Source organism: Aestuariirhabdus sp. LZHN29 (genome assembly GCF_049985285.1).
Lineage (GTDB): Bacteria > Pseudomonadota > Gammaproteobacteria > Pseudomonadales > Aestuariirhabdaceae > Aestuariirhabdus.
In genome coordinates this window covers 57,672-111,174 of sequence record NZ_JBNIEU010000001.1, presented here as the reverse complement: position 1 = coordinate 111,174, position 53,503 = coordinate 57,672, and the positions used below count along the sequence as shown (strand labels likewise).

The window sequence follows — 53,503 nt, the reverse complement described above, 5'->3', positions numbered from 1 at the left end:
GCAATAGGAAAAGCGTTTGCGGGGATTGACCCTGCAGTGGCTACCCTGCACACTGGCTCCTATGAATACACAGCACCGTTGCAATCATGCGTACCCACCTGTGCTACTGGCAATTTTTGTCTGGAGCCGCTGGCGGCATGCGGCGCAAAACTGCTGATTATTCATTCCCAGTTTGCAACAAAAAAGGCCGCAGCGATTAACCTGCGGCCTTTTTTGTTGCCGCAGAATGAGTCGCTGGCCGGCGCGATGGGCGAGGGCAGTGTGATGAGCGGGCAGTTCAGGGAGAGTCAGCAGTGAAAGTGGTCATGGCGTACATCGCGGTGGTGCTCATTTGGTCGACCACCCCGTTAGGCATCAAGTGGAGTGTAGAGAGTGTTTTTTTTGTGGATGCGGTCTTCGCACGCATGGCGTTGGCTGCGCTGCTCTCCTGGATTCTGCTCAAGCTGCGTGGGGGTGCATTGTGTTGGCGCGGGGCCGCGTTGCGTAGCTACTTTGCCGCCAGTCTGGGTATTTGGGGGTGCATGCTGCTGGTGTACTGGTCCGCGCAAACGCTGCCCTCGGGGGTGATGTCGGTGCTGTTTGGCCTCTCGCCCCTGATTACCGGTGTGATCGCGACTCTGGTGTTAGGGGAGCGTGCCTTTACGCCCGTACGCTTATTGAGCTTGCTACTCGCACTGGCGGGGTTGGTGGTGGTGTTTTCCGGCGATATGAAGTTGGGGGGTGCCCAGCTACCGGCGTTACTGGTGAATCTGGCCGCGGTGGTGCTGTTTTGTGTTAGTGCGGTCTGGGTCAAACGGGTGGACGCTGCTGTCGACCCCCAGCAGCAGACTACGGGTACCCTGTTGATCTCAATCCCGGTATTTATACTGTTCTGGAGCCTGCTGAGCCCTGCCCAGCCAGTGATGCCGGGGATGCGCTCTGTGCTGTCGATCGCCTACCTGGCGGTGTTTGGTTCGGTGATTGGCTTCGTGTTTTATTTCTATATCCTGCGCAACCTGACGGCCAGTCAGGTATCCCTGATCCCGATGATGACCCCCTGCCTGGCGATCTTACAGGGCTACCTGCTTAACGATGAGGTGTTGGTGCCCACCACGCTGGTGGGGGCGGCGATGATCGTTTTTGCGCTGGCGATCTATTTTGGGGAGGGGGTGTTGTCGCGCATGGGGGGTGGGTTAACGAAACTCAGGGAGCGGGCAGTACAGCGTCGTTAACTCGCCGGTCTCCAGCTCCATAGCCGTGAGCTGGCCGCCCCAGACGCAACCGGTATCGAGGGCAAAGACATTGGGATGGTCCGCGTTGCCTTCGAGCGCCGCCCAGTGTCCAAAGAGGATGCGTTGATCGCCACATTTGCGGTCGGGGTGGCTATACCAGGGCAGGAACCCCTTGGGCGGGTCATTCGGGCCGCTTTTCTGGTCCAGGTCGAGGGTGCCGTCGGCAAGGCAGAAGCGCATCCGGGTCAGGTAGTTGATGATGACGCGCAGGCGCCGCCAGCCTGTGAGGTTTTTGTGCCAGCAGGCGGGCTCGTCTCCGTACATGTTTTTTAGCAGGGTACGATAATCGCCAGTGCGCAGCACCTTCTCCACCTCGGCGGCACGATTGAGGGCAGCCTTGAGGGTCCAGGAGGGGGGGATACCCGCATGCACCATGGTGTAGCCCAGCTTCGGACAGTGGTGGATCAAGGGGCGCTCGCGTAACCAGTGCAGCAGTTTGTCGCGGTCCGGCGCTTCCAGAATCGGGGTCAGGGTGTCCTGGCGGCGAGCGCGCATGACCTCCTCGGACACCGCCAGCAGATGCAGGTCGTGATTCCCCAGTACTGCGATGCAGCGGTCACCCAGTCCCTGCAGGTAGCGCAGTGTTTCGAGGGATTGAGGGCCTCGGTTGACCAGATCGCCTGCAATCCAGAGGGTATCGCGCTTGGGGTTAAATTCGACCAGTGCAAGCAGGTCCTCCAGCTGTTCAAAGCAGCCCTGAATATCTCCGATCGCGTAGGTGGCCATGACGTCGGGCTAGGCCTCCGTTGGGTCGCTGCCCTGGGCATGAATATGGTCACTGATGGCGACAAACTCGGCCAGGGAGATACGTTCGGGGCGCGCGGACGCATCGATACCCAGTGCTTCAATGCTGGTGGCATCAATCAGGGTTCTGAGGGCGTTCCTGAGGGTTTTGCGGCGCTGGGTAAAGGCGGTGCGCACCACCAGTTGCAGTTGCTTTATATCTTTTGCCGGGTGCGGTAGCTCGGCGTGGGGGCGCAGTCGCACAATAGCCGACTCCACCTTGGGGGCCGGGTTAAATGCGCCTGACCCCACCGGGAACAGGAAGTCCACCTTGCAGTAGTACTGGACCATGATGCCGAGGCGGCCGTAGTGGTTGTCGCCGGGACCTGCTGCGAGACGGTCCACCACCTCTTTTTGCAGCATAAAGTGCATGTCCTCGATCAGATCGTGATAGCTCAGCAGGTGAAACATCAGTGGGGTGGAGATGTTGTAGGGCAGGTTGCCGATGATGCGCAGTTTCTCCTCCTGCTGTTGCAAGCCACGAAAATCGAAGCGCAATGCATCTCCCTGATGCAGGGCAAAATTGTCCTTCAGGGAGAACTGGGCGAGTAGCAGGGGTACCAAATCCTTGTCGAGCTCGACGACGTCGAGGTGTGCGCCGGATTCCACCAGGTCGCGGGTCAGGGCACCTTGTCCGGGACCAATCTCGACCATGTGATCACTGGCTTTGGGCGCGATTGCGCGAATGATGCGGTTAATGACACCGGCATCATGGAGGAAGTTTTGGCCGAAACGTTTACGAGCACGGTGCTCAAACGGCGATTTATGGGACATGCAGTCTCTCAGTGAATCAGCTACCGCGGGCGGCGCTCATCTGTTGTGCGTAGCGAATGGCGGTCAGCAGGCTTCCGGTATCGGCCTTGCCACTACCGGCCAGGTCGAGAGCGGTGCCATGATCCACCGATGTGCGGATTATAGGTAAACCCAGGGTAATATTCACTGCCTGGCCAAACCCCCGATACTTGAGCACCGGCAACCCCTGATCGTGGTACATCGCGAGGACAGCGTCGGCGTGGTCGAGGTGGTGGGGAGTAAACAGGGTATCTGCCGGCAATGGGCCGATAAGTTGCATCGACTCGGCGCGCAGTTTGCCCAATAGGGGCTCGATGACCTCGATCTCCTCGCGCCCGAGGTGGCCCCCCTCGCCGGCATGGGGATTCAGACCACACACCAGGATTCGGGGCTGATCAATGCCAAATTTATGCTGTAGATCCCGCTTCAGGATTCGAATCACCGACTCCAGTCGGGCGGGCGTGATCTGGCTGGCGACCTCCTGCAGGGGGAGATGGGTGGTGGCTAGGGCAACCCGCAAGCCTTCGGTAGCGAGCATCATTACTACCATCGGGGTGGAGGTTTTTTCGGCCAGGTATTCGGTGTGACCACTAAAAGGGATCCCGGCATCGTTGATGATGCCTTTGTGAACCGGTGCTGTGACCATGGCCGAGAACTGGCCGTCGCGGCAGCCTTCGATCGCCATATCCAGGGTCCGCAGGACATAGGCCGCGTTTGCCTTGTCGAGCTGTCCTGCGCGGGCAGGGTGGGCGAGCGGGGTGGGGACAACGTGCAGGGTTCCCGCCTGGTGTGGCGGCAGCTGCGCACCGCAATCTGAACTGGTGGTCTCGAGCAGTTTCAGCTTAAGGGGCAGTTGCAGCTGTTTGGCTCGCTGTAGCAAAAGCTCGGGGTCGCCAATCACGGCCAGGGCGGCCTGTAACGGCTGCTGGGCGATCTGCACGCACAGCTCGGGGCCGATGCCTGCAGGTTCGCCGCTGGTGATAACGATCGGGGCGGGCATGGCGCAGGGTCCTCGAGGGTTCGGTCTTGAGTTCAACAGATTTGCTGCAGTCAACGCCGGCTCTGCAAGCCAGCTAGATTTTGAGTTCGACAAAAGTATCGTCGCGAATCTCGCGCAACCACAGCTCAACCTCCTCCTCGAATTTGCGCTCGTGGAGGATGTTTCGAATGCGATTCTCCTTCACGAGAGTGCTCATATCCTGGCTGCGCTCGCCCTGTACCTCCAGCACGTGCCACCCGAACTGGCTCTTGAAGGGCTCGCTGATCACGAAGTGTGGGGTCTCTTTCATCACGCGCTGAAATTCCGGCACCAGATCTGCGGGGTTGACCCATTCGAGACTGCCGCCGTTTAGTGCAGAGCCTGTGTCATCGGAGTGAGCGCGGGCAAGTTCCGCAAAATCTTCGCCATTCTCGAGGCGCTCATAGAGCTCGGTTGCCAGTATGCGGGCGTCTTCATCGCGGCGAATTTCGTTGGGCTTGATCAGAATATGGCGAACGTCGTACTGGCGCTGGATAAGGGTATTATCGCCGCGAACATCGGCCAGTTTAATAATATGAAATCCACTGGCGGTGCGCATGGGGCGAGCGATATCGCCCACTTCCATCTCTTTGACCGCTTTCGCAAACAGGCTCGGTAGTTGATCCGCTTTACGCCAGCCGAGATCGCCGCCCTCCAGTGCCGAGCGCCCGCTGGAGTACGTAAGGGCTAACTGCTCAAAATTGGCTCCGGCTTGCAGTTCCCGGTAGATTTCACCGGCGGTTTTTTGCGCGGCAGCGATCTGCTGGGGGGAGGGCGCTTCTTGCAGCGGTACCAGAATATGGGTCAGACGATAGTCCGCTGACAGCTGGTACTGGCCCTCTTCGGAAAACTCGAAGTTACGGACCTCCTGGTCGGAAATACTGATACGGTCGTTAACTCGTGCCTGCCGAATACGATTGATGGTAAGGTCTCGCCGCACCTGCTCGCGTGCCTGCAGGTAGGAGACACCGTCGGCTTCAATTGTTTCCTTAAATTGAGTTATCGTCATGTTGTTGCGCTGGGCGATGCGCGTCATCGTATCATTAAGGGTTTGGTCATCGATGCGGATGCCCGCCCGTTCGCCGATCTGTAACTGAATGCTTTCCATCACCAGGCGCTCGATGACTTGTGCCTTAAGAATGTCGTCGGGGGGCATGACACCGTTGCGGGCATGAATTTGGGCCTTGACGCTGTCCAGGCGCTGGTTAAGTTCCGATAGCATCACTACATCGTTATTAACGATCGCGGCGATTCGGTCCAAGGGCTCTGTTACCGCCAGGGCTGAGGGGCTGCACAAAGCGATGGAGACGCTCAAGGCGAGGGTTTTAATCAGTCTCATTGCAAATTGGTACTCTTGTCGTGTTCTTTGTAGCCCTTGATACCGTACAGGGCCTGGGTGTTGGTTCCGAAGCCGCCCAGTCCTTTCAAAACGAACTGCAATACAAAGGCGTTTTCGGTGTCGGCATTCTCGATATCATCGGAGCTACCGTTTAGATACTGGCGGACAAGAAAGCGAACCTTGTAGCAACAGCTGTCGTATTCGGTACCGGCCAGAACTTCCAGGTTTTTGTTGTTGGTCAGGTCATGGTTCCAGCGTCCGAGCAGGCTCCAGTCACCATACAGGGGCCAGATCGCCGAGATGTCGGATTGGGAGATGCTGCCGTCGGTAAACTGGCCCGGAATGGCATTGCCGTCGTCATCTTTTTTGGTACGATCCGCGCGCTTTTTGTAGTTGTAGGCGATATCCAGCATGCGAGATGGGTCCGGGCTGTAATGGTACGCGGCACGGTAATCCTGATTCCAGCTTTGATCGACGTTGTAGATCCAGTCCTGGCGGATGCTGCTGGCCTTGCTGAGGTTCCATACCAACTCGGTGGCGATTGGGGATGCCGAGGCTTCGGCCTCATCGATCGCCCACTGACGACCTTGGGTAAAGTCACTTTCGGCGCCATCTTCATTTTGGGTCTGGCCGTAATAGGGATCAACAAGTACTTCGCGATCCCTGAAGTAGTAGGTCTGACCGATGGCAAAGCGGAAAGTTTCAAAGCCGGTTCCATCGAGCAGCCGCGTCGTGGTACCCAGAGAGACCTGGTTGGCATCGCCGAGGCGGTCGTAGCCGCTGAAGCGGTCCTCGCGCCACAGGGACTCGTAAGTGAAGTTGTACTGCCCGGTATCGAATAGCGGGTTCTGCTCTTGATCCTCCTGTTCGGGGACGTAGAGGTAGAACAGACGTGGCTCCAGGGTATGGGTGTAGCTGCCGCCAAAGTAGTTGGCGCTGCGGTCGAAATAGAGCCCGCTATCAAGGCTCAGCATCGGAGTGGTCGTCGTCGGGGATGTATCGTAGCTGAGACCGTTAGGGTTGGTGGTTGGATCGTTAAACGCTGCCCGGTCGAGGTTGTTCAGGCGGTAGTGAATGCTTTTGCCTTTGATGGTCGGTTCCACGTACGCAAAAGGCCACTGCCAGCGATAACTGCTGCCCGCCTCGGCATAGACACGGGTGCCGTTGGCGTTGGTGATTTCGTTTATCCCTTCACCATAGATGCTGCGCTCAACATCGTAGCGTTTATCGAACTCATTTTTGTCCGCTTCGGCTGTCTTGCCGATGTATTTCCAGTTATCGTCGCGGGAAAAGTAGGTGCCGTCGGCGAGCCAGCTAAAACTGAGTTGTTGCGAGGCGTTCCAGCCCCCCTTGATCTCCAGTTGAGGCAGCTTTTCGTAGGGGTCGTCCTTGTCCTGGCGCATGTTTTTAAAGGACTGCAGGTTGGCGCGCAGGGACCAGAACAGGTCATCGTCTCCACCCCGGTAGCGGGTTTCAAACTGCTGGTTAAGGTTGTCGGTGGAGGTGACGTCGAGCCCGGTGCCGAAATCACGCATATAGTCCTTGTCGCTGGCGTTGGTGAAGTCCAGGGTTGCGTCCCAGCGCGATGCCAGTTGGTGTTCGTGCTGGTAGTTAAACAGCCACCGGTCGTCATCGTAGTTGCGGTTTTCATCCTTGAGGTTGTCGCTGGGGAGGAACGCACTGCCGATCTCGCCGTTGCTGTTCTCGGTCAGGTAACGGAATTCGGATTCCAGTGATGCGCCCCGTTTGGTTTGCAAGCGGGGTGTGATGGTGGCGTCAAAATTGGGAGCCAGGTTGAGATAGTAGGGAGCGATCAGGTCGGTGCCCGTTTCGCTGCTGTAACCCAACTGGGGATAGAGAAAACCGGACTGGCGTCGATCGTCGATCGGGAACAGGATATAGGGGGTGTAGAACACCGGCACATCCTTGATCCGCAGCACGGCGTGCTTGGCACTACCGAACCCGGACTCGGGGCTGATGCTGACTTCGCTCCCGCTAAGGGCCCAGCTATTGTCGGCCGGGGGGCAGGTGGTGTAACTGGCATCGACCAGATCGATAACGCCATCTTCACGTCGCACCAGCTCTACCGCGCCGCCTCGGGTGCGGCTGGCGTGCAGGGCGAAAACAACCTGGTCGGCTTCCATGCGGCCGGTCTGGGTTTGCACGCGGGCTTTATCACCGACAATGAGTAGGTTGGGCTCGCGCAGAACCACGTTGCCGTCAAACTCGGCAGTTAGGGTCTGTTCATACAGGCGCGCCTCATCGCTGCTTACTTGTCGGTATCCCTGACTCACTAGCACGTTGCCCTCAAAGGTCGCCAGCTCACCGGCCTGATAGTCAGACTTATCGGATTCGGCGCGGATCGGAGCGGCGAAGGGGATGCCCTTAAATTCAGTGCCCTCGCGCTCGGGCTCCAGGTAGCGCCCACTGCAGTGGGGGGGCACCGAGGAGCGTTGTTCAGCACTCAGTTGCGCTAAGGGTACCCAGTCCAGAGTGGAGCGTAGCTGCGAGGCTTTGAGCTGTTGGGAGATGGGGGCGGCAACGACCGCCTCGCCGTCAATAGCCGAGGCGCTGGCGGCTGCAGCTGCGCCAGTGTCCGACGGGGTAACCGAGGCGGGCGTCGGCACAGGTTTCCCTGACGTCTGCTCACACACCCAGTTTTGGGTGCCAACAGCCGGCAAGCAGCGCCATTTAATGCTTTCGATCAGCGCCGGTTCTTCGCTGGCAGCCAGTGCGCTGTGGGTGAGTAACAGGCCGGCGCTGATTATCAGCGGCAGGCGCCGTTTAAACGGAGGATAGAGTGCTGCCATAGTTATAATGTGTCCGGGCGTCCTGTCGGAAGTGCACGTGGAGTAGGGTTAGGTGATCGCTGCCCCAATGACGGGCAGCCAAAGAGGAATGATAATGCATTCCTCGTGCAGGGGGCTAGCCCGAAACGCCCCCCAAGGGAACTACCCATCTATGACGGGGGGCACAATGGCGCTATTGAGCTCTGGCCCTGCTTTGCATAAGGTGGGCAGCTTTAGGGGGGGGCGTGCGTTGCGCAGGACCCGTATAGGTTGAATCGAGGATCTGCTGAAGGCGGATCAAACAGAGGCAGAGTACGAATAATGAGAGCCATGATTCTCGCCGCCGGGCTGGGGACGCGAATGCGCCCCCTCACCCTGACGACCCCCAAGCCCCTGATACCGGTGTTTGGGAAACCCATGATCGAGTATCACATCGAGGCTCTCGCGCGAGCGGGGATCAAGGAGGTCGTGATCAACCACGCCTGGCTCGGCGCACAGATAGAGGCAGGTCTGGGTGACGGCTCGCGCTGGGGGCTTGAGATTGTCTATTCGCCAGAGTCGACCCCCCTGGAGACGGGAGGCGGGGTGTTTAAGGCGTTGCCCCTGCTCGGAGCTGACCCTTTCCTGCTGATCAATGGTGATGTGTGGTGCGACCTTCCCCTACAGTCGCTGCCCGAGTCGCTGGATTCGGATGCGCCCGGCGGGCAGCGACTGGCGCATCTGGTATTGGTGGATAACCCCGAGCATCACCCCGCGGGAGACTTTGTGCTGGACGGTGACCGGGTGCAGGAGGAGGGCGATGAGCGTTTGACCTTCAGCGGCGTTAGCGTCATCAATCCGAAAATTTTTAGCCATTGTGTGCCGGGGGCATTTGCGCTCGCGCCGCTGCTGCGTCAGGCTATGGCCGAAGGGCGGGTTAGCGGAGAGTATTTCCGGGGCCGCTGGGTCGACGTAGGCACCATCGAACGCCTGCAGCAGTTGGAAGCGCATTTGCGCACCCGAAGTGGGGGAGAGCAGTAATTATGTGGGTCGGAACGATAGTCGGGGTGGCGTTGGGTTTCTTTTGGGGAGGCCTCTTCGGTGCCGCCGTATTGGGTTTACTCGGTCACTGGTTTGATCGTAGTCGTCAATGGCGGGTGATTACCGGCGGCCAGGCGGCGGGCGGTTTTGCCCGTGCTGGCAGTGCTTCGGCGCAAACGGCGTTTTTCAATGCCACCTTTAAGGTGATGGGTAAGCTGGCCAAAGCAGACGGGCGGGTATCGGAAAGCGAAATCCAGCTGGCGTCGGAGCTCATGAATCATATGCGGCTCACCGACGAGCAGCGCCAGGCCGCGATTCGGCTCTTCAACGAGGGTAAGCGCGAAGGCGCCGATATCTCGGCCGAGCTGGCAGCGCTCGGGGCCAGCGCCGGCGGTAGCAGCCTGATCCAGATGTTTTTCGAGCTGCAGCTGCAGGCGGCTTACGCCGATGGCTCCCTGAGTGAGGCGGAACTCGAGGTGCTACTCGATGCCTGCTCTGCGTTGAACTTAAGCCGCTTCGCGTTTGAGCTGATTCATCAGCGTTTTCAGGCTCAGCGCGCTTTCCATTCTCGCTCGCGCCAACACGCCGGTGGCCCACGGGTTGATCCGCAGCAGGAGATTCGTAGCGCCTACGCGGTGCTCGGCGTTCAAAGTAGCGCCAGTGACAGTGAACTCAAGCGAGCCTATCGCAAGCTGATGAGCCAACATCACCCCGATAAGCTGGTCGCCAAGGGGCTGCCCAAAGAGATGATGGAGGTAGCCAAAGAGAAGGCGCAGGAGATCCAGGCGGCCTACGAAGTGTTGAAAAATCATCGCAAGCAACGCTAGGGCGTTGCACGACGCAGAGTAAACCTGCCCGCAGGCTAGCTAAAACCCTTAGCGTCCGCCGCCGGGGTGTCGCTTGAGCCAGCTTTCGATGCGCTTGAGCAGGCGCTCCCCGGATGCATCCACACTGTTTTGCGGGCCGCTTAACTGAACCGGGTAGTAGTGGCGGTTATTTGCTCGCTGGGCTGCAGCAAGGCGCTCTGCGGCGGCGGCCTGCTGCCTGTGGCCGTAGTAGAGGTCGAGAGTCAGGGTGGGGGTTTGCTGCAGTAATTTGACCAGCTCACCCTCGGGATCATTTTCCGCATTGATAAAAACCAGCGCCGCGAAGGCAGATTTTTCTTCGGCCAGGGCAGCGACCGCCGGGGCTGCACTATCTCCTACCAACAGCAGGACCTGGGGGGTTACGCCCAGTTCGGAGAGATGTTCACGGGCGGCGCTAATGCGTGCCCCCAGCAGTTGCTGGTACTCCCGCAGGGCGACCTTCCGAAGCTCCTGCTCCAGACTGTTACCGGCGGCATCGCTGGCAGAGACGGGAATCTCGCTGGATGCCCCGGCGGCTTCCTCGGGTGGCGTCGGGGCGGGCAGGGGCGGAGGGGCCAGGCTGAGGCTATGCCAGCCCTGGTCGGGCAGTTGCTTGCGCAGGGGGGCGATCAGTTGCGGCCAGTCCGGGTGTTGGCCACGGGCGGCCACCAGAATAACGCCTCCCCGATCCTTGCTGCTGCGCCGCTGCTGGTAGAGGGCGATGAGGGTTCCCTGCTGCAGAGGGAGCTCCACCACTTCGCCGCGCGGGTAGTGGGCCATCAGCTCTCGGTTGGTTCGCGCCTCGGTAGGTTCGGGTATCGCCCGCTCGATGGCCGGGTCGGTAGTAGCAGGCGCTTCGGCTCCCCAGCTGGCGGGGGCGAGGAGGCAAAGCAGTAGGTAGCGAAGATGATGGCGGGAGGGCATGGCGAATCCGTTTCGCAAATGAGGGAAAGTGGGGAGCTAGCGCGACCCCATTGGGCTACAATAGGCGTTTTTGTTTATTAGCTCAATGAGACACTAGCCGATGAAAGAGTTCCTGATCGCTCCCAGTATCCTGTCTGCCGATTTTGCCCGTCTGGGTGAGGAGGTCGACAACGTTCTCGCCGCCGGCGCCGATGTGGTCCACTTTGACGTAATGGATAACCATTACGTGCCCAATCTGACCATCGGGCCGATGGTGTGTGCTGCGCTACGCAAGCATGGCGTAAGTGCTCCCATCGACGTCCACCTGATGGTGAAACCGGTGGATAGCATGATCGCCAGCTTTATCGACGCCGGCGCCAGTTACATCACCTTCCACCCGGAGGCTTCCGAGCACATCGATCGTTCGTTGCAGATGATCCGTGATGGGGGTTGTAAGGCGGGACTGGTGCTGAACCCTGCGACCCGTCTCGATTGCCTCGAACATGTGATGGATAAGCTCGACATGGTGCTGCTGATGTCGGTGAACCCCGGCTTCGGGGGGCAGAAGTTTATTCCCCATACCCTCAACAAGCTGCGTCAGGCTCGGCAGTTGATCGATGCCAGCGGCCTCGATATTCGGCTCGAGATTGACGGCGGCGTTTCGGCTGCCAATATTCGTGAGATCGCCGAGGCGGGAGCCGATACCTTTGTCGCTGGCTCGGCGATCTTTGGCACCGACGATTACGCGGCCACCATCGCGACCATGCGCGCCGAACTTGCTGCGCTGTAACGAAAGAATTTTTCGTTGCCCACTAGGATTGTCAGGGCGCTTCGGGTACTCTCTTGATCGTTTTATATATTGCACGTTATGTAAATAATAATTAGCTCTTTCAGGAGGCGACAAATGCTGGCATTAAACGATGGTGAACTGCTGCGGACCAGGGCCTATATCGATGGTCAGTGGGTGAATGCCGACAGTGAAGCGGAGTTTTCGGTATTTAATCCTGCCAATGGCGAGCTGTTAACCCGCGTTGCCGATCTGGGAGCGGGGGAGGCCCGCCGTGCGATCGAGGCGGCCCATCGCGCCGGTATCGAATGGCGCCAAACGACCGCCAAGCACCGTGCAACCTTGCTACGCCGTTGGTTCGAGCTGATTATGGACAATCAGGAAGACCTGGCCCGGATCATGACGGCCGAACAGGGTAAGCCATTGGCCGAGGCGCGTGGAGAGGTCGCCTATGGCGCCTCCTTTGTTGAGTGGTTTGCCGAGGAGGCCAAGCGGGTCTACGGTGACACCATCCCAACGCCAAGCAACGACAAGCGCCTGGTGACCATTCGCCAGCCGATCGGCGTGGTAGCGGCGATTACGCCATGGAACTTTCCCAACGCAATGATCACCCGTAAGGTCGCCCCGGCACTGGCCGCGGGATGCACCACCGTGGTCAAGCCCGGTGAGGACACGCCCTTGTCAGCCCTGGCCCTGGCCGCGCTGGCGGAGCGGGCGGGAATCCCTGCCGGGGTGTTTAACGTAATTACCACTAACGACGCGCCGTCGGTGGGCAATGAGTTGTCCACCAATCCAGTGGTGCGCAAACTGTCGTTTACCGGTTCTACCCGGGTCGGGAAACTGTTGATGAGCCAGTGCGCCGGTACGGTGAAGAAGGTCGCACTGGAGCTTGGCGGCAACGCACCCTTTATCGTATTCGATGATGCCGACCTTGATGCTGCTATCGTTGGCGCGATGGCCTCCAAGTATCGTAACGCTGGCCAGACCTGTGTCTGCGCCAACCGCTTTCTGGTGCAAGAGGGGGTGTATGAAGAGTTTGCCCGCCGCTTGGAGGTTGCTGTAGCCGCGTTAAAGGTGGGTGATGGGTTTGAGGAGGGCGTGACTACCGGTCCGTTGATCAATCGCCAGGCGCGGGAGAAAGTCACCTCCCTGGTTGAGGGGGCTGTGGCCGAGGGAGCAAAAGTCGTATGTGGGGGCGATGCCGATACGCAGGGCGGCAATTTCTACCCGCCAACCCTGTTGACCGGTGTGACCCAGCAGATGACGATCTCCAACGAAGAGATTTTTGGTCCGGTGGCGACGCTAATCCCCTTCTCTACCGAACAGGAGGCGATAGCCATCGCCAACGACACGCCCTATGGATTGGCAGCCTACTTCTATTCTCGTGATATCGGCCGGGTGTGGCGTGTGTCCGAAGGGCTGGAGTACGGTATCGTCGGCATTAACGAAGGCATCATTTCTACCGAAGTGGCGCCTTTTGGCGGTGTTAAGGAGTCCGGCATCGGTCGTGAAGGTTCACGCTACGGAATCGATGATTTTGTCGAAATCAAATACCTGTGCATGGGTGGCATCTAAGCTGATGCCGCTAACCGATAGCGGGTGCGGTGTGGTTCGGTGATGCGCTCCCTGTTTGCCGGCCAACTGCCCTCCGCGGTGATTTTTGACCTCGACGGCACGCTGGTGGACAGCGTACCGGACCTACACTGCGCGGTGCAGACGCTGCAGCAGCAGTTGGGTCTTGCCCTCTCGCAAGAGTCCGAAGTGCGGCTCTGGGTCGGCAACGGCGCCGCCAAGCTGGTGCAGCGCGCCCTGGCCGCCAGCGCTGGCGACGATGCGGACGAGCTGTTTCCCCGCGCCATGGAGCTGTTTATGGCCGCCTATGGGCGCAGCAATGGCGAGCAGGCACGACTTTATGATGGGGCGCAGGTGCTATTGCAGGCCCTTGCGGCGGCGGGAGTCCCCCTGGCGCTGGTGACCAATAAACCGTTGGCCTTTACCCAACCCCTGCTCGAAGCCCTCGACATCGGCCACTGTTTTTCCGTGATACTCGGGGGTGACAGCCTGCCACAAAAGAAGCCCGACCCCGCCCCCCTGTTGGCGGCGGTCGCCCGGCTCGGGCTGCCGGTGCGGACTTGCCTGATGGTGGGAGACTCCATCAACGACCTGTTGGCGGCGCGCGCTGCCGGGATGCCGATCGCCTGCGTCAGCTACGGTTACAATCATGGCGAGCCGATTGCGTTGAGTCATCCCGATCTGCTGGTTGATTCACTGGCCAAGCTGCTATAGGGTAGCGCTGAGATGCCGCGCTGGCGCGGTGTAGGGACCGATCTGGAGTAGGAAGTGAGTTATACCAAACAGCAGGCTGGCGTCCTTCAACGCTGGACTCGGGGGTTGAGCTGGCGATGGCTCGCCGGCAACCGCTAGTTCGTTCGATTTTTTTATCCCCCTGTCCCGGTATAACAAGGATTCCGAGATGACCCCCGAACAGTTTTCCCAGCTGGCCAGCGCCGGCTACAACCGCATCCCGGTGATGCGTGAGGTGTTAGCCGACCTCGATACCCCCCTCAGTGCTTACCTCAAACTCGCCGATGGCCCCTACTCTTACCTGTTCGAATCGGTGCAGGGAGGGGAGAAGTGGGGGCGCTACTCCATGATCGGCTTGCCTTGCCGTACCGTGCTCAAGGTCTGTGGTCACGAGATCAGGGTCGAAACCGATGGTGAGGTGGTCGAGCGCCACACCAGCGAGGATCCCCTCGATTTCGTCGAGCAGTTCCAGCAGCGCTATCGTGTGGCAGAGTCGGCGCAGCATCCGCGTTTTAACGGGGGGCTGGTGGGCTATTTCGGTTACGATTCGGTGCGCTATATCGAGCCCCGCCTGGCCCCCGGCGTACCCGAGGACGATATTGGTAACCCCGATATCCTGTTGATGGTGTCCGATGAGGTGGTGGTGTTCGATAACCTCAGCGGCAAGATTATCCTTATCTGCCATGTTGATCCTGCGATCGAGGGGGCTTATGAGCAGGCCCATTCTCGCCTCGATCAATTGATGGCACAGCTGCACGAGGGTCGTATTGCCGATCTCAGGGTAAGCGATGGCACGCAACTGGCGGAGAAAGATTTCGAATCCGCCTTTGGTCAACAGGCATTCGAGGGCGCGGTGGATCGCATCAAGGAGTACATCCTTGCGGGCGATGCGATGCAGGTGGTGGTCTCTCAGCGTATGAGCGTGCCCTTCGAGGCACCGCCGCTGAACCTCTATCGGGCGCTACGATGCCTGAACCCTTCGCCCTATATGTATTTTTTGAATCTAGGGGAGTTTCATATCGTGGGCTCTTCACCGGAGATCCTGGCCCACCTCGAAGATGGTCAGGTTACGGTGCGCCCCATCGCCGGTACCCGCAAACGTGGACTTACCGAGGAGCAGGATCGCGCGCTGGAAGCCGACCTGCTGGCCGATCCCAAGGAGGTCGCCGAGCACCTGATGTTGATCGACCTGGGCCGCAACGATGTCGGCCGAGTGGCGGAGATCGGCAGCGTAGATCTGACCGACAAGATGGTGATCGAGCGATACTCCCATGTCATGCACATCGTCTCCAATGTACAGGGCAAACTGAAACCGGGGCTGGGGCCGATCGACGTATTGCGCGCTACCTTGCCCGCAGGCACCCTCAGCGGTGCACCCAAAATTCGGGCAATGGAGATCATCGACGAACTGGAACCGGTGAAGCGGGGCGTTTATGGCGGAGCCGTGGGTTACATCTCCTGGAATGGCAACATGGATACCGCGATCGCGATCCGCACTGCGGTGATCAAGAATAACCGCCTGTATATTCAAGCCGGTGCCGGCGTGGTCGCCGATTCGGTGCCACGGCTGGAGTGGGAAGAGACCATGAACAAGGGGCGCGCGATTTTCCGCGCCGTGGCCATGGTTCAGAACTCACTCGAACACTGATCGCCGGAGAGCGCAGACAATGTTATTAATGATCGATAATTACGACTCCTTCACCTTCAACGTGGTGCAGTACCTGGGCGAGTTGGGGGTAGAGGTTCAGGTGCACCGCAACGACGAGATCTCCATCGCCGAGATCGAGGCGCTGGCGCCGGAACGTATCGTGGTGTCACCGGGACCCTGTACCCCCAATGAGGCGGGCATCTCCATGGACGTGGTGCGGCACTTTGCGGGCAAGCTGCCGCTGCTCGGCATCTGCCTTGGCCACCAGAGCATCGGTCAGGTGTTTGGTGGGCGCATCGTGCGGGCAAGGCAGGTGATGCATGGCAAGGTGTCACCGGTGCATCACCTCAATGCGGGCGTGTTCGAAGGGTTGCGTAACCCCCTTACCGCCACCCGCTATCACTCCCTGGTCATCGAGCGTGAGAGCCTGCCTGAATGCCTTGAGATCACCGCCTGGACCGAGCACGAAGATGGCTCCATGGATGAGATTATGGGGGTGCGCCACCGCACACTGGCGATCGAGGGGGTGCAGTTTCACCCCGAATCGATTCTAACCGAGCAGGGCCATGAACTTTTGGCCAATTTCCTGCGCCAGCGGATCACGGCATCCTAACCCCAGCCCCTGACCACCACTACAGGATCGAAACGATGGATATTAAAACCGCGATCAGCAATGTCACCGAACACCTGGATCTCAGTCGCGAGGAGATGGAAGCGGTGATGACACAGATCATGACCGGTCAGTGCAGCGACGCCCAGATCGCCGGTCTATTGATCGCTCTGCGTATGAAGTCGGAGACCATCGACGAGATCACCGGCGCCGCTACGGTGATGCGCCAGCTCGCCACCCCGGTGACGGTGAACGCCGACGCACTGGTGGATATCGTCGGTACCGGCGGCGACGGTGCCAATCTCTTTAATATCTCCACCGCCGCCTCCTTTGTGGTAGCCGCCGCCGGGGGGCATGTTGCCAAGCACGGCAACCGCGCGGTATCGAGTAGCTCCGGCAGCGCCGATCTCCTCGAAGCGGCGGGCATCGATCTGGGCATGAGTCCCGAGCAGGTCGCCCGGGCTGTGGAACAGATCGGGGTGGGCTTTATGTTTGCTCCTGCGCACCATGGCGCCATGAAGCACGCCATCGGCGCGCGTCGAGAGCTGGGTCTGCGAACTATTTTTAATATTCTCGGCCCCATGACCAACCCGGCCGGGGTAAAGCGCCAATTGATCGGTGTGTTCAGTAAAAAACTGTGTCGCCCCATGGTCGAAGTGCTCAAGCAGCTGGGCAGCGAACATATTTTGGTTGTGCACGCCGACGATGGGCTGGATGAGATCAGCCTGGCCACGGCCACCCACATTGCCGAACTCAAAGATGGCAAAATCAGCGAATACAGCGTGACCCCGGAGGCGCTGGGTATCGAAAGCCGCAGCCTGATCGGACTGGAGGTTTCTACCTCCGCCCAAAGCCTGGCCCTGACTCAGGAAGCGCTGGGCAAAGAGCCCGGCGCGAACGCCAGCAAGGCGGCGGACATCATTGCCCTCAACGCCGGCGCCGCGATCTACGTGGCTGGTCTGTCCGGCACACTTAATGATGGTGTGGTCATGGCCCAGGATGCCATAGCCAGTGGTCTGGCACGGGCCAAGATCGACGAGCTGGCCAGTTTCAGCCGCTATGCGACCCAATCTGAGGAGTAAGAGGGTAATGAGCAACAGCAGTACCCCCACTATTTTACGCAAAATTCTCGACCGTAAGGCCGAAGAGGTCGCCGCGCGCCGTGCCCGGCAACCCATCGAGCGCGTGCAGGAGTTGGCGCAGGCGGCGGACCCGGTGCGGGGCTTTGTCGACGCCCTGGCCCAACGGGTGCAGCGTCGTGAAGCGGCGGTGATCGCCGAGATCAAAAAAGCGTCCCCCAGTAAGGGGGTGATCCGTGCTGATTTTCAACCGGCCGAGATCGCAGCAAGCTATGAACGCGGTGGTGCCGCGTGCTTGTCAGTACTTACTGACATCGACTTTTTTCAGGGCTCCGATGCCTATTTGCAGCAGGCCCGCGGCGCCTGTTCGCTGCCGGTAATCCGTAAGGATTTTATGATCGACCCCTATCAGGTGGTTGAAGCGCGGGCGCTGGGTGCCGACTGTATTTTGTTGATCGCCGCCGCCCTCGACGATGCCTCCATGGCCTCTCTCAATGAGGTGGCGCTGGAGCAGGGGCTCGATGTGTTGGTTGAGGTTCACAATGAGGCGGAGCTGAAGCGGGCGCTGCCCCTGGGTAACCGGCTGATCGGCATCAACAACCGCGACCTGCACAGCTTTGAGGTGAGTCTCGATAACACCTATCGCCTGCTCGACGCCATCGGCGATGATCGTATCGTCGTCACCGAGAGCGGTATTCACAGTCGCGCCGATGTAGAGTCGATGATCGACCATCGGGTATATGGCTTCCTTGTCGGTGAGGCCTTTATGCGTGCGGCCGAGCCGGGCGACAAACTGGCGGAGCTGTTTTTCGGCGAAGATTAAAAGACGGGGGACTGCAACGTCGCCCGCATCGCTTGTGGTGGTCGCCAGCAGCGGTGAAACCCAGTAGACTAGCGCACCCCCCCGGCCAGAGCCGGGTCCCCTTCTTATCCAGCGCCCAGGTTTACCATGAAAAAGACATTCACCCTTACCCACGATACCATCAAATATCCACGACTCGTCGAGGCGGTCAAGCACGAGGTAAAAAAATACCTTAAGCGCGAGCGCAACAAGGCGCTGCCCAAAGGGGTCGATTTCTGGGATTTCGATTGCCGCTTTGGCACCACCGAAGCCGAGGCGGCCGAGATCCATGTTTCCCAGATCAATAAGAGCATCGATCAGGTGGCCGAGCAGCAGCTGGAATCGTTCTACCTTGAAATTCTGGCCAAGGCCGGTATTCGTACCAAGCGGGACGCAGTTTGGGGCGGGGTAGATGAGAGTCAGGGGGAAGCCGACGAGCCTGTTGCCGCAACTAATAGCGAAGAGCGCGGCGATAGTCCCGAAGCGTAGTCTTTTTTGTTTGTTGTATGGCACTGCCTGTCTATGGGGGGCTTTTCGCCATACCCATACCTCGCCGTCATCCTCGCACCTTCCTGTCATGCCCGCACCTCGCCGTCATACCCGCGTAGGTGGGTATCCAATCGCTACCGGGTTTGAAATCAGGCTGTGCAGGAGCGCCTTTGGCGCGATGGTTTTTGCCTGTGGACAAGGCGTGTGTCGGGATGCACCCCGACAGGTGCCTTAAGGGGGCGCGCTGCCGCTCCCTTAAGAATCCCCGGCAGGCCCACCTAACCGGCCTCCTGCCTCACCCCTGATGGGCCTGATCGACGCTTTGATCCGATGCTCGCCGGTTAAGAGGTTGGTGGAGTTGTCGGCACCCGCCGGGATGGTTTTGCTTTGCACAGGGAGTTGCGGATTAACGCAATGCCAAACCCTCAATCGTCCTGTCATGCCCTACCTTTCCCAGCAGCCAATAGTCACGGCAAAAAATAGGGTCTGATCTGTTCTACGACAAATCTCTTGTATCATCAGGTCGGCAGAAATATTAATATTTTCATAACTATCAAAGTCAGGAATAAACAATGCCCAAGGCGAGTGAAATCAAGAAGAACGCAGCGATCGACTACAATGGCAAAACCTATATCGTAAGGGATATCGAGCGCTCTGTTCCCCAGGGGCGGGCGGGTGGTAGCCTCTACCGTATGCGGATGTATGATGTAGTCACTCAGAACAAAATCGACGAGACCTTCAAGGATTCCGACCTTCTGAATTTTGCAGATCTTATCCGCAAGCAGGCGATGTTTTCGTACATGGACGGTGATGAATGCGTCTTTATGGATTCGGAGGATTACACCCCGTACAGCCTGAATAAGGAGGCGATCGCCGATCAGATGCTTTTCATCGATGAGGCCACAAACGGCATTCATGTGGTGATTGTAAACGACCTCCCCGTGGCACTCGACCTGCCGATGAACGTGGAACTCGACGTGGTTGAGACGGATCCATCGATCAAGGGCGGCTCTGCAACCTCGAGAACCAAACCTGCTCTGCTATCGACCGGTGTATCGGTACAGGTGCCTGAGTACATCGCGGTGGGTGACAAAATAAAGGTCAGTGTTGAAGAGCGTAAATTTGTGAGCCGCGCAGACAGTAAGTAAGGCGAAGGGGCGGTCTTCGCCAACACCTTTGCCTTCACCCAGGTTGTCGAGGCGCAACAGCTGTTTGAAATAAGCAGCACATCGGAAAACTGGTGATGGATATTTCAACACAGGTATAGGCACCGCTTAACAGTGTACGACCCTGTTACCTCACTCTCGAGTGATGGAGGGGCTTGAAAACCGCTACCGGGTATTACTCCGAGCTACGGAGACGTTGGCAGAGGACGCTATGAGAGAGCACGGAACCTATGAAATGGGTGTTTACGACCAGATCATCACCCTTAAGGTGTTTGGCGCGTGGAACCTCGAAACCACCAAAAGGTGGTGCTCCGAGTATAGGGACCATATTCAGGCCGTAAAATCGAATCCCTGGGCCCGTATTATTGACCTGACGTTCTGGCAGCTTACCACCCCGGATGTTTGGGAAATCGTAGACGACGTGAATATTTTTGCCAATGACAATAACCAGAAATACGAAGTGGTTATCTGCCCTTTGTCGATACAAAAAGAGATTCTAGGGAGGGCGCACCAGGTATTAACCAATGTTGAGATAGAGTTTTGTGATAGCTTGCCGGAGGCGTACCAATGGCTAGCCCGTAAGGGGTTAAAGCATGATGAGATGCGCGCGCCTGGTACCTAGTCGCGGCGCTCGTCCGGAGAACGTCACAAAAGCCGGCGCAGAGCTGGGCTAATCAGCGGCAAGTCATGGGTCTTGGTGCAGGTGTATTGAATGAGAAAACCAATACAGGCAGCGTTATTATCGGCCCTGGTATTTCCCGGGGCGGGACATCTTTTGCTGAAGCGATATACCCATGGCTCCCTGTTGGTCGCCGTGGCAATGCTGTCGCTCTACTTTTTACTGTCGGCTTCGATCGATATGGCGCAAGAGATCGCAGTCAGGATTCAACGTGGTGATATTGCACTCGATGGCGTCAGCCTCAGGGAGGCGGTATCGAGCCTTTCTGCCAGTAATGGGCAGGCGCTGGATGTTCCAGCTATGCTCTATATGGTCAGCTGGATAATGGGGGTGGTCAGCTCCTATTGTGCTGGTCGAGAGGTTGAAAACATGAGCAATAATCACCTTTAAGGCGTCTGTTGGGCTAATTCATAGCAGCAGGCTACATTGTTCGCTCCCAAACACCTGTAACGACCAATACGCTCAGGCGATTAGGCCGCTGCAATAGGTTGTGTGCTAGCCGGCCGGTTAGCAACCTTTGCTGTTGAATCTGACTGGAGTACCTTTGAATGCTAGAGTTGCGCCCAAATTGTGAACGCTGTGATAAAGACCTTCCCCCGGACTCTACCGACGCTTTCATCTGTAGCTATGAATGCACATTCTGCAGCGACTGTGTTGAGAATCTGCTGCAAAACGCATGTCCTAATTGTGGGGGAGGATTTGCCCCAAGGCCTGTTCGCCCTGTAATTGAGTGGCGAGCGGGGGTGAGCCTGTCCCACCATCCTGCTTCAACGGTGAGGGTGCACACCCGGTATAGCGAAGAGGAGATCAAGAGCTTCTCCCGCTCGCTGGGCAACATAAAGCCGGAACAGAGATAGGGGTTGGAGATGCGCCTTATGAACGTTGCCAGGCCGCTATCGGCCAACTGAGTGGTTAGGGTGCCGGTAAAAATAGAGTCCTATTCCGGGCCTGTTGATGAGGGCCTTTGGCACCTGTTGCTACTTGCTGACCCCAAGCGCTCGGCGATTGAGGGCTATCTGCCGAACGCCGCGCTGCTGGTGGCCTATGCCCAGCACCGTAAGGTGGGTGTAGCGGTTCTTACCTGTAACGGTGAAGAGTATGAGTTGAAGAACATTGCGGTCATAGCCGATCAGCAGCGCAAGGGCATCGCTCGACAATTGATCGCAGCCATAAAAGCCAGGGCAAAATCGTTGGGTGCCAACTCCATTAGCGTCGGTACTGGAAACTCCAGTCTTGGCCAACTCGCGTTGTATCAAAAAACAGGTTTTCGAATATCCGGGGTTCGAACCGATTTTTTTGCGTCATACAGCCCGCCTATTTATGAAAACGGTATCCGCTGCCGGGACCTGGTGATTTTAACTGCAACGCTGTAAGTGCAGGCATTCAGACGTGGATGTTGATCGAAGCGCCGCCGCCAGCGGGCCATGCAACCGTCATTGCGCTACCGGTTGTAGTGGCGCATTGCACGCGGTGGGCTCTCGTTCATCACTATCGATGATAGGCGCGGTACCGTTTAGCGAATGACGATGGCGCTACTCTTCTGTTTCTGGGATAACAAGTGTCGGGTTTTCATTTTCATGTTCTGGGAGAGTAATAGTGTTCAGTCATATTATGGTTGGGGCAAATGATATTGAGGCGTCGAAGGCGTTTTACGATGCAAGCCTGGGAGCCCTGGGCTGCAAGCCGGGTGTAATGGACGATAAAGGGCGCTGCTTCTATTTCACCGAAAGCGGCGTGTTTGCCATCACCAAACCCATCGATGGCCAGCCTGCCAGCCACGGGAATGGCGGCACCATTGGCTTTGCTGCAGCAGATGGGGACGCGGCGGATGCGTGGCACGCGGCGGGGCTGGCCAGTGGCGGCACCGCCTGTGAAGAACCTCCCGGGGTTCGTGAGGGTGCGGCGGGCAAGCTTTATCTTGCTTATCTGCGTGACCCTTCCGGTAACAAAGTCTGCGCGCTGCACCGGGAGGGGTGATTGCAAGGCAGCAGCGCCATTCGTTACAAGGTGGGTGCCAGGGAACGGATTCGCGGCTGGTGGTGGCGGGCTTAAAGGCGCCTATATAGGGTCAGTGCTCTGCGCCAAACCCCTGGCATCGGTTTACGATCAGGTCGGTAGGGCTGACGAGGCCTTCATATAGTGACACACGCCCTGTCCCGCTAGGCGTCCAGTAGCAAAACAGGCCGTCAACAGGTAGCCGCCGGTAGGTGCTTCCCAATCCAGCATCTCTCCGGCGCAGAACACGCCGGGTAGCGCATTGAGCATTAGCCGCTGATCGACACTGCTTTCACAAACGCCGCCGGCACTGGATATGGCTTTCTCTATGGGGCTGGGTTCGGTGAAGGTTATCGGCACCGCCTTGATGCAGGCCGCTATCTGTTGTGGGGTTTGCAACTGCTGCTTATCGAAGCACTCATACAGCAGTGCGGCTTTCACACCACTTAAACCGGTACTGCGCTTTAGATACTTACTGAACGACTCCTTCTTTTTTCTGATCAGCAGTTTTTTAATCAGCTGGGCAGCGGTGAAGCTTGGCAGCAAATCGATCTGCAGCCGGGCGTGCCCCAACTGGTTAATCGCGTCGCGCAGGTATTTGGAGAAGCCGTAGATTAAGCTGCCCTCCATGCCGTAATGGCTGAGGATGCACTCTCCCTTGCGCGCAACCTCTACGCCTTCGGTCGTAGTGAAGTGGAAGGCGATATTTTTGAGTGGGCTGCCGGCATGGCGTTGTTGAAGATGCACGCTCCACTGGCATAGAAATCCGCAGTTGGCGCTTTGCAAGGGGTGGGTGATAACCCCGGCCGCCGATAGCATGGATTGCCATGCACCATCGGACCCCAATCTTGGCCAGCTGGCCCCGCCCATGGCCAGCACGATCGCATCGGCTTCGACACTGACCCTGGCGCCGGCGTGCTCAAACTCCAGTACCTGTTTGTCCATGCCCACCAAGCGGTGTTTCATATGAAAGTTGACCCCCGATTCCCGTAAACGCTTTAACCAGCTACGGAGTAGGGGGGCGGCCTTCATCTCCAGCGGGAAGACGCGACCCGAGCTCCCGACAAAGGTGTCGATCCCCAGCTCGTGCACCCACTGGCGAAGTGCATCGGCGTCAAACTGACTCAGGGCTCGGTCCAGCCACTGGGCTTTTTCGTAGTAGCGCTGGATAAACTGGGGGTAGGGTTCGGAGTGGGTGATGTTCATGCCGCCGATACCGGCCAACAGGAACTTGCGGCATGCGCTGGGCTTGGCGTCGTATACCTCTACCCGGTGCCCTGCGGCGCGAATCACTTCGGCGGCCATTAACCCTGCGGGTCCGGCACCTACAATGGCGACCGTTTGTTGTGTCTGCACCGAGGTATCCCGTTCAAAGGAGTGCATGATAAGCAAAAGCCGCTTGGGTATAAATATCTGCGGGCAATTAAATGCCCTGAGTCTAGCCTCTGCTAAATTCAAAAGGGCTTCTGAAGTGTTACTCTTGTTGCAGCCATCTTCTCCTTCCGATCGGGTTTGAATCGGGACGCAGTGTTGAAGGATTCGGTGTAACCGGGGCGAGCCGTACCCTTCGTTTCTTCAAGTCCCCCAAGCAAAGGATGATCACCGTGAACAGCGTTAATAATGTAGCAGGACCTCGTGTTTTGTACCTTGCCCACGGAGGGGGGCCGATGCCACTGTTAGCCGATCAGGGGCACGGGGAGCTGGTTGCCTGCCTGGAACAGATTGCCTCCAGCACAGAGCGACCCTCTGCAATTTTGGTCATCAGTGCCCATTGGGAGGAGCCTACAGCCACCCTTACACAAGGCGCCAATCCGCCGCTTATTTATGACTACTATGGCTTTCCAAAGCAAGCCTATAGTGTTCAGTATCCAGCCCCCGGAAACCCGGCCCTGGCGGACAGAATTTGCTCGCTGTTAAGCGCGCAGGGGGTTGAGGCGAGGCTTGATGACCAGCGCGGGTTTGACCACGGCGTTTTCGTGCCGTTAAAGATCATGTACCCCGATGGGGATGTTCCCTGCGTTCAGCTGTCGCTGCTCAATAGCCTCGATCCCGCCCAGCACATAGCGTTGGGGCGGGCTCTGTCTGCACTGGAGCATGAAGGGTTGTGGATCATTGGCTCGGGGATGTCATTCCATAATATGGGGGCTCTTTTCAATGGGCCGAGCGCAGGCGACCAGGGGATGAACGAATCTTTCGAACAGTGGCTGGTCGACACCTGCGCCAACACCGGTATGGATGAAAATGAGCGGGAGCAGCGTCTGCACAACTGGAGCCGGGCACCAGCGGCCCGCTATTGCCATCCCCGAGAGGAGCACCTGCTGCCGCTGCATGTTTGCTACGGTGTTGCCGGGCGTGCTTGCCAGCAGGTGTTTGAACTCGAGGTCATGGGTGCAAAGGTGAGTATGTACCTTTGGTGAGAGGGGAGCCGCTGTTCAGGATCCGCTGGATCGCCAGGGTTTCTGTGCCAGGAAGATGGTGTGCCGGCTACCTTTGCCAGGACGGGCGCGTACCGTGCGGATGGTCACCTTAAAGCCCGCTTTTTTCAGGCGGATCGTAAACATCGAGTCGGGCCCGGCGGACCAGACGGCCAGCATCCCCTCGGGGTGTAAGCTGTCGAAAATGGTTGCCAGTCCTTGTTGGCTGTAGAGGCCGCTGTTGTCGCTGTGGGTCAGGCCTTCGGGACCGTTATCAACGTCGAGCAAGATGGCGTCGAAGATCTCTTCGCGAGGGGTAAACAGGGCCGCCACATCGCCCTGGTGCACCTGGGTGCGCGGGTCATCAAGTGGGCGTCCGGCGCATTCGCCCAAGGGCCCCCGATTCCACTCCACTACCTCGGGTATCAGTTCGGCGACGGTGACCTGTGCCGATTCCAGCACCGCCTGAAGGGCGGCGGCGAGAGTGAAACCCATGCCCAGCCCGCCAACCAACACCCGAGCGTTGGCGGTCGAGGTCAAGTGCGCGCAGCCCAGCTCGGACAGGGATTCCTCCGACCCGTGTACACGGCTGTTCATCAACTCGCCGCGTACACCGGACAGGCGAATGGAAAACTCCTTTCCACGCTGGGAGAGCTTAAGCTCTCCGCCGTCGTTGGGGATCTGAGCGGTACCGAGATGGATCCAGGGTGTCATTGCGCCTCGTTGCTATCGGTAGATAATTAGGGGGCGCACTGTACCACAGTTGGCGATCTGCTACGCTTTTGACCATATTATCCCGATGAAGTAGGCCTATCGTGGGCAGGAGACTCGATGCAGGTAGAGCGAACTGGAATCATCCTCAATGTCGAGCACTTTGATGAGTGTGTGGGTTTCTATCGCCAACTGTTCGAGCTGCCGCTTATGTTTGAGCTGGCTGAAGGGGATTTCAGCCTCTGCTGCCTTAGCCTCGGCGATAGCTACCTGATGATCGAAACCGAGGGGGTGGCCAAATCGAGGGGGAAATCGATCGCTGAAAACCCGACCAAGCTGCGTTTCAACGTCTCCGATATGGGGGCGGCGCTGGAACGGGTGGTGCACTTTGGCATTAGCGCGCAGATCACGACCCACACCTGGGGGCGCACTATCGATATCCTTGACCCGGATGGTAACCGGGTCGGTATCCGCGATGAGCCAGGGTTTTACCAACAACTACACAATGGAACCAAAGGAGGTGGCCGATGACGCTAACCCAAGAGGGTACAGGACACTGTCTGTGCGGGGCGGTGAGTTTCAGGGCGGCAAAGATGGAGTCGCGTGTCGGGGCGTGCCATTGCACTATGTGTCGTCGGTGGGGGGGGAGGGCCCTTTATGGAGGTCGATTGCGGGTCGGAGATCCGCTTTGAGGGGGGTGACCAGATTGCACGTTATGACTCTTCAGAATGGGCGCAGCGGGGCTTTTGCCGCTGTTGTGGGAGTCATCTGTTTTATTACCTGAAACAGGCCAACCAGTATATGGTTCCGGTTGGCCTGTTTGAAAATGATGAGGGGCTGGTGTTCGAACAGCAGGTCTTTATCGACGAAAAACCGGCCTATTATCACTTCTCCAACATCACTGAGGAGATGACAGGTGCGGAGCTATTTGCCAGCTTTGCGCCTCCCGAGTAGAGGGCGTATCCCGTTATCCCGGACGACCGTCAACCCGAGGCCGAATCAGGATCGGGGTGTAGATCAGGCTGAACAGGCCAAAGGCGACCACCCACAGCAGTGCTGAGAAGCTGATTAACTGCGGATTTCCAGGCAGCAGGATCGGTCCGACCACCCGTACCAGGGCGCACAACATGATGGCTACGAAGGCGACCGTGATGGCGGGGTGCACGGCCAACGGGCGCCCGCTGTGCCCTAGCGCCACGCGGGCCATCATGCCGAGCGTGATGCCGCCGATGCAACCGGTGGTGAACGCGTGCAGGGCGACGAAGGGTGACACGATACCCAGCGATGCCAGCGGGATAAGCGCCAAGCCGATGACCAGCCACAGATAGGCAAGGTGGAGGATCCATAGCAGCGGGTAGTTCCAAATCAGAGGGTGGTACCATCCCGCCAGTCGAATGCCGTGGGCGATGGCGGCCAGCAGCGCCAGAATCGGGGTGAGCGGGGAGTAGGGTGCCAGGGTTTGGGCGGCGGCCAGTGCCACCACCAGACCGATAGCGGTCCGGTCGACCCAATCCCGTCGCCGCACCTGGATCTGTACCGGACGTACGCCGACCTCGGTAAAGAAGGGGATCACCCGTCCGCCCATGACACTGATGATCAGCAGGATCAGGTGACTCATCAGGTAAGCGCCACTGTGTCCGCCGGTGCCCACCCCCAGCAATTGTAGGTGCACCAGCGTGTTGGCGGCGGCCATTACCCCGAGAATGACCACAAACATCCAGTTTTTCGCTTTGCCGTGGAGCAGTGGCGGCACCAGCGAAATGATCAGGCAGGGGAGGAAGGCGAGATCCACCGCTGCGACCAGCCAATGGGGTGCTGCGGGAATCAATGGTAACAGGCGTCCGCCGAGCCAAACCAGCGCAAGCCCGGCGAGAAGCGGTCCGCGGATGGTGGCGACACCGGTCCAGTTGCGCACCGCAGTGAGCAGGAAACCGCCGATTACCGCCGGGGTGTACCCGAACAGCATCTCGTGGCTATGCCAGCCGATCATCCCGTAGTAGGTATTGAGACTAATCAGGTTGGCGTACACTGCGCCCCAGATGCCCACCAGTAGGACCCCTAGCCATCCCGCCAGTAGAAAGAAGGGGCGAAAACCCAGCTCAAACAGGGCGAAGCCGCTGGGGGTACTGGGGGGTTGAATGCTGTGTAGGGACATAACCAAGCTCTCTAGTCGGGTATTGGGGGCACTATAGAGCATCAAAAGCTGGCCGCCCTTGATGAGCGTCAAGTTGTCGGGCTGTTTTTACTCGTAGTGCAGCAGTTGCTCCAGCTCCAGTATGGTGATCAATTTGCCCTTGATGCGAATGATCTTCTCATCGGCCAGGTGGTGCAGGATGCGAGAAAAGGTTTCCGGCTGGATCGACAGGCGCGAGGCGACCAGGCGCTTGGGGATCTCGAGTTCGATCACGGGCTCTCGGCTCAGGTTGTCGGTGATGCTGTTGATCAGAAAGCGAACGACCCGGTGGGTAGCGTTTTTCAGGCTCAGGGTCTCAATCTCATTCACCAGCGAGTGCAGGCGCTGACTGAGGCGCGCCGCTAGGGCCAACGCGTGCTGCGGATGACGGGTAATGCATTCGATATAGTTTGGGCAGGGGATGGCCAGCACGCTCGATGCCTTCAGCGCCTGGGCATTGACCGGGTAGTTGGATTGACCGGAGAACATGATCGCCTCGGCGAAGGTCTCGTGGCTGTTGATCACCTCAAGGATCTTTTCGTTACCGTCGCGGGTGGTGCGAAATAGTTTGATCGAGCCGTCGACCACAAAGTAAAAAGCGGGGGCCGGATCGGTTTGGCGAAACAGCCATTCATCGCGCACCAGCTTTTTCAGGTGACATTCGCTCAGCAGCTTCTGCAACTCATCATCGTCGAAACCGGCGAACAGATGATGTCCTTTCAGCAGCCGGTAATAGGGGGTAACGCTATCCATCATGCGGGTTCCGCGAATTTAAAGCGCCCTATGGTCACACAGATTGCGAGACGCTGCCAATGGCTACATACACTGAACCCGTATCCGGACCGAGCCGGTACAGGAGTTGATGAGCGTCACGGGGCAGAGTAGTCTTATTCGTTATGCTAAGGGCATACAGAGTGGTGCCGTGCTATTGTTAAGGGCTTCGCGTCTCGTCGAATGGACGCAATTATAAAGCCGATCGCGCAACCGCCTTAAAACTGACCGCCGGGAAGTATCATGAGTGCGAACAGACTAATAGATTCCTTTGGCCGCCAGGTCACCTATGTACGCCTGTCGGTGACCGACCGCTGCGACTTCCGCTGTGTCTACTGCATGAGCGAGGAGATGACCTTTCTGCCTCGTGAGCAGGTGCTGACCCTCGAAGAGATGGCACTGATCGGTCGGGCCTTCAGCGAACTCGGGGTTAACAAGATTCGCCTGACCGGCGGCGAGCCTCTGGTGCGAAATAACCTGTTGCACCTTGTGCGTGACCTGGGTGCCCTGCCGGGTATAACAAACCTGGCAATGACCACTAATGGCTCGCAACTGCCCCGGCTGGCCAAAGACCTCCGTGAGGCGGGTCTCAAGAGCGTAAATATCAGTCTCGACACCCTCGATGCCGAGCAGTTCACCCTGTTGACGCGCACCGGTAAGCTGGATCGGGTGCTGGAGGGAATTCAGGCCGCGCGAGAAGCCGGTTTTCCTCGCATTAAGCTCAATGCGGTCATTATGAAGGGACGCAATGACGATCAGGTGCTGGCGTTGGTGACCTTCGCCCGTGAGCAGGGGGTCGACATCAGCTTCATCGAAGAGATGCCTCTGGGCGATATCGATGAACACCACCGGGGAGAAACCCTGTGCACAAGCGAAGAGGTGCGTGAGCTGATTAGCGCACGCTATGAGTTGGTGGCCAGTACCGAAAACAGTGGTGGCCCTTCACGTTATTACCATTTTGCCGATCACGACACCCGGATTGGATTTATCTCCCCCCATAGCCACAACTTCTGTGGCGACTGTAATCGGGTGCGGGTGACTTCCGAGGGGCGCCTGCTGCTCTGTCTGGGGAACGAGCATTCGGTGGACCTTCGTGCCGTGGTACGAGGTTATCCGGGCGACATCGATCGTTTGAAAGAGACCCTGCACGAGGCGATGACGCAAAAACCCGAGCGGCACTTTTTTAGCGCTGAAGGGGATGTTGAGATCGTTCGCTTTATGAATATGACCGGCGGCTAGAGTGTGCTTGGTAGCGATTGGCCTCTATCGCTGCCGCTGTGAGCAGCGCTATGGGCCCGAGCTGGGACGATAGTTAGCCCGTGGGGGCGGCGCCGGAATGGAGCATGTCATCGTTCTGGTGGCGGATATAGATACAGAGATCCCTCTCGGCTTCGACTTGTGAGTTATAGGGTCCCTCTTGCGACCCTTCGCGGGTGATAAAGAACCAGTTTCCGTTCATGCACAGAAACCTTTCGCTTCTGAACCAGGTCCGATCGCCTTCGCCTGCTCTGTAATCCATAGGTAGATTCCTTCTTTATGGGGGAGCCTACATCCATTGTAGACCCTTGAGTGTTGAGCTATTAAGAACGATTGGCTATTTTCTGTTCGGTGTAGCCTTTCGTTTTGCTGTCAGCGAGCCGTTGCCTGAGGCACTACTCCCCTTGCATGTGGCAGACGAGGCGGGTGGCGTTATCCAGCGCGCTGCGCAGGTAGCGGGGTAGTGAATCCAGATCGATACTGTCCATGACGTTTTTCATCTCTAGCCCGATTTCGGTATTGCCCTCGATCAGCAAGCGACGCTGGAAGAACAGGGTGTCGGGATCCTCTTTGCGGCTGGCCAGGAGCAGGAACTCACGCAGGTCGCCGCTGATGCTGGCGTCGGCGTCGGCCATTTGCTGGATCAACAATTCACCCTGTTCGAAGCCAAGGTACCAGCTTAGCTGGGCGTCGTTGATGGTGACACGTACGCAATGCCCTTCAAGAAATTCGAAATCCCCATCTTCCAGTGCTTCGTGGAAAACCTGCTGCAGCACCCGTGCAATCACCGCCTTCTGCAGGCGAAAGGGCACCAGTGAAGCACTGCGGGCAGCCAGGGCTGGCAGTTTACGCACCACGTTAGAGGGGGCGGGTGGTAGGGGTAAACGGCCAAGCTGGGCTAATATCATGCGGGGCTCCTGAGATAACATAAACCAAACAGCGAATTGTAGGGCATCCCCTTGGTGGCGCCTTGATGCAAATCAATTAGCCCCCAGCTTCTCTTTGCTACCCTGTCCCGCTCGGTAGAAACCCTCGGAAGATCAGGTCTGGTTCCCATGCATTTGCCACACTACGTCAACACCTTTGGTGCGGCCATGCAGCAAAAGTATGGACAAAAGGTGCACAAACTTACCATCAACGCCGCCTTTACCTGTCCTAATCGGGACGGCGTAAAGGGGGTTGGCGGGTGCACCTTTTGCAACAATTCGACCTTTAACCCCAATGGGCGAAAGCCGCCCGGCGTGCTGGAACAGTTGGATGCGGGCAAGGGCGTGATACTCAAACGCACCGGTGCGCGCCGGTATCTAGCCTATTTTCAGGCCTATACCAACACCTATGCGGCGATCGAGGAGCTGCGGGCGCTCTACGATGAGGCGTTGACGCACCCCGATGTGATCGGGCTGTCGGTGGGGACGCGTCCCGACTGCGTGCCCGATAGGGTGCTCGATCTGCTATGCGAGTACCGCGATCGTGGTCTTGAGGTGTGGTTGGAGCTGGGGTTGCAATCGGCCAGTGACCAGACCCTGGCGCGAGTTAACCGGGGTCATGGCTGGGCCGAATACGAAGAGGCGACTCGCCGCGCGCGGCAGCGGGGGTTGAGTGTATGCACTCACCTGATCGTGGGTATGCCGGGGGAGGGGCGACGCGATAGTTTGCACTCCTTGGCACGGGTGCTGGAGGTGGGAACCGATGGCTTGAAACTGCACCCGTTGCACGTGGTGAAGGGGACCCAGTTGGCGCGAGAGTGGCGGCGGGGAGATTACCAGCCTCTTGAGTTCGATGACTATGTGGATACGGCGGTGGCGATGGTGCAGCAAACCCCGGCCGACATTATTTATCACCGGCTGACGGGCACAGCGTCGAAAGAGCTGCTGCTGGCGCCAGACTGGTGTAGCCAAAAATGGGCGGTGCTGAATGCGATCCATGATCGTTTGCACTATGCCTCGATAAGCCGGGCGAAAGGCGCGGCCTGACGAAATAAACGGGAGTAGAGGATGGAGTTAGTATGTCCTGCGGGCAGTTTTCCCGCCCTTAAAGCCGCCGTAGATAATGGCGCTGATGCGGTATATATCGGTTTTAAGGATGATACCAATGCGCGACATTTTGCCGGCCTTAATTTCAACGATAAGAAAGCGATGCGGGCCCTTGATTATGCCCGCGATCGTAACGTGAAGCTGTTTGTCGCGATCAACACCTACCCCCAGCCCGATGGTTGGGAACGCTGGCAGCGGGCGGTGGATAGCGCCGCTGACCTGCAGGCAGACGCGGTCATCGCCGCCGATATGGGGGTGCTCAGTTACGCGACAGAGAAGTACCCTGAGTTGGCGCTGCACCTATCGGTGCAAGGCTCCGCCACCAACTATGAGGCGCTACGTTTTTACCAGCGTGAGTTTAATATTCGCCGCGCCGTACTGCCTCGGGTGTTGTCCATGGCCCAGGTCAAGCACGTTGCCGAGCACAGCCCGGTGGAGCTGGAGGTGTTTGCCTTTGGTAGTTTGTGCATCATGGCGGAGGGGCGCTGTCACCTCTCCTCCTACATCACCGAAGAGTCCCCCAACACCTGCGGTGCCTGCTCGCCGGCCAAGGCGGTGCGTTGGGAGCAGAAGGGTGAGGTGTTGGAGTCGCGTCTTAACGGGGTGCTTATTGACCGGTACGCCGAGGGTGAAAACGCCGGCTACCCCACCCTGTGCAAGGGGCGTTTTGAGGTGGAGAGCAATACCTACAATGCGTTGGAGGAGCCGACCAGCCTGAATACCATCGAGTTGATTCCCCAGTTGGTGGCCAACCAGGTTAAGGCGGTTAAAATTGAGGGACGCCAGCGCAGCCCGGCATACGTCGAGCAGGTTGTTAGTGTCTGGCGCCAGGCTATCGACGCCTATACCCGCGATCCCGCTGCATTCCAGCCCAGGGAGGAGTGGATGAAGGTGCTCGCTAACGTATCGGAAGGATCCCAGACCACGCTGGGCGCCTATTCTCGCCCCTGGCAGTAACCGTAATTTTTTCGAGAGTAATGACTATGCAATTATCGATCGGATCCATTCTCTATTACTGGCCCCGTGAAACCCTGCACGATTTTTATGAGCGCATGAGCGCATCGCCGGCAGATATCATTTATCTGGGAGAGACGGTCTGCTCCAAGCGCCGCGAGCTGAAAACCGACGAGTGGATTGAGCTTGCTCGCCAGCTGTCGGCCAAGGGTAAGCAGGTGGTGTTATCCACCCTGGCGCTGCTGGAAGCCGAATCGGAGATGAAAACCCTGCGCAAGATCTGTGATAACGACGGTCTGCTGGTGGAAGCCAACGATATGGCCGGGGTGCAGGTGTTATCCGCTAAGGGGCTACCCTTCGTAGCGGGGTCCTCGGTGAATATCTACAACGCGGCTACTCTCAAGGTTCTGCATAAGCAGGGCCTGAAGCGCTGGGTGATGCCGGTAGAGTTGTCCGCCGATACGCTGCAGAAAATTTTGCAAGAGGCCGCTCGCCAGGGCTTTGCCGATGCTATCGAGACCGAGGTGTTTGCCTACGGCCACCTGCCGCTGGCTTTCTCTGCACGCTGTTTCACCGCGCGTAGCCGTAATCTGCCCAAGGATGATTGTCGATTTGTGTGCCTGGACTACCCGGATGGCCTTGCCATGCGTAGTCAGGAGCAGCAATCGGTATTCACCATTAATGGTATTCAGACCATGTCGGGGGATATCTATAATCTGCTGGGAGAGGTCGGGCGCATGGAGGCTATTGGCGTCGATGTGGTCCGGGTGAGCCCATGCAGTGGCGATATGATGCCGCTGCTGCAGCAGTATCGCGACGCGATCGACGGCAAGGCGCAACAGATTCCGGCAATTGCGGATGGAGAGTGCAATGGTTACTGGTTTGGCGAGCCGGGTATGTTAACGGCCTGACGGGTCGACCTGAACAGGGTAATGACCGTAAACCGGAAGGGGAATGCCCTTCCGGTTTTTTTGTGCCGCTCCTAAGGCAGTCCCCGCCGAGGGGGTCTATCATTGGATATAAAATAACCGGGGTGCGAGGGGCAGGGAACGAAACCATGGACAGGGAACAGTATCTTCGCTTCTGTCGCCAGCCGGGAGTCTTCAGTGAGAGCGCATTACGGCTCACCTTCAAGGTGTTGCGTTATCCGCGTCCGCGGTTAGCGCTTACCATCCAGAATATACTCAATGGTGTCTCGGTCTCCAGGCCGGGTGGAGAGGGCTGCGAGACGCTCTCAGAGCACTTTCGTGTGAGGCTGTCGGCGGCGGAGGTCGATGAGATCGTCGCCTGCCTGGCGAAAGCCGGAGGCTGGGGCAGCGGCAGTTGCCCGGGACAGCAGGTGATGCTCAAGGCATTGCTCGATGATTGGCGGCGCCACGCCAACTGCACGGCTACCGGAAAGTCGGTAGTGCGTTAGCGCCAACACTGCACAGCAGTATTGGCGCCATCGGGTGTGCTACTTGCGAATCCCCTCGATGGAGAGGGTCATCTCAACCTCTGTGGCCGCGGGTCCCAGATCAAAATTGATTCCGAAATCTTTCAGGGTCAGGGTGGTAGTACCGAGGAAACCATGACGGTACCCCCCCCATGGGTCCTGGCCGCCGCCAATGCTCTCCGCCTCGAGGGTGATCGCACGGGTAACGCCGCGCAGGGTCAGGTCACCGGTAATGGTTGCGGTGCCATCAGCGCCGGGCTTGACCGCAGTGCTGACGAATCTGGCCTGTGGAAACTTGTCACTAAACAGGAAGTCTTCGCTGCGCAGGTGCTTGTCGCGTTCTGCGTGGTTGGTGCTAACGCTGCTGGTGTTGATGGTGACCTCCACGGTGCTCTTGGCGGGATTCGCTTCGTCGTAGGAAAACTGGCCACTGAAATCGTCAAAGCGGCCGTAGAGCCAGCTGTAACCAAGGTGCTGGATACGAAACTGCACAAAAGCGTGGTGACCCTTGGTATCGATCATGTAATCGGCTGCCCACAGGGGAGTTGCCAAGAGTAGGGTTGCGCAGAGCAGTCCAAGTTTACGAATCATAAGAAAATCCTCAAGTGTGGCGCCGGGGCTGAAGGCCCAGCATTCGGTTCAGGGTGTTGTCACCATCGATCAGGTGATGCTTTATTGCGGCCAGTGCGTGCACTGTAGAAAGCGCCACCAGCGTCCACGCCAGGTAGAAATGAATCTCCCCGGCAATGTCTTCCATGCCATCGACCTCGCCGAACAGAGCGGGGACCTGCAGCCAATTGAATAGCGCTATCGGGTCGCCCTGAGCTGTTGATATCAGGTAACCGCTAATTGAGATCGCAATCAGTAGTCCGTACATTGCCCTGTGGGCCCACTCTGCGCTGGTGACCTCCCAGGGCTTAAGTCCGGGCTCTGGCAGCGGGCGAGGGTTGGCCTGGCGCCAGATCCAACGCAGCACAATGGTGGCAAATAGCAGCAGGCCGGCACTGCGATGCAGATCGGGACCTTTTGTGTACCAGGCGTCGTAGTAGCCCAGGTCCGTCATCCACAGGCCTAGCCCGAACAGGCCAAAGATCGCGATGGCGCTCAGCCAGTGTAAGATGATGCTGACCCAGCCGTAGCCTGAGGTGCTGTTTTTTAGCATCGATTGCAGGTCTCCAGAAGGCGTTAATAGCCGCATCATAGTTGATGGGGTGGGGCTGTTATAACGGAAAAAACTGGGGGACTTGGTCAGATATTTTGATCGTTGAATGGTGGTGTTGAGCTCGCCCCGGATAAGGGAGGTTTAGGTTGTGGAGGATATCCGATTGCTGGATCTGTTGCAGGATGTTCGCCGTTGCCAAGTTTGTGCCCCGGCGCTGCCCCACTCCCCGAGGCCGGTGGTGGTGGCGGATTCCCGTGCGCGGCTGTTGATCATTGGGCAGGCTCCGGGGTCGCGGGTGCATGATACCGGAATACCCTGGGACGACCCCAGTGGGCAGCGGCTGCGGGAGTGGCTGGGGCTAGGGTCGGATCAGTTTTACGATCCGCAGCGGGTGGCTATTGTGCCGATGGGGTTCTGCTATCCGGGGCGTGGCGAGGGAGCCGATCTGCCACCACGGACAGAGTGTGCTCCCCTTTGGCATGAATGTTTGTTGGCGCGAATGCCCGCCATCAGGCTAACTCTACTGGTGGGGAGGTACGCGCAGAGCTACTATTTAGCCAACAAAGCCGTACGGGTCAGCGATTGTGTGGGTAATCAGCAGGGCCATCCGGGTTATTTTTGTCTGCCGCACCCATCGCCACGCAATAATCGGTGGCTGCAGCGCCACCCCTGGTTTGAGCGGGAGGTGGTTCCCCTGCTTCGGGAGGAGGTCGCAGGATGTTTCAATCCGCTAAATATTGGCTGAGAGCCGTGTTGCTATCGCTGTTGATGGTGGGCTGCAGTCATGGCGCGACCCCGCTGCGGGTTACGGAGCAGCAGCTCAACGAGCGCCTCGAAGCCCAGTATAGAGAGCCGAGACTGCTTAATCTGCAGTTGGCGCTGGGGGCGTCTGCCCAACTCTATGTGACCGGGGTGACGCTGGATCTGCTGGGGGATGGCGAGGTGCTGTATCGGGTGGCGGGGGATTTCGACGTTGAGTTTGGGGGTACGGCGCTGACCGAGCCGGTGCTGTTCAGTCTCGAAGCCCGTGGAACCCTGGGGCTGGTGCCCGACGAGCGTGCACTTTACCCCCTGCAAGTGGCGGTTGAGCGGTTCTCTATCGAAACCGATATGGCCGCTGTGCACCTGCCTTTGCAGGAGGTGATGGGGGAGCGAGTCGCGGTGGCGCTGGAAGAGCTGGCGATCTATGAGTTCTCTGAGCAGCAGTTGCCCCATCCCGAAGCGGTGCTGGCGTTGGCCATTGACTCCGGGGCGCTGCAGCTGCTCTTGGATCAGAGTAAGGCCCCTCAGTCGTTCGAGTAGTTCAGCCGCTCGATGTGCTTTTGTAGTCGCTGATAAGTTTTGTCACCTGCGCGCAAGCAACCACTCTGCTCGGCATAGGATTGCAGCAACAGATTCAGGTTGTCGGCTCCCATAAAGGCAGCCCTGCGAATGAAGGTATGAAAGTCTTTAAGTGTCCTGCGATGAGGGAGGGGGACGAAGCGCATTTTTTCAAGGTCGATCAGGCGGGGCTTGAACACCCCCGGGGAGTCCTGGGCAACAAAGATATGGTTGGGGTAAAAGCAGTAATGGGCCAACCTATGGCTGTGCAACTGACTGGCCAGGGATGCGATCGCGTCAATGAGGGGGCGCGGGTTTTCAACCTGGGGGAACAGCTCGTCCACGGTTTGATGGTGATCCAGCGCTACCGAAATCAGGATGGACTGGCTGTCACCATTGTGGAGTCGCTCTCCATAGTAGACAGGGTCGATGGTTGGAACGCCCAAACGTTGCAGCTTGATGATGTTGCGGTATTCCCGGGCAAAGGTGGGTTCGCCCTTTATCGGGTGGCGCAGGCAGGGTGTGTTGTGATTTTGCTGGCGTTTGATAAACAGGTTCAGGGGCTCGCCATTCGATTGCGCCAGGCTGTGGCGTACTACGCCGCTCCAGCCGCTGCGGCGTTTGTTGGGTTCCTCAAACCAGGGCAGTTCGAGGTTCCATAGGGCCTCAAAGTCGCCGAGTTTGTTTTCATCGAAGGTGTTGCGCAGGCTGTCACTGGTAAACGTGCTAATCATCGGGGTGGTCCGTTGTGGGGGGCTCAGTTAATCACATCAACAGAGTGAGTCAATAGTGGTCGGATCAACCCTGCGGCTTTCGCCGGGTGCCAGACCTTCAATACTAAAGGGGCCGATACGGCACCGAATCAGGCGTAGCGTTGGGAAGCCCACGGCCGCGGTCATGCGTCGTACCTGACGGTTGCGTCCCTCGCGGATAGAGAGCTCTATCCAGCTGGTGGGTATGGATTGACGTTCACGAATGGGTGGAATCCGTGGCCACAGATCGGGGGCGGGGATGAGCCTTGCCCGGGCTGGCAGGGTAGGGCCATCGTTGAGGGTTACGCCCTGTTGCAGCTGCTCGATGGCGGTGGGTGTGGGCTCCCCCTCAACCTGTACCCAGTAGGTTTTTTCCAGCTTGAAGCGAGGGTCGGCGATGCGCTGCTGTAGCTTGCCGTCATTGGTCAGTAGCAGCAGCCCTTCGCTGTCGCGATCCAGGCGACCGGCAGGGTATATGCCGGGTTGTTGGATATAGTCGGCAAGGGTGGCGCGTCCGCCGTTATCGCGGAACTGGGTTAATACCATATAGGGTTTGTTGAGCAGCAGCAGTAGTGGCGACGATGGGCGCGAGGAAGGTTTGCGCTGGGGGCGACGGTGGGAGGAGGTTTTTTTCACGAGCGTTGGCGAGTCGCAGGGCCAGCCCCCCCGGAGGGAGGCGGCCCTTGGGGGTTACTTCAGTTCGGCAGGAACGTGGGGGGCGATCGCTTGCAAGATCGCCTTGAAGCATTTGGGGTTGCCGCAGACGATGTTGCCGCTGGTCAGGTGGTTGTGGCCGCCACCAAAGTCGCTTGCCAGACCGCCGGCTTCCTGAATCAAGAGGCTGCCAGCAGAGATGTCCCACTGGTTAAGGCCAAACTCCCAGAACGCTTCGTAACGACCAGCTGCTACGTAGGCGAGATCCAGCGAAGCGGCTCCCGCACGGCGAATGCCCGCCGCCTCGGAGGCGATGCTCTTGAACATCGCCATGTAGTTGTCGAGGTGGTCCATTTGAGAGGGCTTGAACGGAAAGCCGGTAGCGATGAGCGCTTCGTTGAGCAGTTTCTGCTTGCTGACGCGCATACGCTTGCCGTTAAATTGGGCGCCGTAGCCGCGGCTGGCGGTAAACTCTTCTCGCCGAACCGGATCGAGCACCACGGCGTGCTCGATGCGGCCGCGATATTGGCAGGCGATAGAGACCGCGTAGTGGGGTACACCATGGATAAAGTTGGTGGTTCCGTCGAGGGGGTCGATGATCCACAGGTAATCGGCGCCCGTACCGGTGCCAGACTGGTGGCCTGATTCCTCTCCCAGGAAGCCGTGATCGGGATAGGCTTTCTTCAGGATCGCAATCGCGGCGCGTTCCGCATTACGGTCGACTTCGGTTACGTAGTCGTGGGTACCCTTTTCACGGACCTGGATAGTGTCGAGGTCTTCGGAGGCGCGAACAATAATTTCGCCAGCCTTGCGCGCAGCACGCAGGGCGATATTCAGCATCGGTTGCATGATCGGTCTATTCGTCTGTTGGTGGTAAAGAACAAAATCGGCCCACAATGGGCCGGATGCCGCAAGTATACCAGAGAGAGACAATGGGTGACGAAAAAATCGTCATCGGGGCTTCCGGCTCTGTGCGGAGCGGCCAACTCTGTTAGAATGGTGCGCTAATAGTAACCGCTTCGAAACGGAATCAGGGTGTCAGACAATATTTTGGTGGTGTTGGTTAATACTTCCCACCCAGGCAATATCGGTAGCGCGGCCAGGGCGATGAAAACCATGGGGTTGTCCAATCTCTGTCTGGTCGCTCCCGATCAATTTCCCCACGAATTCGCCACCAGCCGCGCCGCCGGCGCCGACGATCTACTGGAGCGGGCGCGGGTCGTACAAACCCTCGACGAAGCGATCGCCGACTGCGCGCTGGTGGTGGGTACCAGCGCTCGTGGTCGTAAAATACCCTGGCCGCTGTTAAATCCCCGTGAATGCGCCGAACGTCTTTTTCCCGAATCCCGTCAGCATAAAGTGGCGTTGGTGTTTGGTCGTGAAGATCGTGGTCTGACCAATGACGAGCTGGCGCGTTGCCATTATCATGTGCATATCCCCTCTGACCCTGAATACAGCTCCCTTAACTTGGGGGCGGCCGTTCAGGTGCTCAGCTATGAGCTGAGGAGGGAGGCCTTGGCCGCTGAAGGCGCAGCCTCAGTGGCGACGGAGTGGGATGCAGAGTACGCAACGGCGGGCGATGTCGAGGGATATTTCACCCACCTGCAGCAGGTGCTTGAGCAGATCGGTTTTATTGATCCATCCCATCCGGGGCAGGTGATGACTCGACTCAGACGGCTTTACAGTCGCCAGCGGCTGGATAAGATTGAAGTTAATATGTTGCGCGGCGTGCTCAGTGAAACTCAGCGAGGCCTGAGCGAGCCTCCAGCCACACAAGCGGAAGAGTGACCCATGTTTGAACGATTGCGAGAGGATGTCTCCAGCGTATTTCACCGTGACCCGGCGGCACGCAATACCTTTGAGGTGCTGACCTGCTACCCTGGCTTGCATGCCCTGTTGATCCACCGGCTGAGTCACGGGTTGTGGAAAGCGGGGTTTAAATGGCTTGCACGTTTTATCTCCAGTTTTGCACGCTGGTTCACTGGTATCGAGATCCATCCCGGGGCGCAGATCGGGCGTCGTTTCTTTATCGACCACGGGCTCGGTGTTGTGATCGGGGAAACTACGGAGATCGGCGACGACGTTACCCTGTACCAGGGGGTCACCCTTGGCGGCACGAGCTGGAACAAAGGCAAGCGCCATCCCACGTTGGGGGATGGTGTGGTGGTAGGGGCGGGTGCCAAGGTGCTGGGGCCATTTACGGTTGAGGCCGGCGCCAAGGTTGGCTCCAATGCGGTGGTAACAAAGCCGGTGCCCGCGGGTGCAACCGTGGTAGGTATACCCGGGCGTATCATTCCCCCGCGGGCCCCGTCCACCGAGACAGATCCCCAGCACGCGCGTCGCAAGGCGATGGCGGAGAAGATCGGCTTCGACGCGTATGGTATTACCGAAGATATGCCTGACCCCGTGGCGCGGGCAATGGGGGGAATACTCGATCACCTGCACGCTGTCGATGATCGCATCGAGGTGATGTGCAAAGGTCTAAGGGAGATGGGCGTGAAGAATTGCGATAATGCGCTGCCGGAGCTGCGGGATGAGGATTTCGAAGCAGTAAAAGAGGACGCTAATCGGAACGCGCAAGAGGCGGGGTAATTGGGCATCGAAGGTGCTATTATCCGGGTTCTTGATTTCGATCACTAATACCAGAGTGTTTTGCCGGGTTAAATACTTGACTGTATTGCTTGGTTATTGCAAAATCCCCGTATGACGTAGTTTTTCGAATCTGACACGGCGGGGTATTTCACATGCGTTTAACCACCAAGGGTCGCTATGCGGTCACCGCAATGCTTGATCTGGCATTGCATGCCGATAATGGGCCGGTGGCTCTGGCCGATATATCCCAGCGTCAGGGAATCTCTCTTTCCTATCTTGAGCAGCTTTTTGCCAAGCTTCGACGTCACGAGCTGGTGAGCAGTGTGCGTGGACCTGGGGGAGGGTATCGCCTGAGTCGCGCCAGTGGCACTATCGATGTGGCCCAGGTTATCGATGCGGTTAACGAATCGGTCGATGTGACCCGATGCAATGGCGGCGGCGGTTGCCAGCAAGGCGATGTGTGCCTGACGCATCACCTGTGGTGCGACCTCAGTGATCAAATTCATAACTTTTTATGCGGAATTAGCCTAGCTGACCTGGTCAAGCGTAGCGATGTACGCAGTATTGCTGCGCGCCAGGAGCGTACCGACGAGAGCCTCCTGCGGGGGCGTATTGAAGCCTCTTCGCTCAACTAGCGCTGAAACGAAATTGATTTGGGATTGGAGAAGTATGTAGATGAAATTGCCGATTTATTTTGATTACTCTGCTACTACGCCGGTTGATCCGCGCGTTGCGCAGAAGATGATGGAGTGTCTGACTCCCGATGGGAATTTTGGTAATCCCGCTTCGCGATCCCACCTGTTTGGGTGGAAGGCCGAGGAGGCGGTTGAAACTGCGCGCCGTCAGGTCGCTGACCTGATCAATGCCGATCCTCGTGAAATTGTATGGACCTCCGGAGCTACCGAATCGGATAACCTGGCGATCAAAGGTGTGGCCCACTTCTATCAGAAGAAGGGTAAGCACATTATCACCTCCAAGATTGAGCATAAAGCGGTGCTGGACACCTGTCGTCAACTCGAGCGTGAGGGTTATGAGGTCACTTATCTTGATCCCGACACCCAGGGCATTATTCACCCCCAGGCGGTAGCGGACGCACTGCGTGAAGACACCATTCTTGTTTCGCTAATGCACGTTAACAACGAGATCGGGGTGATCAATGATATTTCCGCTATCGGTGAAATTACTCGCGCCAACAAAGTATTGTTGCACGTAGATGCGGCCCAGAGCGCGGGCAAAGTGCCGCTGGATATGGAGAGTATGAAGGTAGATCTGGCTTCTTTCTCCGCTCATAAAGTGTATGGCCCCAAGGGTATCGGCGCGCTTTATGTACGCCGTAAACCTCGCGTGCGAATCGAGGCACAACAGCACGGCGGCGGTCACGAGCGAGGTATGCGCTCGGGTACATTGCCAACCCACCAGATCGTAGGGATGGGTGAAGCGTTTCGCATCGCTCGTGAAGAGATGGATAAGGACAACGAGCATGTAAAACGGTTGCGCGACCGTTTTTGGCGCCAGGTATCCGATATGGAGCAGGTGTTCCTCAATGGCGATGCCGAGCAGCGCGTGGCGGGTAACCTTAACGTCAGTTTTAACTTTGTTGAGGGTGAATCGCTGATTATGTCGCTTAAGGATCTGGCGGTTTCGTCGGGTTCTGCGTGTACGTCGGCCAGTCTTGAGCCCTCCTATGTCTTGCGTGCGCTGGGGTTGAATGATGAGATGGCTCACAGTTCGTTGCGATTCAGTTTTGGACGTTTCACCACCGAAGAGGAGGTGGACTTCGCGGTACAGAAAGTAAAAGACGCAGTCAGTAAACTGCGCGAGCTTTCGCCGTTATGGGATATGCATAAAGATGGTGTAGACCTGAATACCGTGGAGTGGGCTGCGCACTAAAGCGGTTCCCGTTGCACCCTGATTCGCGGGGATGCAAAACCTGGCAAGATAGACGATTGAGGAGTTAATCATGGCTTACAGTGACAAGGTGCTGGATCATTACGAGAATCCTCGTAATGTTGGCAAGCTGGATGCTGAAGATCCAGATGTGGGTACCGGTATGGTTGGTGCACCAGCCTGTGGTGATGTGATGCGTCTGCAGATCAAGGTGGACCCGGAAGGTATCATCGAGGATGCTCGCTTTAAAACATACGGCTGTGGGTCGGCGATCGCCTCCAGCTCGTTGGTGACCGAGTGGATGAAGGGTAAGACTCTTGATGAAGCCGAGCAGATTAAAAATACGGCGATTGCCGAAGAGTTGGCGTTGCCGCCGGTAAAGATTCACTGCTCGGTACTGGCAGAGGATGCGATTAAGGCGGCCGTTAAAGATTATCGAGAAAAGCACGCAGAATCCTGATCGCTTGTCCTGATCAGTTGAGGGGGAAACTATGGCAGTTACGATGACCGAAGCCGCAGCCAGCCACGTGGCCCGATTTTTGGAAAATCGGGGTAAGGGGTTGGGTATTCGCGTCGGGGTCAAGACCACCGGGTGTTCCGGCATGGGTTATGTGTTGGAGTTTGTTGACGAAGCCCTGGCGGAAGATGCCGTGTTTGACTGCGATGGGGTCAAGGTCGTAGTCGACCCCAAGAGCCTGGTTTATATTGATGGTACCGAGCTTGATTTCGTCAAGGAGGGCCTCAACGAAGGGTTTAAATTTAATAACCCCCAGGCATCCAGCGAGTGTGGGTGTGGTGAAAGTTTCAGTGTCTGAATGCAGCTAAGCGAGAGCCAATAATGCAGGAGGACTACTTTGAGCTGTTCGGGCTACCGCGCAGCTATCGGGTGGATCAGCAGGAGCTGGCGACCCGGTTTCGCGAACTGCAGCAGGTGGTTCACCCGGATCGCCATGCGGCTGCAAACGAGCGCGAACAGCGCTTGTCTGTGCAGTACGCTGCCCATGTTAATGACGCCTACCAGACTTTGAAGTCCCCCGTCCCCCGGGCGATCTACCTGCTGCGTTGTTGTGGCGTTGAGCCGCGTCTGGAAAACAATACGGTGATGGATGCTGTGTTTCTGATGCAGCAGCTGGAGTGGCGTGAAGCGGTGGATGAGTTGCGCGCCAGCCGCTCCGAGGCGGGGTTGGACGCATTACGCAAAGAAACAGATGCCCAGATGCAGCGTTTTCAGGATCAGTTTTCTGAGTGCTGGCAGGGTGGTGAGGAGGATCTTCAGGTGGCTGAGACGCTGGTTATGAAGATGCAGTTTGTGGATAAGCTGCATGAGCAGCTGGATCGGCTCGAAGATGAGCTGTTGGATGATTACTAATTCGGATTGGGCATGGCGTTACTACAGATAGCAGAACCGGGAGAGAGTGCGCAACCGCACCAGCACAGGCTCGCGGTAGGAATCGATTTGGGCACTACCAACTCGCTGGTAGCAACCGTTCGTAGCGGTGTCGCCGATACTTTGCCCTGTAAGGGGGGGACGCATTTACTCCCCTCCGTGGTTCACTACGGAGAGCAGGGGGTTCTGGTTGGTGGTAAGGCACGGGAGTTCGCGGCGCAGGATCCTCACAATACGATTATTTCTGTCAAACGCCTGATGGGGCGCGGGGTAAAAGATGTGCGTGCCCTGGGTGGCGTGATGCCCTATGACTTCACCGAGGGTGAGGGGATGCCATTTATTCGCACTCGTCAGGGGGAGCGGTCTCCGGTGGAAGTTTCCGCAGATATTTTGCGGGTACTTGCTGAGCGTGGTCAGGAGGCGCTCGGGGGTGAGTTGGTCGGGGCGGTGATTACGGTGCCAGCCTACTTTGATGAGGCTCAGCGTCAGGCTACCAAAGACGCAGCCCAGCTCGCTGGACTGAACGTACTGCGCCTTCTCAATGAACCGACCGCGGCGGCCGTCGCCTATGGGCTCGACAGCGATGAAGAGGGTGTGGTTGCGATCTATGACCTGGGTGGTGGAACCTTCGATATCTCCATACTGCGGCTCACTCGCGGGGTGTTTGAGGTGCTCGCAACCGGGGGGGATTCGGCTCTCGGTGGAGATGATTTTGATCATGGAGTCGCCAGCTGGATGTTACAGCAGGCGGGGGTAGATGAGGCGTCATTGACCTCGTCGACCCAGCGTGAAGTGCTCAACGAGGCGTGTCGTGCCAAGGTGCTGCTCAGCAATGAGGAGCGGGTCGCGGTGGGTTTTGGTGACTGGCGTGGCGAGCTTGACCGCGAGCAGCTTGATCGTCTGCTGGACCCTTTGATCGATCGTACTCTGCGTGCGTGCAAGCGCGCCCTGCGCGATGCCGGTGTGGGTGCCGAAGAGGTGAGTAATCTGGTGATGGTGGGAGGCTCGACCCGGATTCCTCGCGTGCGTGAGCGCGTTGCGGAGTGGGTGGGGAAGCAGCCCTTGATCGATATTGATCCTGACCGGGTGGTAGCAATCGGCGCTGCGCGCCAGGCCGATGTGCTCGCGGGTAACAAATCCACCGATGAGATGTTGCTGCTCGATGTGATTCCCCTTTCTCTGGGGTTGGAAACCATGGGTGGCTTGATGGAAAAGGTGGTGCATCGTAACACCACGATACCGGTCGCGCGGGCACAGGAGTTTACCACCTTTAAAGATGGGCAAACCGCCATGGCGATCCATGTGCTGCAGGGTGAGCGCGAGCTGATTGCCGATAACCGCTCGCTGGCGCGCTTCGTATTGCAGGGTATTCCGCCGATGGCCGCCGGTGCGGCGCGTATTCGGGTCACCTTTCAAGTTGACGCCGATGGTTTGCTTAATGTCAGCGCTACGGAGCTGGGTAGCGGAGTTGAGGCGGGGGTGCAGGTGAAGCCCTCCTATGGGCTTTCCGATGCTGAAATCAGCGGGATGTTGCAGTCCTCCTACAGTCACGCCTCCGAGGATCGTGATGCGCGCATGTTGGCGGAGCAGCAGGTCGATGCGGATCGACTACTGGAAGCGCTCGAGAGTGCGTTGGCTGTGGATGCGAATCTGTTGAGCGCAGATGAAAGAGAGGCGATCGACGCCGATATGGCGCTGTTGCGATCATTGCGAGAGGGTACCGATCGGTACAAGATCGAAGCCCAGATTGAGACACTTGCGAACGTGACTAGTGAGTTTGCCCAGCGCCGAATGGATAGCGGTATCCGTCAGGCGCTGGCGGGACATTCTATTGATGAGATTGAGGGCTAATTGATGACCCAGGTTATTTTCCTTCCTAACGATGAGTTGTGCCCCGAGGGTATGGTTATCGATGTCGCTCCGGGGGTAACCCTGTGCGATGCGGCTTTGGCTCAGGGGATTGAGATTGAGCATGCCTGCGAGAAATCCTGCGCCTGCACCACCTGTCATGTCATTGTGCGCGAGGGTTTCGATTCGTTAAATGAGGCGGATGAGCTGGAAGAGGATATGCTGGACAAGGCCTGGGGGTTGGAGCCGGAGTCGCGGTTGAGTTGTCAGGCCGTAGTGGGCGATGCAGATCTCGTGGTGGAGATTCCCAAATACACCATTAACCAGGTCTCTGAAAATCACTAAGTCGGCCGGGTGGCCGCTACGGAGCAGATTATGAAATGGAGCGATGTACAAGAGATCGCTATCGAGCTGGCGGATGGGCGTCCCGATGTGGACCCGCGCTACGTCAATTTCGTTGATTTGAGGGCCTGGGTGCTCGCGATAGAGGGGTTTGATGATGACCCGGGGCATTGTGGCGAAAAGGTGCTGGAAGCGATTCAGGCTGCATGGATAGAGGAAGCGGATTGAGCCCCTGAGCCCCTCCGGTTTCAGTATCAGCGCTTCGGAAACCCCTTACAGCACTAGCGTATTCATTTAAGCTAAACCTGCGTATAATTGCGGGTTTGGCTTTTCTGCTATTTATTTAATCATTTTTCTTTTATGGAGCCCGATTTCATGGCCGTTGAACGTACCCTTTCCATTATTAAGCCCGATGCTGTTTCCAAGAACGTTGTTGGTAAAATCTACAGCCGTTTTGAGTCCAATGGGCTGAAGGTGATCGGTGCCAAAATGCTGCACCTTTCTCAAGAACTGGCGGGTGGATTTTACGCTGAGCACAAAGAGCGTCCTTTTTATGGTGACCTCGTTGCATTCATGACCTCTGGTCCCGTGGTTGTTTCTGTATTGGAGGGCGAAAACGCCGTCGCTGCACACCGCGACCTGATGGGTGCAACCAACCCCAAGGAAGCGGCAGAAGGCACCATTCGTGCTGATTTTGCCGAGTCTATCGACGAGAACGCGGTTCACGGTTCTGATTCTCCTGAATCAGCGGCCCGTGAGATCTCCTACTTCTTCAAAGACGAAGAGGTCTGCCCGCGCACTCGCTAAGGGGGCGCAGGCTACGACACGCAAGTGGTGAACTCCATGTCCGAGACGCTTCAAAAAACCAATCTGCTGGGTTTGACCCGGGAGAAGATGGAAGCATTTTTTGTATCCATCGGTGAAAAGAAGTTTCGTTCCGAGCAGGTAATGAAGTGGATTCACCACCATCGTGTCGACGATTTCGAACAGATGACTAACCTCGGCAAGGCGTTGCGTGAAAAATTGGGCCAGGTGGCTGAAATTCGCGCCCCCGAGGTGGTGTCGGAGGATATCTCCGACGATGGCACCCGAAAGTGGGTGGTACGGGTCACCAGCGGAAGCTGCGTGGAAACCGTTTTTATTCCAGAGGATGGCCGCGGCACGCTGTGTGTCTCCTCGCAGGCCGGTTGCGCCCTCGATTGCAGCTTTTGCTCGACGGGCAAGCAGGGCTTTGATTCTGATTTGACCGCGGCCGAAGTGATCGGCCAGGTCTGGATCGCAGCCTGTTCCCTCAACAACCAGCCCGCCAAGATAGGCCGCTCGATCACCAATGTCGTGATGATGGGGATGGGCGAGCCATTGCTGAATTTCGATAATGTGGTCGATGCCATGACCCTGATGATGGATGATCTTGGCTACGGCATTTCAAAGCGCCGGGTGACCCTGAGCACCTCCGGAGTGGTGCCGGCACTGAACAGGTTAGCCGAGGTGACCGATGTCTCCCTGGCGCTATCGCTGCATGCTCCCAACAATGCACTGCGCGATCAACTGGTGCCAATCAACAAAAAATATCCATTGGAAGTATTACTTCCTGCCTGTGTTGATTACATACAGGGGCTACCCGACAAGAGTCGGCGTATCACCATTGAATACACCATGATTGATGGCGTAAACGATCGGCCAGAGCACGCCGTAGAATTGATCGATCTGTTGCAGAGTGTGCCCTGCAAGATCAACCTGATTCCATTTAACCCCTTCTCCTTGTCGGACTACCGCCGCCCGAGCAACAATACGTTGCACCGGTTTCAGCGTCAGTTGCAGGAGTCGGGTTACAACACCACAATTCGCAAAACCCGGGGGGATGATATTGATGCGGCTTGTGGGCAGCTTGCAGGGGCGGTTCAGGACCGTACCCGGCGCAGTGCGCGTTATCAACAGAATAGGGTGGAACCCGACAACCTGATTGCAGTCAGATCCTTATAAAATGAGACGTATTAAACGTAAGCGGGGGAGTTTACGAATGAGATCTTGTCTGGCGGCACTTGTTGTGTCGTTGCTGCTTAGCGGCTGTGTGACTGAGGAGTTTGGCGCTCGTATGAATCGAGACGCCGATCCTAAACAAGAGTTGAGTGATAATATTCGCCTGGCTAAAGCCTACATTCAGGAGGGATTCACTGCGCGGGCGATTGAACCGCTGCACCGGGCGCTGGAGTTAGACAGCCGCTCCGCGGAGGCCTATTCGGTACTCGCGATTGTCTACCAGATCGACGGCGACAATGACCTGGCTCGACACAATTATGAGCGGGCGTTATCGATCAAGTCAGACTCATCCGATATCCAGCATAACTTCGGCTCCTTTTTATACGGTCAGAAGGAGTACAAGGAAGCGATCAGGCATTTGCTGGTGGCTGCCCAGGATATTCGTTATACCCAGCGCAGCGTCAGCTTCCAGGTGTTGGGCCTGTGCCAGCTTAGGCTGGGCGATGATAAAAAGGCGGAGGAGTATTTTCTCCGGGCGTTGCGGCTAGAGCGCGGCCTGCCCCTTGCCAGTTTGGAGCTGGCTCAGCTGTATTACGATCAGCGCCGTTTTAATGAGGCACTGGGGAATTACGAGCGCTACCTGGAATATGCGACTCCAACGGCACGCTCTTTGTTATTGGGTATTCGCTTGGCTCGTGTGTTTTCCGATAAGGATCGCGAGGCCAGCTATGCATTACAGCTCAATCGCTTCTTTCCCGGCTCTAAGGAGTTAGAGCAGTATGAGGAGATGAAGACTAATGAGTGATGAAGACAAAGAAGGCGGTGTTGTGCCTGAAGTGACTGATACAGTAATCGAAGCGAGTGGACCAACGCCGGGTGATCTGTTGCTGGCGGCGCGCGAAAAACTGGGGTTGAGCGAACAGGAGGTCGCCGAGCGTTTGAAGGTGACGGTGGATTATGTTCGTGCGCTCGATAGTTGCGCCTATGATCGTTTGCCGGGCCTCACGTTTACCCGTGGATACATTCGCGGTTACGCACAGTTGGTAGAGCTCGACCCGGGTGAGGTTATTGGTCAGTTTGATGCGTTTGTGGGGGAGCAAGCCCCCAGTTACAACAGTGCAACGGTGCCCATGAAGCCGCTTAAGCAGCCATCCTCGCCGGCTTTCAGGTGGATAGCTTATCTGTTGTTAGCGGCGCTGGTCGCAGCATCACTGTTTTGGTGGCAAGGGCGTTCGCCTGATGTGGCGTTGGTGCCCGCGGAGCCGTCATCGACTGTTGCGGTCACTGCCGCGCCGGCCCCTTTGACTGCTGAAGAATCAGCGCTCGAAACCTCAGCGGTGGTGGAGGCGCAGGAGGCATCTGTTGTTGTGGATTCTATTACCCCTATCGCGCCAATGGCTCCCGCTGATGCTCAAACCGTAGCGGTCCCGCTGACCGCGCCTGCGAATGAGCCGGAGGCTGAGGTAGTGGTTGCACCCGAGACAGTTTCTGTGCCGGTGGTCAGTCTGCCGGTGGCAGCCAGTGAGGGTGTTGAGGGCCCTCTGCTGAAGATCGATTTTACTCGCGAGTGCTGGGTAGAGGTACGCAGTGAGAGCGGGAACGTTATGGTCGCCTCCTTGCGTGGTATCGAATCTCCGGTTTCTGTGAAAGTGTCGGAGCCGGTGCGCGTATTGTTGGGCGACGTCGGTGCGGTCTCTGCCTTCGAGTTTGATGGCGAGCCGGTGGTATTGGCTAATTATACCCGTGGGAAAATCGCCAACCTGACCCTTGGCGACGAGTAGTTTTATGCACAGTGAATCCCCGATTCAGCGACGAAAGTCGCGCAAAATACATGTCGGCAAGGTACCAGTAGGCGGTGATGCGCCTATCTCGGTGCAGAGTATGACCAATACTGAAACCTGTGATGTCGAGGCGACCGTCGGCCAGATCGAACGGTTGGAAGAGGCGGGTGCTGATATAGTGCGGGTCTCGGTTCCCTCTATGGAAGCGGCGGAAGCGTTTGGAAAAATACGCCAGCGAGTTAGCGTCCCCCTGGTTGCCGATATCCATTTTGACTACCAGATTGCACTTAAGGTTGCCGAATATGGCGTCGACTGCCTGCGTATTAACCCAGGTAATATCGGCCGCGAAGACCGTGTTCGCGCAGTGGTTGAAACGGCGCGAGACAAGGGTATTCCTATCCGCATCGGTGTCAATGCAGGCTCCTTGGAAAAAGATCTGCAGAAAAAATATGGTGAACCCACTCCGGCCGCGATGGTCGAGTCGGCGTTGCGCCATATCGACATTCTCGATCGCCTGAACTACCCCGATTTCAAAGTGAGCCTGAAAGCGTCCGATGTCTTTATGACCGTGGCGGCTTATCGCCAGCTCGCCGACCAGATCGAACAGCCGCTGCATCTGGGTATCACCGAGGCCGGCGGACTGCGTTCGGGGACGGTGAAGTCAGCGGTCGGGTTGGGGATGCTGCTGATGGACGGCATTGGTGACACGCTGCGTGTCTCCCTGGCCGCAGACCCGGTGGAGGAGATCAAGGTCGGCTTTGATATCCTGAAGAGTTTGAAATTGCGTTCCCATGGCATCAATTTCATCGCCTGCCCGAGTTGCTCGCGACAAAACTTCGATGTGGTTAAAACCATGAACGAGCTTGAGATGCGTCTCGAAGATGTTCGGGTGCCGCTGGATGTCGCCGTGATTGGTTGCGTGGTCAACGGCCCTGGAGAGGCGCGCGAAGTGGATGTTGGGCTCGCCGGTGGTTCTCCGAATAATCTGGTGTATGTGTCGGGAACGCCGGAATACAAGCTAAAGAATGAAACCCTGGTGGATGAGCTTGAGCGCACCATCCGGGAGCGGATCAAACTGAAAGAGCAGGAGATGGCCGCCGTTATTGCCAAAGGCTAGGTGGGGCCTCTGTTGCAGAGACTGGATATTCAGGTGGGCAATGCTTGCCTGATTCAATTTTAGTGTGGGGATTAGTGTGGCGAAACAGCTGCAAGCCATTCGTGGCATGAATGACCTGCTGCCGGAGCAAACGGTAGTGTGGCAATACTTTGAGCGCAAGGTTCGCAAGGTGCTGGCCAGTACGGGCTATAGCGAGATTCGTATGCCGGTACTCGAGCCGACAGAGCTGTTCAAGCGGTCGATCGGTGAGGTAACCGACATCGTCGAGAAGGAGATGTATAGCTTCGACGATCGCAATGGCGACAGCCTGACCCTGCGTCCTGAGGGCACGGCCGGGTGCGTACGGGCAGCCCAGCAGCATTCGTTGTTGCAGAATCAGACCCAACGACTGTGGTATTACGGGCCCATGTTTCGCCATGAGCGCCCGCAAAAGGGACGTTACCGTCAGTTCTACCAGATCGGGGTGGAAACCTTTGGTATGGAGGGTCCCGACATCGATGCGGAACTGATCATGCTGAGTGCGCGGCTGTGGCGTGAGCTGGGTATTCTGGACCACGTGCGCCTGGAGCTGAACTCCCTGGGTACGGCGGCTGATCGTAAGCGTTACCGTGAGGCGCTGGTCACCTACCTGCGAGGTCACGTAGACGCGCTGGATGAAGACAGTCGCCGGCGCCTGGAAAGCAACCCGCTGCGTATCCTCGATTCCAAGAGCGAAACCACCCAGCAGCTGCTGAAGGGCGCGCCGGTATTGAGTGACTACCTGGACGAGGAGTCGCGACAGCATTTCGTGGGCCTGCGGGCCATGCTCGATGAGGCCGGCATCGCTTACGTGGTCAATCCCCGTTTGGTGCGGGGTCTCGATTACTATGGTAAAACCGTATTTGAGTGGGTCACCGAGGAGTTGGGTGCCCAGGGTACGGTCTGTGCGGGTGGTCGCTACGATGGCCTGGTCGAGCAATTGGGCGGCAAGCCCGCTCCGGCAGTGGGCTTTGCGATGGGGGTGGAGCGGCTGATTTTAATGCTGGAAACCCTGGGGCTGGTGCCTGCCGAAGTACACAACCAGGTCGACGCCTATCTGCTCGTGCTGGGCGCAGACTGCAGTAGTTATGCACTCAGTCTTGCCGAGAAGCTGCGCCTTGCTGTACCTTCTCTGCGGCTGGTGGTGAACTGCGGTGGTGGCAGCTTTAAAAGCCAGATGAAAAAAGTAGTGCGCAGCGGAGCTCCTGTTGCGCTGATTGTCGGCGAAAACGAAGTGAAAACCCGTACTGTAGGGCTGAAATACCAGGATAGGGATGAGCCCCAGCAGACGCTCAGTCTCGAACAAACCCAGAATCTTTTAAACCAACAGCTGGCGTAAGCCGGGCGTTAAACAGGCGAGTAACAGGAGCCGAGAGTGGATATTTACCGTACCGAAGAAGAGCAGATAGCGGCGATTAAACAGTGGTGGAAAAACAATGGAACCGCCATCATGTTGGGGCTCGCGCTGGCCCTTGCCGGAGTCTTTGGCTATCAGGCGTGGGAGAAGAGTCAGCTTCAGAATGCATCCGCAGCATCGGCACTGTACCAGGAGCTGGCGGCACTGATGGTGAATAACCCACAAGCATTGACCGAGCAGCAGCAAAGCACGCTTTCTCACCTTGTCAGCACCCTCAAGCAGGAGCACGGTGGCACGGGCTACGCGGCAATGGCGGCGTTGTTGCAAGCTCGCCAGCACGTCGAGCAGGGTGATCTGGCCGCTGCGCGCAGCGAATTGCTGTGGGCCATGGAGCAGAAACTGGAGGCTAACCTGGAGGCTATTGTGCGTTTGCGCCTCGCCCGGGTTACCTACGAGGGTACTCAAGAGAGTGCCCGGCAGGCGTTGGGGCTGATTGACGGAGTTGATGCGGGGAGTTTTGTCTCCTCCTATGAAGAGGTAAAGGGTGACCTTTATGTTGCGCTGGAGCAGCCTGAAGCTGCTCGCGCCGCGTACCAAAAAGCGGTTGATGCGGCGCGTGAGCACGGGCAGAGCCGCCCTCTGGTTCAGCTCAAGCTTGATGACCTGGCGGTTGCGCAGGACGGTGTCTAAATGAAGTGGTCGCTGTGGCGAGTACTGGTTTGCTCCCTGTTGCTCGGAGGGGGGCTGGTCGGGTGCAGTTCCAATGGCGATGAAGAGGAGGTCAGCGAGGCCACTCCTCTGCAAAGCTTTGATGCCAGCGCCGAGCTGACCACCCTGTGGAGCGCCAGCGTTGGTAGCGGTACTGACGGTAAATATGTTCGTTTGCAGCCGGCCCTTTTCCGTGACGAGGTCTTTGTGACCGACGTCGAAGGGGTCGTGGTTGCGCTGGATCAGGAAAGTGGCAAGCGCCTGTGGCGCACAGAGCTGGAGCTACCGGTTAGCAGTGGCGTATACGCCGGCTACGGCATCGTCGTACTGGGTACCCAGGATGGCGAAGTTATTGCCCTTGATACCACCGACGGCAAGGAGCGCTGGCGCGCTCAGGTCACCAGTGAGGTGTTGTCGGTGGCCGATAGCAATGGTGATGTGGTCGTTGTGCGTACCATTGATGAAAAGGTGGTTGGCCTCGATAACCGCAGC

The 53,503-nt window shown here is 57.8% G+C and carries 63 protein-coding genes (2 of these 63 only partly in view); 46 read left to right on the top strand and 17 right to left on the bottom strand.

The window, feature by feature from the left end; genetic code table 11:
- Both ACP3PW_RS00555 and ACP3PW_RS00550 read left to right on the top strand, forming a co-directional pair.
- Window positions 1-297, top strand: the 3' portion of a protein-coding gene (locus ACP3PW_RS00555) for a hypothetical protein (RefSeq protein ID WP_426414707.1). 3 nt of this gene lie to the left of the window's left edge; only the last 297 of its 300 coding nucleotides appear in the window; its start codon lies off the left edge, out of view; its stop codon occupies window positions 295-297.
- Window positions 294-1,211 carry a DMT family transporter gene (locus ACP3PW_RS00550; protein WP_426414706.1) on the top strand — a complete coding sequence of 306 codons (918 nt, stop codon included), beginning with the start codon at window positions 294-296 and terminating at the stop codon, window positions 1,209-1,211. Before ACP3PW_RS00555 ends, ACP3PW_RS00550 begins: the two co-directional genes overlap by 4 nt.
- Here ACP3PW_RS00550 and ACP3PW_RS00545 read toward each other — a convergent pair.
- The 5 genes from ACP3PW_RS00545 to ACP3PW_RS00525 form a co-directional block, all read right to left on the bottom strand.
- Window positions 1,173-1,997, bottom strand: a complete 825-nt coding sequence (locus ACP3PW_RS00545; RefSeq protein WP_426414705.1) for a symmetrical bis(5'-nucleosyl)-tetraphosphatase — start codon at window positions 1,995-1,997, stop codon at window positions 1,173-1,175. The two genes, ACP3PW_RS00550 and ACP3PW_RS00545, sit on opposite strands and share 39 nt — an antisense overlap.
- 9 nt (window positions 1,998-2,006) lie before the next feature.
- The gene (gene rsmA, locus ACP3PW_RS00540; RefSeq protein ID WP_426414704.1) at window positions 2,007-2,828 is read right to left on the bottom strand and encodes a 16S rRNA (adenine(1518)-N(6)/adenine(1519)-N(6))-dimethyltransferase RsmA; all 822 of its coding nucleotides are present in this window, start codon (window positions 2,826-2,828) and stop codon (window positions 2,007-2,009) included.
- 16 nt (window positions 2,829-2,844) lie between these two features.
- Window positions 2,845-3,846, bottom strand: coding sequence for a 4-hydroxythreonine-4-phosphate dehydrogenase PdxA (gene pdxA, locus ACP3PW_RS00535; RefSeq protein WP_426414703.1), 1,002 nt, complete (start codon window positions 3,844-3,846; stop codon window positions 2,845-2,847).
- A gap of 73 nt (window positions 3,847-3,919) precedes the next feature.
- The gene (locus tag ACP3PW_RS00530) at window positions 3,920-5,203 is read right to left on the bottom strand and encodes a peptidylprolyl isomerase (RefSeq protein ID WP_426414702.1); all 1,284 of its coding nucleotides are present in this window, start codon (window positions 5,201-5,203) and stop codon (window positions 3,920-3,922) included.
- Entirely contained in the window at window positions 5,200-8,013 is a 2,814-nt protein-coding gene (locus ACP3PW_RS00525) for an LPS-assembly protein LptD (protein WP_426414701.1), read from the bottom strand. Before ACP3PW_RS00525 ends, ACP3PW_RS00530 begins: the two co-directional genes overlap by 4 nt.
- A 300-nt stretch (window positions 8,014-8,313) precedes the next feature.
- Here ACP3PW_RS00525 and murU point away from each other — a divergent pair, with 300 nt between their 5' ends.
- Both murU and djlA read left to right on the top strand, forming a co-directional pair.
- Window positions 8,314-9,012, top strand: coding sequence for an N-acetylmuramate alpha-1-phosphate uridylyltransferase MurU (gene murU / locus ACP3PW_RS00520; RefSeq protein ID WP_426414700.1), 699 nt, complete (start codon window positions 8,314-8,316; stop codon window positions 9,010-9,012).
- 2 nt (window positions 9,013-9,014) lie between these two features.
- Window positions 9,015-9,839 carry a co-chaperone DjlA gene (gene djlA, locus ACP3PW_RS00515; RefSeq protein ID WP_426414699.1) on the top strand — a complete coding sequence of 275 codons (825 nt, stop codon included), beginning with the start codon at window positions 9,015-9,017 and terminating at the stop codon, window positions 9,837-9,839.
- Window positions 9,840-9,887: 48 nt separating this feature from the next.
- Here the strand turns inward: djlA and ACP3PW_RS00510 are convergent, their stop codons facing one another.
- A complete protein-coding gene (locus ACP3PW_RS00510) occupies window positions 9,888-10,781 on the bottom strand; it encodes a DUF3530 family protein (RefSeq protein ID WP_426414698.1) in 894 nt (297 codons plus the stop codon).
- A gap of 100 nt (window positions 10,782-10,881) precedes the next feature.
- Here ACP3PW_RS00510 and rpe point away from each other — a divergent pair, with 100 nt between their 5' ends.
- From rpe to ACP3PW_RS00440, 14 genes are all read left to right on the top strand, one after another.
- Entirely contained in the window at window positions 10,882-11,550 is a 669-nt protein-coding gene (rpe, locus tag ACP3PW_RS00505) for a ribulose-phosphate 3-epimerase (RefSeq protein ID WP_426414697.1), read from the top strand.
- 114 nt (window positions 11,551-11,664) lie between these two features.
- Window positions 11,665-13,122, top strand: coding sequence for an NAD-dependent succinate-semialdehyde dehydrogenase (locus tag ACP3PW_RS00500; protein WP_426414696.1), 1,458 nt, complete (start codon window positions 11,665-11,667; stop codon window positions 13,120-13,122).
- A gap of 42 nt (window positions 13,123-13,164) precedes the next feature.
- Window positions 13,165-13,833, top strand: a complete 669-nt coding sequence (locus ACP3PW_RS00495; RefSeq protein ID WP_426415892.1) for a phosphoglycolate phosphatase — start codon at window positions 13,165-13,167, stop codon at window positions 13,831-13,833.
- Between the two features lie 187 nt (window positions 13,834-14,020).
- The gene (gene trpE, locus ACP3PW_RS00490; protein ID WP_426414695.1) at window positions 14,021-15,499 is read left to right on the top strand and encodes an anthranilate synthase component I; all 1,479 of its coding nucleotides are present in this window, start codon (window positions 14,021-14,023) and stop codon (window positions 15,497-15,499) included.
- A 19-nt stretch (window positions 15,500-15,518) separates the two neighbouring features.
- The gene (locus tag ACP3PW_RS00485) at window positions 15,519-16,112 is read left to right on the top strand and encodes an anthranilate synthase component II (RefSeq protein ID WP_426414694.1); all 594 of its coding nucleotides are present in this window, start codon (window positions 15,519-15,521) and stop codon (window positions 16,110-16,112) included.
- A gap of 35 nt (window positions 16,113-16,147) precedes the next feature.
- Window positions 16,148-17,191, top strand: a complete 1,044-nt coding sequence (gene trpD, locus ACP3PW_RS00480; RefSeq protein ID WP_426414693.1) for an anthranilate phosphoribosyltransferase — start codon at window positions 16,148-16,150, stop codon at window positions 17,189-17,191.
- 7 nt (window positions 17,192-17,198) lie between these two features.
- On the top strand, window positions 17,199-18,011 hold the full coding sequence (gene trpC, locus ACP3PW_RS00475) for an indole-3-glycerol phosphate synthase TrpC (RefSeq protein ID WP_426414692.1): 813 nt from the start codon (window positions 17,199-17,201) through the stop codon (window positions 18,009-18,011).
- A 126-nt stretch (window positions 18,012-18,137) separates the two neighbouring features.
- Window positions 18,138-18,518, top strand: coding sequence for a DUF6172 family protein (locus ACP3PW_RS00470; RefSeq protein WP_426414691.1), 381 nt, complete (start codon window positions 18,138-18,140; stop codon window positions 18,516-18,518).
- 572 nt (window positions 18,519-19,090) lie between these two features.
- Complete coding sequence (efpL, locus tag ACP3PW_RS00465) at window positions 19,091-19,666, top strand: elongation factor P-like protein EfpL (RefSeq protein WP_426414690.1); 576 nt, start codon at window positions 19,091-19,093, stop codon at window positions 19,664-19,666.
- A 229-nt stretch (window positions 19,667-19,895) separates the two neighbouring features.
- The gene (locus ACP3PW_RS00460) at window positions 19,896-20,306 is read left to right on the top strand and encodes a hypothetical protein (RefSeq protein ID WP_426414689.1); all 411 of its coding nucleotides are present in this window, start codon (window positions 19,896-19,898) and stop codon (window positions 20,304-20,306) included.
- Window positions 20,307-20,396: 90 nt separating this feature from the next.
- Window positions 20,397-20,753, top strand: coding sequence for a DUF6677 family protein (locus ACP3PW_RS00455; protein ID WP_426414688.1), 357 nt, complete (start codon window positions 20,397-20,399; stop codon window positions 20,751-20,753).
- Between the two features lie 158 nt (window positions 20,754-20,911).
- On the top strand, window positions 20,912-21,220 hold the full coding sequence (locus tag ACP3PW_RS00450) for a DUF1272 domain-containing protein (protein WP_426414687.1): 309 nt from the start codon (window positions 20,912-20,914) through the stop codon (window positions 21,218-21,220).
- Between the two features lie 60 nt (window positions 21,221-21,280).
- The gene (locus ACP3PW_RS00445) at window positions 21,281-21,736 is read left to right on the top strand and encodes a GNAT family N-acetyltransferase (RefSeq protein WP_426414686.1); all 456 of its coding nucleotides are present in this window, start codon (window positions 21,281-21,283) and stop codon (window positions 21,734-21,736) included.
- 223 nt (window positions 21,737-21,959) lie between these two features.
- Entirely contained in the window at window positions 21,960-22,340 is a 381-nt protein-coding gene (locus tag ACP3PW_RS00440) for a VOC family protein (protein ID WP_426414685.1), read from the top strand.
- Between the two features lie 129 nt (window positions 22,341-22,469).
- Here ACP3PW_RS00440 and ACP3PW_RS00435 read toward each other — a convergent pair whose 3' ends face one another.
- The gene (locus ACP3PW_RS00435) at window positions 22,470-23,714 is read right to left on the bottom strand and encodes a TIGR03862 family flavoprotein (protein WP_426414684.1); all 1,245 of its coding nucleotides are present in this window, start codon (window positions 23,712-23,714) and stop codon (window positions 22,470-22,472) included.
- A 311-nt stretch (window positions 23,715-24,025) separates the two neighbouring features.
- Here ACP3PW_RS00435 and ACP3PW_RS00430 point away from each other — a divergent pair, with 311 nt between their 5' ends.
- Window positions 24,026-24,775 carry a DODA-type extradiol aromatic ring-opening family dioxygenase gene (locus ACP3PW_RS00430; RefSeq protein WP_426414683.1) on the top strand — a complete coding sequence of 250 codons (750 nt, stop codon included), beginning with the start codon at window positions 24,026-24,028 and terminating at the stop codon, window positions 24,773-24,775.
- 15 nt (window positions 24,776-24,790) lie between these two features.
- On the opposite strand, the gene ACP3PW_RS00425 is transcribed toward ACP3PW_RS00430, so the two are convergent.
- Window positions 24,791-25,486, bottom strand: coding sequence for a spermidine synthase (locus ACP3PW_RS00425; RefSeq protein ID WP_426414682.1), 696 nt, complete (start codon window positions 25,484-25,486; stop codon window positions 24,791-24,793).
- A gap of 117 nt (window positions 25,487-25,603) precedes the next feature.
- On the opposite strand from ACP3PW_RS00425, the gene ACP3PW_RS00420 reads away from it, so the two are divergent.
- A complete protein-coding gene (locus tag ACP3PW_RS00420; protein WP_426414681.1) occupies window positions 25,604-26,014 on the top strand; it encodes a VOC family protein in 411 nt (136 codons plus the stop codon).
- A 126-nt stretch (window positions 26,015-26,140) separates the two neighbouring features.
- The gene (locus ACP3PW_RS00415; RefSeq protein WP_426414680.1) at window positions 26,141-26,437 is read left to right on the top strand and encodes a GFA family protein; all 297 of its coding nucleotides are present in this window, start codon (window positions 26,141-26,143) and stop codon (window positions 26,435-26,437) included.
- Between the two features lie 13 nt (window positions 26,438-26,450).
- Here the strand turns inward: ACP3PW_RS00415 and ACP3PW_RS00410 are convergent, their stop codons facing one another.
- Entirely contained in the window at window positions 26,451-27,638 is a 1,188-nt protein-coding gene (locus ACP3PW_RS00410; protein ID WP_426414679.1) for an NnrS family protein, read from the bottom strand.
- Between the two features lie 87 nt (window positions 27,639-27,725).
- The gene (locus tag ACP3PW_RS00405; RefSeq protein ID WP_426414678.1) at window positions 27,726-28,412 is read right to left on the bottom strand and encodes a Crp/Fnr family transcriptional regulator; all 687 of its coding nucleotides are present in this window, start codon (window positions 28,410-28,412) and stop codon (window positions 27,726-27,728) included.
- A gap of 258 nt (window positions 28,413-28,670) precedes the next feature.
- Here ACP3PW_RS00405 and moaA point away from each other — a divergent pair, with 258 nt between their 5' ends.
- Window positions 28,671-29,666, top strand: a complete 996-nt coding sequence (gene moaA, locus ACP3PW_RS00400) for a GTP 3',8-cyclase MoaA (protein WP_426414677.1) — start codon at window positions 28,671-28,673, stop codon at window positions 29,664-29,666.
- 73 nt (window positions 29,667-29,739) lie between these two features.
- On the opposite strand, the gene ACP3PW_RS00395 is transcribed toward moaA, so the two are convergent.
- The gene (locus ACP3PW_RS00395) at window positions 29,740-29,946 is read right to left on the bottom strand and encodes a DUF6316 family protein (RefSeq protein WP_426414676.1); all 207 of its coding nucleotides are present in this window, start codon (window positions 29,944-29,946) and stop codon (window positions 29,740-29,742) included.
- Window positions 29,947-30,079: 133 nt separating this feature from the next.
- On the bottom strand, window positions 30,080-30,592 hold the full coding sequence (ubiT, locus tag ACP3PW_RS00390) for a ubiquinone anaerobic biosynthesis accessory factor UbiT (RefSeq protein WP_426414675.1): 513 nt from the start codon (window positions 30,590-30,592) through the stop codon (window positions 30,080-30,082).
- A 147-nt stretch (window positions 30,593-30,739) separates the two neighbouring features.
- On the opposite strand from ubiT, the gene ACP3PW_RS00385 reads away from it, so the two are divergent.
- From ACP3PW_RS00385 to ACP3PW_RS00370, 4 genes are all read left to right on the top strand, one after another.
- Window positions 30,740-31,657: a TIGR01212 family radical SAM protein gene (locus tag ACP3PW_RS00385; RefSeq protein WP_426414674.1), complete on the top strand. Its 918-nt coding sequence runs from the start codon at window positions 30,740-30,742 to the stop codon at window positions 31,655-31,657.
- 21 nt (window positions 31,658-31,678) lie between these two features.
- Entirely contained in the window at window positions 31,679-32,674 is a 996-nt protein-coding gene (gene ubiU / locus ACP3PW_RS00380; RefSeq protein ID WP_426414673.1) for a ubiquinone anaerobic biosynthesis protein UbiU, read from the top strand.
- 26 nt (window positions 32,675-32,700) lie between these two features.
- The gene (locus ACP3PW_RS00375; protein ID WP_426414672.1) at window positions 32,701-33,582 is read left to right on the top strand and encodes a U32 family peptidase; all 882 of its coding nucleotides are present in this window, start codon (window positions 32,701-32,703) and stop codon (window positions 33,580-33,582) included.
- 146 nt (window positions 33,583-33,728) lie between these two features.
- Window positions 33,729-34,088: a hypothetical protein gene (locus tag ACP3PW_RS00370; protein WP_426414671.1), complete on the top strand. Its 360-nt coding sequence runs from the start codon at window positions 33,729-33,731 to the stop codon at window positions 34,086-34,088.
- 39 nt (window positions 34,089-34,127) lie between these two features.
- On the opposite strand, the gene ACP3PW_RS00365 is transcribed toward ACP3PW_RS00370, so the two are convergent.
- Window positions 34,128-34,697, bottom strand: a complete 570-nt coding sequence (locus tag ACP3PW_RS00365; RefSeq protein WP_426414670.1) for a YceI family protein — start codon at window positions 34,695-34,697, stop codon at window positions 34,128-34,130.
- Between the two features lie 10 nt (window positions 34,698-34,707).
- The gene (locus ACP3PW_RS00360) at window positions 34,708-35,268 is read right to left on the bottom strand and encodes a cytochrome b (RefSeq protein ID WP_426414669.1); all 561 of its coding nucleotides are present in this window, start codon (window positions 35,266-35,268) and stop codon (window positions 34,708-34,710) included.
- 148 nt (window positions 35,269-35,416) lie between these two features.
- On the opposite strand from ACP3PW_RS00360, the gene ACP3PW_RS00355 reads away from it, so the two are divergent.
- Window positions 35,417-36,013, top strand: coding sequence for a uracil-DNA glycosylase family protein (locus ACP3PW_RS00355; RefSeq protein ID WP_426414668.1), 597 nt, complete (start codon window positions 35,417-35,419; stop codon window positions 36,011-36,013).
- Window positions 35,986-36,570 carry a hypothetical protein gene (locus ACP3PW_RS00350; RefSeq protein ID WP_426414667.1) on the top strand — a complete coding sequence of 195 codons (585 nt, stop codon included), beginning with the start codon at window positions 35,986-35,988 and terminating at the stop codon, window positions 36,568-36,570. The genes ACP3PW_RS00355 and ACP3PW_RS00350 overlap by 28 nt, the downstream gene beginning before the upstream one ends.
- Here the strand turns inward: ACP3PW_RS00350 and ACP3PW_RS00345 are convergent.
- The 3 genes from ACP3PW_RS00345 to ACP3PW_RS00335 all read right to left on the bottom strand — a co-directional run bounded on the left by ACP3PW_RS00345 (window position 36,555) and on the right by ACP3PW_RS00335 (window position 38,843).
- Window positions 36,555-37,322 carry a lipopolysaccharide kinase InaA family protein gene (locus ACP3PW_RS00345; RefSeq protein WP_426414666.1) on the bottom strand — a complete coding sequence of 256 codons (768 nt, stop codon included), beginning with the start codon at window positions 37,320-37,322 and terminating at the stop codon, window positions 36,555-36,557. The genes ACP3PW_RS00350 and ACP3PW_RS00345 overlap by 16 nt on opposite strands.
- A 36-nt stretch (window positions 37,323-37,358) precedes the next feature.
- Window positions 37,359-37,910, bottom strand: a complete 552-nt coding sequence (locus ACP3PW_RS00340; protein WP_426415891.1) for a pseudouridine synthase — start codon at window positions 37,908-37,910, stop codon at window positions 37,359-37,361.
- A 120-nt stretch (window positions 37,911-38,030) separates the two neighbouring features.
- Entirely contained in the window at window positions 38,031-38,843 is an 813-nt protein-coding gene (locus ACP3PW_RS00335; RefSeq protein ID WP_426414665.1) for an inositol monophosphatase family protein, read from the bottom strand.
- A 186-nt stretch (window positions 38,844-39,029) separates the two neighbouring features.
- Between ACP3PW_RS00335 and trmJ the strand changes: the two genes are divergently transcribed.
- The 18 genes from trmJ to bamB form a co-directional block, all read left to right on the top strand.
- On the top strand, window positions 39,030-39,782 hold the full coding sequence (gene trmJ, locus ACP3PW_RS00330) for a tRNA (cytosine(32)/uridine(32)-2'-O)-methyltransferase TrmJ (protein ID WP_426414664.1): 753 nt from the start codon (window positions 39,030-39,032) through the stop codon (window positions 39,780-39,782).
- A 3-nt stretch (window positions 39,783-39,785) separates the two neighbouring features.
- Window positions 39,786-40,586 carry a serine O-acetyltransferase gene (cysE, locus tag ACP3PW_RS00325; RefSeq protein ID WP_426414663.1) on the top strand — a complete coding sequence of 267 codons (801 nt, stop codon included), beginning with the start codon at window positions 39,786-39,788 and terminating at the stop codon, window positions 40,584-40,586.
- A gap of 152 nt (window positions 40,587-40,738) precedes the next feature.
- Complete coding sequence (iscR, locus tag ACP3PW_RS00320) at window positions 40,739-41,221, top strand: Fe-S cluster assembly transcriptional regulator IscR (protein WP_426414662.1); 483 nt, start codon at window positions 40,739-40,741, stop codon at window positions 41,219-41,221.
- A 40-nt stretch (window positions 41,222-41,261) separates the two neighbouring features.
- Complete coding sequence (locus tag ACP3PW_RS00315; protein WP_426414661.1) at window positions 41,262-42,476, top strand: IscS subfamily cysteine desulfurase; 1,215 nt, start codon at window positions 41,262-41,264, stop codon at window positions 42,474-42,476.
- A 70-nt stretch (window positions 42,477-42,546) separates the two neighbouring features.
- Entirely contained in the window at window positions 42,547-42,933 is a 387-nt protein-coding gene (gene iscU, locus ACP3PW_RS00310) for a Fe-S cluster assembly scaffold IscU (RefSeq protein ID WP_426414660.1), read from the top strand.
- A gap of 31 nt (window positions 42,934-42,964) precedes the next feature.
- A complete protein-coding gene (iscA, locus tag ACP3PW_RS00305) occupies window positions 42,965-43,288 on the top strand; it encodes an iron-sulfur cluster assembly protein IscA (RefSeq protein WP_426414659.1) in 324 nt (107 codons plus the stop codon).
- Window positions 43,289-43,311: 23 nt separating this feature from the next.
- Window positions 43,312-43,842, top strand: coding sequence for a Fe-S protein assembly co-chaperone HscB (gene hscB / locus ACP3PW_RS00300; protein WP_426414658.1), 531 nt, complete (start codon window positions 43,312-43,314; stop codon window positions 43,840-43,842).
- Between the two features lie 12 nt (window positions 43,843-43,854).
- A complete protein-coding gene (gene hscA, locus ACP3PW_RS00295; protein WP_426414657.1) occupies window positions 43,855-45,711 on the top strand; it encodes a Fe-S protein assembly chaperone HscA in 1,857 nt (618 codons plus the stop codon).
- A 3-nt stretch (window positions 45,712-45,714) separates the two neighbouring features.
- Window positions 45,715-46,053, top strand: a complete 339-nt coding sequence (gene fdx / locus ACP3PW_RS00290; protein ID WP_426414656.1) for an ISC system 2Fe-2S type ferredoxin — start codon at window positions 45,715-45,717, stop codon at window positions 46,051-46,053.
- Window positions 46,054-46,083: 30 nt separating this feature from the next.
- A complete protein-coding gene (iscX, locus tag ACP3PW_RS00285) occupies window positions 46,084-46,278 on the top strand; it encodes a Fe-S cluster assembly protein IscX (protein WP_426414655.1) in 195 nt (64 codons plus the stop codon).
- A 147-nt stretch (window positions 46,279-46,425) separates the two neighbouring features.
- On the top strand, window positions 46,426-46,857 hold the full coding sequence (gene ndk, locus ACP3PW_RS00280) for a nucleoside-diphosphate kinase (RefSeq protein ID WP_426414654.1): 432 nt from the start codon (window positions 46,426-46,428) through the stop codon (window positions 46,855-46,857).
- Window positions 46,858-46,893: 36 nt separating this feature from the next.
- Complete coding sequence (gene rlmN / locus ACP3PW_RS00275; protein ID WP_426414653.1) at window positions 46,894-48,033, top strand: 23S rRNA (adenine(2503)-C(2))-methyltransferase RlmN; 1,140 nt, start codon at window positions 46,894-46,896, stop codon at window positions 48,031-48,033.
- A gap of 37 nt (window positions 48,034-48,070) precedes the next feature.
- Window positions 48,071-48,835, top strand: a complete 765-nt coding sequence (gene pilW, locus ACP3PW_RS00270; protein WP_426414652.1) for a type IV pilus biogenesis/stability protein PilW — start codon at window positions 48,071-48,073, stop codon at window positions 48,833-48,835.
- Window positions 48,828-49,811 carry a RodZ domain-containing protein gene (locus ACP3PW_RS00265; protein WP_426414651.1) on the top strand — a complete coding sequence of 328 codons (984 nt, stop codon included), beginning with the start codon at window positions 48,828-48,830 and terminating at the stop codon, window positions 49,809-49,811. Before pilW ends, ACP3PW_RS00265 begins: the two co-directional genes overlap by 8 nt.
- A 4-nt stretch (window positions 49,812-49,815) precedes the next feature.
- The gene (gene ispG, locus ACP3PW_RS00260; RefSeq protein ID WP_426414650.1) at window positions 49,816-50,928 is read left to right on the top strand and encodes a flavodoxin-dependent (E)-4-hydroxy-3-methylbut-2-enyl-diphosphate synthase; all 1,113 of its coding nucleotides are present in this window, start codon (window positions 49,816-49,818) and stop codon (window positions 50,926-50,928) included.
- Between the two features lie 76 nt (window positions 50,929-51,004).
- Window positions 51,005-52,285, top strand: a complete 1,281-nt coding sequence (hisS, locus tag ACP3PW_RS00255) for a histidine--tRNA ligase (protein WP_426414649.1) — start codon at window positions 51,005-51,007, stop codon at window positions 52,283-52,285.
- Window positions 52,286-52,321: 36 nt separating this feature from the next.
- Window positions 52,322-52,993, top strand: a complete 672-nt coding sequence (locus ACP3PW_RS00250; protein ID WP_426414648.1) for a YfgM family protein — start codon at window positions 52,322-52,324, stop codon at window positions 52,991-52,993.
- Window positions 52,994-53,503: the start of an outer membrane protein assembly factor BamB gene (gene bamB / locus ACP3PW_RS00245; RefSeq protein ID WP_426414647.1), read on the top strand. 648 nt of this gene lie beyond the right edge of the window; only the first 510 of its 1,158 coding nucleotides appear in the window; it begins with the start codon at window positions 52,994-52,996; its stop codon lies beyond the right edge, outside the window. It abuts the gene before it with no gap.

What these genes read in the sequence shown, in the direction of transcription:
- ACP3PW_RS00525 (WP_426414701.1), bottom strand. Translation starts at nt 8,013, where the DNA reads ATGGCAGCACTCTATCCTCCGTTTAAACGGCGCCTGCCGCTGATAATC.
- ACP3PW_RS00500 (WP_426414696.1), top strand. Translation starts at nt 11,665, where the DNA reads ATGCTGGCATTAAACGATGGTGAACTGCTGCGGACCAGGGCCTATATC.
- ACP3PW_RS00315 (WP_426414661.1), top strand. Translation starts at nt 41,262, where the DNA reads ATGAAATTGCCGATTTATTTTGATTACTCTGCTACTACGCCGGTTGAT.
- trpC (WP_426414692.1), top strand. Translation starts at nt 17,199, where the DNA reads ATGAGCAACAGCAGTACCCCCACTATTTTACGCAAAATTCTCGACCGT.
- ACP3PW_RS00335 (WP_426414665.1), bottom strand. Translation starts at nt 38,843, where the DNA reads ATGCAACCGATGCTGAATATCGCCCTGCGTGCTGCGCGCAAGGCTGGC.
- moaA (WP_426414677.1), top strand. Translation starts at nt 28,671, where the DNA reads ATGAGTGCGAACAGACTAATAGATTCCTTTGGCCGCCAGGTCACCTAT.
- ACP3PW_RS00265 (WP_426414651.1), top strand. Translation starts at nt 48,828, where the DNA reads ATGAGTGATGAAGACAAAGAAGGCGGTGTTGTGCCTGAAGTGACTGAT.
- hscA (WP_426414657.1), top strand. Translation starts at nt 43,855, where the DNA reads ATGGCGTTACTACAGATAGCAGAACCGGGAGAGAGTGCGCAACCGCAC.
- ACP3PW_RS00450 (WP_426414687.1), top strand. Translation starts at nt 20,912, where the DNA reads ATGCTAGAGTTGCGCCCAAATTGTGAACGCTGTGATAAAGACCTTCCC.
- ACP3PW_RS00410 (WP_426414679.1), bottom strand. Translation starts at nt 27,638, where the DNA reads ATGTCCCTACACAGCATTCAACCCCCCAGTACCCCCAGCGGCTTCGCC.
- pilW (WP_426414652.1), top strand. Translation starts at nt 48,071, where the DNA reads ATGAGATCTTGTCTGGCGGCACTTGTTGTGTCGTTGCTGCTTAGCGGC.
- iscX (WP_426414655.1), top strand. Translation starts at nt 46,084, where the DNA reads ATGAAATGGAGCGATGTACAAGAGATCGCTATCGAGCTGGCGGATGGG.
- ndk (WP_426414654.1), top strand. Translation starts at nt 46,426, where the DNA reads ATGGCCGTTGAACGTACCCTTTCCATTATTAAGCCCGATGCTGTTTCC.
- iscA (WP_426414659.1), top strand. Translation starts at nt 42,965, where the DNA reads ATGGCAGTTACGATGACCGAAGCCGCAGCCAGCCACGTGGCCCGATTT.
- ubiT (WP_426414675.1), bottom strand. Translation starts at nt 30,592, where the DNA reads ATGATATTAGCCCAGCTTGGCCGTTTACCCCTACCACCCGCCCCCTCT.
- cysE (WP_426414663.1), top strand. Translation starts at nt 39,786, where the DNA reads ATGTTTGAACGATTGCGAGAGGATGTCTCCAGCGTATTTCACCGTGAC.
- murU (WP_426414700.1), top strand. Translation starts at nt 8,314, where the DNA reads ATGAGAGCCATGATTCTCGCCGCCGGGCTGGGGACGCGAATGCGCCCC.
- ACP3PW_RS00345 (WP_426414666.1), bottom strand. Translation starts at nt 37,322, where the DNA reads ATGATTAGCACGTTTACCAGTGACAGCCTGCGCAACACCTTCGATGAA.
- trpE (WP_426414695.1), top strand. Translation starts at nt 14,021, where the DNA reads ATGACCCCCGAACAGTTTTCCCAGCTGGCCAGCGCCGGCTACAACCGC.
- efpL (WP_426414690.1), top strand. Translation starts at nt 19,091, where the DNA reads ATGCCCAAGGCGAGTGAAATCAAGAAGAACGCAGCGATCGACTACAAT.
- ACP3PW_RS00370 (WP_426414671.1), top strand. Translation starts at nt 33,729, where the DNA reads ATGGACAGGGAACAGTATCTTCGCTTCTGTCGCCAGCCGGGAGTCTTC.
- djlA (WP_426414699.1), top strand. Translation starts at nt 9,015, where the DNA reads ATGTGGGTCGGAACGATAGTCGGGGTGGCGTTGGGTTTCTTTTGGGGA.
- ACP3PW_RS00395 (WP_426414676.1), bottom strand. Translation starts at nt 29,946, where the DNA reads ATGGATTACAGAGCAGGCGAAGGCGATCGGACCTGGTTCAGAAGCGAA.
- rsmA (WP_426414704.1), bottom strand. Translation starts at nt 2,828, where the DNA reads ATGTCCCATAAATCGCCGTTTGAGCACCGTGCTCGTAAACGTTTCGGC.
- ACP3PW_RS00495 (WP_426415892.1), top strand. Translation starts at nt 13,165, where the DNA reads ATGCGCTCCCTGTTTGCCGGCCAACTGCCCTCCGCGGTGATTTTTGAC.
- ACP3PW_RS00470 (WP_426414691.1), top strand. Translation starts at nt 18,138, where the DNA reads ATGAAAAAGACATTCACCCTTACCCACGATACCATCAAATATCCACGA.
- ACP3PW_RS00375 (WP_426414672.1), top strand. Translation starts at nt 32,701, where the DNA reads ATGCAATTATCGATCGGATCCATTCTCTATTACTGGCCCCGTGAAACC.
- ACP3PW_RS00460 (WP_426414689.1), top strand. Translation starts at nt 19,896, where the DNA reads ATGAGAGAGCACGGAACCTATGAAATGGGTGTTTACGACCAGATCATC.
- ACP3PW_RS00415 (WP_426414680.1), top strand. Translation starts at nt 26,141, where the DNA reads ATGGAGGTCGATTGCGGGTCGGAGATCCGCTTTGAGGGGGGTGACCAG.
- pdxA (WP_426414703.1), bottom strand. Translation starts at nt 3,846, where the DNA reads ATGCCCGCCCCGATCGTTATCACCAGCGGCGAACCTGCAGGCATCGGC.
- ispG (WP_426414650.1), top strand. Translation starts at nt 49,816, where the DNA reads ATGCACAGTGAATCCCCGATTCAGCGACGAAAGTCGCGCAAAATACAT.
- ACP3PW_RS00430 (WP_426414683.1), top strand. Translation starts at nt 24,026, where the DNA reads ATGCCACTGTTAGCCGATCAGGGGCACGGGGAGCTGGTTGCCTGCCTG.
- fdx (WP_426414656.1), top strand. Translation starts at nt 45,715, where the DNA reads ATGACCCAGGTTATTTTCCTTCCTAACGATGAGTTGTGCCCCGAGGGT.
- rpe (WP_426414697.1), top strand. Translation starts at nt 10,882, where the DNA reads ATGAAAGAGTTCCTGATCGCTCCCAGTATCCTGTCTGCCGATTTTGCC.
- ACP3PW_RS00545 (WP_426414705.1), bottom strand. Translation starts at nt 1,997, where the DNA reads ATGGCCACCTACGCGATCGGAGATATTCAGGGCTGCTTTGAACAGCTG.
- ACP3PW_RS00455 (WP_426414688.1), top strand. Translation starts at nt 20,397, where the DNA reads ATGAGAAAACCAATACAGGCAGCGTTATTATCGGCCCTGGTATTTCCC.
- rlmN (WP_426414653.1), top strand. Translation starts at nt 46,894, where the DNA reads ATGTCCGAGACGCTTCAAAAAACCAATCTGCTGGGTTTGACCCGGGAG.
- ACP3PW_RS00510 (WP_426414698.1), bottom strand. Translation starts at nt 10,781, where the DNA reads ATGCCCTCCCGCCATCATCTTCGCTACCTACTGCTTTGCCTCCTCGCC.
- ACP3PW_RS00385 (WP_426414674.1), top strand. Translation starts at nt 30,740, where the DNA reads ATGCATTTGCCACACTACGTCAACACCTTTGGTGCGGCCATGCAGCAA.
- ubiU (WP_426414673.1), top strand. Translation starts at nt 31,679, where the DNA reads ATGGAGTTAGTATGTCCTGCGGGCAGTTTTCCCGCCCTTAAAGCCGCC.
- ACP3PW_RS00530 (WP_426414702.1), bottom strand. Translation starts at nt 5,203, where the DNA reads ATGAGACTGATTAAAACCCTCGCCTTGAGCGTCTCCATCGCTTTGTGC.
- iscR (WP_426414662.1), top strand. Translation starts at nt 40,739, where the DNA reads ATGCGTTTAACCACCAAGGGTCGCTATGCGGTCACCGCAATGCTTGAT.
- ACP3PW_RS00420 (WP_426414681.1), top strand. Translation starts at nt 25,604, where the DNA reads ATGCAGGTAGAGCGAACTGGAATCATCCTCAATGTCGAGCACTTTGAT.
- ACP3PW_RS00350 (WP_426414667.1), top strand. Translation starts at nt 35,986, where the DNA reads ATGTTTCAATCCGCTAAATATTGGCTGAGAGCCGTGTTGCTATCGCTG.
- iscU (WP_426414660.1), top strand. Translation starts at nt 42,547, where the DNA reads ATGGCTTACAGTGACAAGGTGCTGGATCATTACGAGAATCCTCGTAAT.
- ACP3PW_RS00365 (WP_426414670.1), bottom strand. Translation starts at nt 34,697, where the DNA reads ATGATTCGTAAACTTGGACTGCTCTGCGCAACCCTACTCTTGGCAACT.
- trpD (WP_426414693.1), top strand. Translation starts at nt 16,148, where the DNA reads ATGGATATTAAAACCGCGATCAGCAATGTCACCGAACACCTGGATCTC.
- ACP3PW_RS00485 (WP_426414694.1), top strand. Translation starts at nt 15,519, where the DNA reads ATGTTATTAATGATCGATAATTACGACTCCTTCACCTTCAACGTGGTG.
- ACP3PW_RS00425 (WP_426414682.1), bottom strand. Translation starts at nt 25,486, where the DNA reads ATGACACCCTGGATCCATCTCGGTACCGCTCAGATCCCCAACGACGGC.
- ACP3PW_RS00360 (WP_426414669.1), bottom strand. Translation starts at nt 35,268, where the DNA reads ATGCTAAAAAACAGCACCTCAGGCTACGGCTGGGTCAGCATCATCTTA.
- ACP3PW_RS00405 (WP_426414678.1), bottom strand. Translation starts at nt 28,412, where the DNA reads ATGATGGATAGCGTTACCCCCTATTACCGGCTGCTGAAAGGACATCAT.
- hscB (WP_426414658.1), top strand. Translation starts at nt 43,312, where the DNA reads ATGCAGGAGGACTACTTTGAGCTGTTCGGGCTACCGCGCAGCTATCGG.